Below are 44,205 nucleotides of genomic sequence, written 5' to 3' on the forward strand. Positions count from 1 at the left end.
CTCGCCCCGTTGCGTTTTATCTCGCGTGGGTGGTGCTGGGGGGTGTGTCGGGGGGCTGTGTTTTGCTGGCCTCCGCTCCCACCCACGCCAAGCCTCTGCTGTTTGCAAAGGCGCACTTTGCAAACAGCAGAGGCGGGCCCGGGCCACCACCTGCTCGGTCGCGGCGCCGGGCCCGCACGCCCGGAGATGTGCCCGGAGCCCTGCCCGGAGACGTGCCCGGAGACGTGCCCGGAGCCCTGCCCGGAGCCCTGCCCAGAGGCGTGCCCGGAGGCGTGTCCGGAGGCGTGCCGCCGGACCGGCGCGGGGGGGCTCAGGCGGGGAAAGCCGGGAGGGTGGGGAACGCGGGGGCCAGGACGTTGACCACGTCGCCGATGACGATCACGGCCGGCGGCTTGATCCGCTCCGCCTCGACGGTGGCCGCGACCGTGGCGAGCGTGGCGTCCACCCGGCGCTGGGCCGCCGTGGTGCCCTCCTGGACGACGGCCACCGGCGTGTCGGCCGGGCGGCCGCACTCGATCAGCTTGTCCGCGATGGCGCCGATCTTGTCGACAGCCATCAGCAGGACCAGGGTGCCGGTCATCCGCGCGACGGCCTCCCAGTTGGTCAGCGACCGTTCGTCGGCCGGACCGACGTGCCCCGAGATGACCGTGAACTCGTGCGTCATCCCGCGGTGGGTGACCGGTACGCCGACCGCCGCCGGGACGCTGATCGAGCTGGAGATCCCCGGGACCACGGTGACCGGCAGTCCGGCCTCCGCGCAGGCCAGCAGCTCCTCGCCACCGCGCCCGAACACGTACGGGTCGCCGCCCTTGAGCCGGACCACGAACTTGCCGGCCTTGGCGTGCTCGATGAGCGTCCGGTTGATCGCCTCCTGGGCCATGAACCGCCCGTACGGGATCTTGGACGCGTCGATCACCTCGACGTGCTCGGGCAGCTCGGCGAGCAGCTCGCGCGGGGCGAGCCGGTCGGCGACCACCACGTCGGCGTCGGCGAGCAGCCTGCGGCCGCGCACGGTGATCAGGTCGGGGTCCCCCGGACCGCCGCCGACCAGGGCCACGCTGCCCGCGCCCGACGGCCGGGAGGCGCCGCCGACCCCGTGCGCGCGGTACTGGCGGGCGGCCAGCGAGCCGTCCCGCAGACCGTCCACGATGGCGTCGCGCAGGCCGGCGGAGTGCCGCGGGTCGCCGGTGAGGACGGCGACCGTGGCGCCCGCGTCGCGGCCGCTGGCCGGGGTCCAGGCGGTGGCGGCGGCCGCGTCGTCGCTGCGGGCGCAGAACACCCGCTCGCGCTCCGCCTCGGCGCTGACCGCCCCGTTGACCGCCGGGTCGTCGGTGGCGACCAGCGCGTACCAGGTGTCGGCCAGGTCACCGTCCTGGTAGCGGCGCCGGTGCCAGGTGACCTCACCGGCGTCGGCCATCGCCTGGACGGCGGGGGTGGTGGTCGGCGATATCAGGTGCAGGTCCGCGCCGGTGGCGATCAGCGCGGGCAGCCGGCGCTGGGCGACATGGCCGCCGCCGACCACGACGACGCGGCGTCCGGCGAGCAGCAGGCCGACCGGGTACGGGGTCCGGCCCTCGGTGCCGGGGTGCGGGTTGGGCGCGGTCATCGGCGGAACTCCTGGATCAGGGTGAGGGTGCGGTGGGGGTACGGCGCGGCACCGCTCCGCGCGCCGGCGCGCCCTCGGGCCGGTACACGGAGCGGTGCGGGCGGATGTCAGGCCTTCTCGGTGACCCCGGCGGAGTCGAACGTGGCTACATCGTGCATCGCCCGGGCCGCACTCTGCACCAGCGGGAGGGCCAGCAGGGCGCCGGTCCCCTCGCCGAGCCGCAGGTCGAGGTCGATCAGCGGACGCAGGCCGAGCTTGGCCAGCGCGGCCTGGTGGCCGGGCTCGGCGGAGCGGTGGCCGGCGATGCAGGCGGCGAGCACCTCGGGAGCGATCGCCTTGGCGGCCAGCGCGGCCGAACCGGCGATGACACCGTCCAGGATCACCGGGGTGCGCAGCGACGCCGCGCCGAGCAGGAACCCGGCGATGGCCGCGTGCTCCAGGCCGCCGACGGCGGCGAGGACGCCGATAGGGTCGGCCGGGTCCGGCTGGTGCAGGGCGAGCGCGGCGCGGACGACCTCGACCTTGCGGGCGTGGGTCTCGTCGTTGATACCGGTGCCGCGACCGGTGACCTCGGCCGGGTCGAGCCCGGTGAAGACCGCGATCAGGGCGGCGGAGGCGGTGGTGTTGGCGATGCCCATGTCGCCGGTGACCAGGGCCTTGTTGCCGGCGGCCACCAGGTCGCGGGCGGTCTCGATGCCGATTTCGAGGGCCTTGAGGGCCTCCTCGCGGGTCATCGCCGGGCCCTGGGTCATGTCCCCGGTGCCGGGCCTGACCTTGCGCGGCAGCAGGCCGGTGGTCCGGCCCTGCTGGATGGCGTCGGGCAGTTCGGCGGCGACCCCGACGTCGACCACACAGACCTCGGTGCCGATCTGCTTGGCGAAGGCGTTGATCACCGCTCCGCCGGCCAGGAAGTTGCCGACCATCTGGGCGGTGACCTCCTGCGGCCAGGGGCTGACGCCCTGGGCGTGGACGCCGTGGTCGCCAGCGAAGATCGCCACGCAGGCGGGCTCCGGGATCGGCGGCGGGCACTTGCGGGAGAGCCCGGACAGCTGCGCGGAGATGATCTCCAGCATGCCCAGCGAGCCGGCCGGCTTGGTCATCCGCTTCTGACGGTCCCAGGCCTCGCCGAGCGCCTTGGCGTCGAGCGGGCGGATCCCGCGCAGGGTCTCGGACAGCAGGCTGTGCGGCTCCTCGCCGGGCAGCGCGCGGTTGCCGTACTGCTCCTCGTGGACGACCCAGGAGAGCGGCCGCTTCTTGGCCCAGCCCTGCTGCTGGAGCTCGGGCTCGTCCGGGAAGGCGTCGACGTAGCCGACGCAGAGGTAGGCGACGACCTCCAGGTGCTCGGGCAGGCCGAGCTCGCGGACCATCTCCTCCTCGTCGAAGAAGCTCACCCAGCCGACGCCGAGGCCTTCGGCGCGGGCGGCCAGCCAGAGGTTCTCGACGGCGAGGGCCGCCGAGTAGGGCGCCATCTGGGGCTGGGTGTGCCGGCCCAGGGTGTGCCGGCCGCCGCGGGTGCGGTCGGCGGTGACCACGATGTTGACGGGCGTCTCGAGGATGGCCTCGATCTTGATTTCCTTGAACTGCTTGGCGCGGCCCTTGGGGAGCGAGTCGGCGTAGGCCTCGCGCTGGCGCTCGGCCAGTTCGTGCATCTTGCGGCGGGTCTTGGCCGAGCGGATCACGACGAAGTCCCAGGGCTGGGAGTAGCCGACGCTGGGCGCGGTGTGGGCGGCCTCCAGGACGCGGATCAGCACCTCGTGCGGGATCGGGTCCGGGCGGAAGCCGTTGCGGACGTCGCGGCGCTCGCGGATGACCTGGTGGACGGCCTCGCGGCCGGCGTCGTCGTACCCGGGGGCGGCCGGGCCGCGCGGCTCGGCGGGCTCCTCCACCGGCTCCTCGGCGGGCTCCACGGCGGCGGGCTCCACGGCGGCGGGCTCGCCGGCCTCGACCGCCTCGGGCTCCGCCTCGGTGGCCTCGGGCTCGGCCGGGTCCGTGGATCCGGCGGTGTCCGTGGATCCGGCGGTCTCGGCCTCGGGGGCGACGGCCTCGGCGGTGTCGGGCCCGGCTTCGGACTCGGCGGCCGGCTGCTCCGCGGGCGCCTCGGGGGTCGCGGGTGCGTCGGGAACGGTGTCGGTCTCCACAGCGGCGGTGGTCGTGCCGGCGGCCTCGGCCGGGGCCTCCTGCGACGGCTCGGCCTCCGCGACCACGACGGCCTGGCCGGAGGGCATCTCACCGGTGCCGACGGCGGTCTCGGCGGACACCTCGACGACGGTCCCGGTGTGCCCCTCGGCCTCGGCGGGCGCCTGGGCGGGGGTCCGGGTCTCGGCAGGGGCCTGGGCCTGCTCGTCGGCGCCCGCGGCCTGGATGTCGGCGGCAGGGTCTTCCGAGGCCTGGACGTCGGCCTGGATGTCCGAGGCCTGGATGTCCGAGGCCTGGATGTCCGAGGCCGGGGCTTCCGGGACCGGGGCCTCCGGGGCCACCTCGACGACGGGCCGCTCCGGCGCGGTGTCCGGGACCGGCTCGACGGCGGGAGCCTCGGTCTGCTCGGCGGCCGCTATGGGGGCGGACTGCTGCTCCGCGCCCTCGGCGAAGGCCTGGACCGGCTCCGTCCCCTCGATCTGCGGAAGGCCGTGCGGGGTGGGAGCGGCGAGGAAGGCGGAGATCCGGCGCGGCTGACCCGCCTGGGCGGCCGACGGCTGCGGCGCGGGCTGGACGGCGGCCTCGCCGGCCTGCTCCTCGGTGCCGGCCTGCTCCTCGGTGCCGGCCTGGGGAGCGGTCTGCTCGACGGCGGGCAGGCCGGCCGTCGCGGGGTCGGCGGCGGGCGCGGCCTGGGTCTCGGCGGGCTGCTCCGGCTGCCCGGTGGCGGGCGCCTGGGCCTGACCCGGCACGGGCTGGGCCTGCCCGGTGGACTGACCGTTCTGGTCGGCGTTCGGCTCGACGACGGGCTCCGCACCGGTCTCGGGCGCCGGCCCGGCGACGAGCGCCTCGGCGGCCACCGTCGCGTCGACGGCCGGACCGGCCACCGCCACCGCGTCCACCAGCTGCGCGGCCGCCTCGGCGACGGGGGCCTCGGTCTGCTGCGGGGCCTGCGGCGCGTCCTGGACCGGCGGGACGCCCTGCACGTCCGACAGCGGCTGGGCCGCCGGGGCCACCGGCTGCTGAGCCACCGGCTGGGCCGGCGCCAGGGGCGGGGCCGGCACGGGCGCGGCGGCCTGCGGCTCCGGCTGTCCGACGACGACCGGGATGCCGTGGGCGGGGGTGCCGCCCTGCGACGGGCCGCGGTCGGCGAGCGAGCGCACCGGGACCTGGCCGGTCATCAGCGACGGGTCCGGGATCGGGGGGCCGGCGTGCAGCGGGCGGCGGGGCTGCTGAGCCGCCGTCAGCGACTCCTGTCCCTGCGGCTGGCCCTGCGGCGGGAGCGGGTTCTGCGGGGCCTGGCCCTGGAGCGGCGCCGACTGCGGGTGCCCCTGGAACTGCTGGACGGCCGGGTCGGCCGCGCCGAGCAGCGGCGGCTCCAGCGGCGGCCAGGAGGGCTCGACCGGGGTGCCGGGAACGCCGTGCTGGTCGCCGGGGCCGGCCACCGGCGGCTCGCCCCAGGAACCCTGCGGACCGGGCATCAGCAGCACGTCGTCCTCGTCGTCCAGGAGGTCCGGCTGGTCGGGCTGGTCAAGGAAGTGGAACGCGGGGCGCGGGGCGCCCGGGTCGGCTCCCCAGCCCTCGCCGGGAGCGCCCTGGACGCCGTAGCCGGTCGCGCCGAACGGCTGCGGCGGGCCGACGAGGCCCTGAGCGGGAACCGTGCCGATGCCCTGCGGCACCGCACCGGGCAGGCCGTTCCCCGGCGCCGCGGGGTTCGGGATCAGCGCGGGGTTCGGGATCGGGCCGCCGTCCAGCGCGACACCCTGCACGGGTGCGACGCCCTGCACGGGTGCGGCGGTCGCGACGCCCTCCGGGCCGCCGAGTGGGTCGGACCCGGCGAGCAGGTGCTCCGGCAGTCCCTCGTTCGGGACGTGGCCGCCATCGGTCATGTCAAAGCTCCTTCCAGGCCGCTGCCGCGCCCTTGGCGACGCGATCACCGACCGCAGCGCCCATCCGCACGGGCCAGGCCTTGCAACCGGCCCGCCCCTCAACCACACGCGGCCGCCGCGCCGAGGCGCTGCGGCCGAAGTCCTTCCGGCGCGCTGCGGCACCCCGGCCCGCGCACCACCCGGGTGGGGCGGCGCGCCATCTGAAACAACGACGAGGCGGGGCAACCGGCAACGACCGCACCGGACCCTACGGCATTCTCCAGGTCCGGCACGCGGCCCGTCGAATTGCCCACACTCCGAGCCGTTCCGGGTTGCACCGCGTCAAAAAGGCGACAAACCGACCGGATCGGGCGGGCCACCGGACGCCGCAGCCGTCCCGGACGCCACACTACCGGCCCGGCGCCACCACCTCTCGAATCGGTGTCCGGATGCGACCTGGATCACCGCCCGGGGCCCGGAATCACCACCGCGGCGACCGGTGGGCCGCACCTCGCCTTCACACGATCTGCTCACCCCAGAGCAGGAGCACACCGGGCTCCCCCGCCGCGAGCCCCAGGCCACCGTCGGGTCCGGCCGGTCGCAGCGGCGTGAACTGCAGCAACGCGCCGTCGGCCCGGTAGCCGGCCGCCACCACGGCGCGGCGGATCTCCTCCGCCTCGGCGAGGGTGCGGGTCACCGCCACGAACCGCTCGGGCCGACGGGCCAGGACGGCACGCACCACCGCGATGCCACCGGCCTCGACGACGGCCGCGTCGGGCTCCGGCAGTCCGCCGAGCACCTCCGGGCCGGAGCCGTGGACGGTCTCCACCTCGACGCCGAACCGCCGGGCGTTGACGGTCAGCCGGGCGCAGGCGGAGCGGTCGGCCTCGACCGCGACGACGGCCGCGCCGAACCGGGCGGCCTCGACGGCGAGCGCGCCGCTGCCCGCGCCGACCGACCAGACCAAGTCCCCCGGGCGGGCGCCGAGCCGGGCCAGCACGAGGGCGCGCGCGTGCGCGGGCAGCGCCTCCGGTGCGCCGGGCGCGTCTTCCGCGCGCCCGGCGCCCGTGTAGGCGTCGCCGGGGAGCGCCCAACCGCGGTCCGGGCCGGGGTAACCGACCGGGCGTCCGGCCAGCCAGCCGGCCGCCTCGCCCACCGCGCCCGCCTGCGGGCCGCCGCTGTTGCCGCCGATGACCAGCACCACGTTCGGATCGCGCCAGCCGTGGTCGGCGACCCGGTCGGAGGTGAGGACGGTGACGTCCTCCTCGGGGGTGCCGAGGGACTCGCAGACCACGAAGGTGCGGTGCACCCCGCGCAGCATCAGGGCGAGTTCGCCCGGCCCGGCGCCGGGCGCGGTGAGCACGGCCACCTTGGGGTGGGCCCGGCAGATGTTCGCGGCGCGGCGCAGCCGTCCCCCGTGGGCGCTGACCACCTGGGCGTCCTCCCAGGGCATGCCGGCGCGGGCGAAGGCGGTGGCGACGGTGGAGACGGCGGGCAGGACTTCGAGTTCGAGGCCGTACTCGGGGCGGCGCAGGGTGCGTACGACGCCGAAGAACCCGGGGTCGCCCTCGGCCACGACGACGGCGGCGCCGCGGTGTTCGGCGATCCGGCGGGCCGCGAGCCGGACGTTGCCGAGGACGAGCCGCTCGGCGGCGGGGGGCACCGGGAGGGCGTTGAGCTGGTAGGGGGCGCCGGCCACCAGGGTGGCGGCGGCGAGCGCCGCGCCGGCGGCCTCGGTCAGCGGGGTGCCGTCCCACCCGATGACCGTGATCCGGTCAGCCATCTGCGGCCGTTCTCCCTCGCCTCGGTGCGCCGACATGCCGCGCCCGCGTACGGCGCCGCTGGAGAGGCTACCGGGTGTGTTCCCCTCCGCGCCGACATCTCGTACACATGTCCGGCAGTCGTCGGCCGCCGCTCCCCCGCCGGCCACCCGGCGGCCCGCCGGGCCGGGTGCGGCCGGGTCAGTCGCGCAGGACGTAGCGCTGGTCGCCGCGCCAGGCGCCGGCCGGCTCGGCCGGGTCCTCCATGTCCTCGGGGAGCAGGCTCCACAGGATGAGGTCGCTGCGGCTCTCGGTGCCGCGCCGCGGGCCGGCCGGCGCTCCCGCCCCGCCCGAGTCGCCGGAGTCGCCGCGGACTATCCAGGCACTGCGCAGCACGCCCTCGCTGATCGCGCCGACCTTCTGGGCGACCTGCTGGGCGGCGGTGTTGCCGGCGGCGGTGCGCATCTCCAGGCGCAGGAAGCCGCGGTCCTCGAACAGCCACTGCGCGGTGCCGAGGACGGCCTCCGGCGCGTAGCCCTCGCCGCGGGCCCAGGGGGCGGTGACGTAGGCGATCTCGGTGGCGCGCAACCGCCAGTCGGTGTTGCGCAGTTCGACCAGGCCGACCAGGCGCTCGGTGAGGTGTTCGGTGACGGCGAAGACGATGCCCCGGCCGGCCAGCCGGTGGGCGGGGGCGAGGGTGCGGGCGAGTTCGGCGGCGTAGGCCTCGGTGAAGGGGTACGGGAGGTCGGTCCAGTCGAGGACGAGTTCGTCGGCCATCATCGCGACCAGGCCGGAGGCGTCGTGCTCCGCAAGGGGGCGCAGCAGCAGCCGTTCGGTGCTGATGGCGGTCTCGGGGAAGCTCGCTGCCATGCCGTCTCTCCTCGCCGGGTCGTGGACACACCGTACGCCTCGCCGGTACTCCCGGTGTCGCGCGGTGCGCGGACCGCACGACGGTACGTCAGAACACGGTCGGTCAGGGCACCACTGGTGCATACTGCCCGACCGGGCCCCCGCCGAGGTGCGGCGGGGGCCCGGTCGTGGTGGCGCGGGTCGGCGGTACCGGGTGGGGCGCCGGTCAGAACGCCGGGATGACGGAGCCCTTGAAGGTGTCGTCGATGTACTTCTTGACCTCGGCGGAGTGGAGCAGCTCGGCGAGCTTCTTGACCCGGGGGTCGTTCTCCTTGCCCTGCTTGACCGCGAGGATGTTGGCGTAGGGGTTGCCCTCGGCCTTCTCCAGCAGCAGCGAGTCACCGGCGGGCTTGAGGCCCGCGTCGAGGGCGTAGTTGCCGTTGATGACGGCGGCGTCGAGGTCGTCGATGGAGCGGGGCAGCTGGGCGGCCTCCAGCTCCTTCCACTTGAGGTTCTTCGGGTTGGCGGTGACGTCGGCGGGGGTAGCGGCGGTGCCGACGCCGGCCTTGAGGGTGATGAGGTTGTTGTCGGCGAGCAGCTTGAGCGCGCGCCCCTCGTTGGTGGCGTCGTTGGGGAGGCCGACGGTGGCGCCGTCCTTGAGGTCGCCGATGGTCTTGACCTTCTTCGAGTACACGCCCAGCGGCTCCAGGTGGACCGGCTCGACCGAGACGATCTGGGTGCCGTGCTTCTTGTTGAAGTCCTCCAGGTACGGCACGTGCTGGAAGTAGTTCGCGTCGGCCGAGCCGTCCTGCACCGCGGTGTTGGGGGTCACGTAGTCGGTGACCTCCTTGATGGTGAGCTTGAGGCCGGCCTTCTCCGCGAGGTTGTCCTTGACGTACTTGAGGATCTGGCCGTGCGGGGTGGGGCTGGCGACCACGGTCAGCGGGGCGTTCGGGTCGGAGGAGCCGGACGAGCCGGAGCTTCCGCAGGCCGCCAGCGAGAGGGCGATGCCGGCGGTGGCGATGACGCTGGTGAACTTCAGGGCGTTGCGCACGAAAAGTGCCTTTCTGCGTGATACGGGGAGCCGCGTCCGGAGGCGGACGTCGGGAGGTCTAGGAGGCGACGAGGTCCTCGTCGGGGGCGGCCGGGGCCTTGCCGCGCCGGCCGAGCAGGCGGGTCCGGCCGCCGCCGCGGCCGCGGTTGGCGAGGCGGCCCACGGCCCAGTCGCCGAGCAGCTGGACGACGGTGACGATGATCACCAGTTCCGCGACGATGATCCACATGAAGGCGGTCTCGAAGCGGAAGTAGCCGTAGTTGATGGCGAGGGTGCCGAGGCCCCCGCCGCCGACCACGCCGGCCATCGCGGAGTAGCTGATCAGCGTGATGACCGTGGTGGTGACCGAGGCGACCAGGCCGGGCAGCGACTCGGGGAGCAGCGCCTTGCGGACGATCGTCCAGGTGGAGGCGCCCATGGCCTGCAGGGCCTCGACCAGGCCGCGGTCCACCTCGCGGACGGAGGTCTCGACGAGCCGGGCGAAGAAGGGGATCGCGCCGATGGTGAGCGGCACGGTCGCGGCCTCCCAACCGATGGAGGTGCCGACCAGCCAGCGGGTGAAGGAGATCAGGGCGATCATCAGGATGATGAACGGCACCGAGCGGACGATGTTCACGACCGCGCCGAGCACCTTGTTGACCGGCCGGTTCTGCAGCAGCCCGCCCTTGTCGGTGAGCACCAGCAGCACGCCGAGCGGCAGGCCGACCAGGACGGTGCCGACGGTGGAGACGCCGACCATCTGGAGGGTCTCCCAGGTGGCGGGCCACATCAGTTCCTGCATCTGGTCCCAGGTCATGCCACCGCTCCGTTCGCCGCGTCGAGCACGTCCACCTGCAGGCCCTGCTCGCGCAGGAAGCCGATCGGCACCACGTTGTCCTGGTGGCCTCCGGGGAGCTGGACCCGCATCCGGCCGACCATCCGGCCGGCGATGGTCTCGACGGCGGCGCCGAGGATGTTGATGTCGATCTGGTAGGTGCGGGCGAGCTGGGAGACGAAGGGCTGGGCGGAGGTGTCGCCCTGGAAGGTGATCTCCAGCACGGTGCTGCCGGGCCGGCCGGTGCCGAACTCGCTGAGCGGGAAGAGTTCGCGGGCGAGTTCCGAGCCGGGCTTGGCCAGCAGGTCGGTGAGTTCGCCGGACTCGACCACGCGGCCGCCGCGCATCAGGGCGGCGGAGTCGCAGACGGACTTGATGACGTCCATCTCGTGGGTGATCAGCAGGACGGTGAGGCCGAGCTGCTGGTTGAGGTCGCGCAGCAGCTTGAGGATCGAGCGGGTGGTCTCGGGGTCGAGGGCCGAGGTGGCCTCGTCGGAGAGCAGCACCTTGGGGTCGCCGGCGAGGGCGCGGGCGATGCCGACGCGCTGCTTCTGGCCGCCGGAGAGCTGGCCGGGGTAGCTGCGGGCCTTGTCGCCGAGGCCGACCAGGTCGAGCAGTTCGGCGGCCTTGCGGCGGCGCTCGGTGCGGTCCAGGCCGATGATCTCCAGCGGGAGTTCGACGTTCTGCTGCACGGTGCGGGAGGCGAGCAGGTTGAAGTGCTGGAAGACCATGCCGATCCGGCGGCGGGCCTCGCGCAGCTCCTTGCCGGCCCGGTTCTCGCCGCCGGCGAGCGCGGTGAGCTCGACGCCGTCCACGGTGACGGTGCCGGAACTGGGGCGTTCGAGCATGTTGACGCAGCGGATGAGGGTGGACTTCCCGGCACCGCTGGTGCCGACGACTCCGTAGACCTCGCCGGGGCGCACGTGCAGGTCGACGCCGGCGAGGGCGGTCACCTCGCGGCCGCGGGCGCGGTAGACCTTCGTGAGGTCCGTGGTGGTGATCACAGCTGCTTCCGTGGGTCGGGGGTGGACGGCGTTGGGCCGCCGGACCGGGTCGCGGTCGGCGGGACGGACGGTGTCGCACCAGGGGGGATCCGGACCTGCCACCTCTTGATCGTCGCCGCTGGCCGGGCGGGCCGCGCGACGGCGTGGCCCTTACGAGTCATCAGGGAGCGCCACCGGCCCGTGGGTGGGCAGGCGGAGGCGGTGGGTGGTGCCGTGGCAGGTGGGGTCTGCTCGCACGGACGGGAGCAGACCGGGTCTCGCTTCGGGGCGCGAGGGGGAGGACCCCGGCCGGCGGCCGGGGAGGGGACGGTGGCCCTCAGCGGTGACACATTCGACGACACATGGCGCGCTCACCTGCCGGCAGGGTGCCGGTGGGGGTCCATTTCGTCGTCGCAGTCATGTGAGCCAGTAAATCAGATGGGTCGATTTCGTCCCAACTATTTGGATCCGCTGTCCGCAATGCGGACAACAACCGCCATGAGCTGCGGCGATGCGGCTCGGCGCCGCCTCCGGATGGTCCGGATGGCGGCGGCGCCGAGCACTGCGGGGGGCGGGGGGCTCAGGCGGTGGCGGCGAGCGGCGCGACCGCCGGCTTCTCCAGGTGGACCAGGCTCGGGCCGCCCTCGACGTGTTCGACGGCGGTCTGGCGGTACCCCTGGCGGGTGTAGAGGCGCAGGTTGCCCACGCTGCGGTGGCCGGTGAACAGGCGGTAGGCGGTCACCGGGCGGCCGTCCGCGACCAGGCGGCGCTCCAGGGCCTCCAGCAGACGGCCGCCGAGGCCGTGGCCCCGCATCCGGGGGTGGACGACCAGACGCCCTATCCGGCCGATGCCGTCGGGGTCGATCCGGCCGCGGACGGTGCCGACCACCTCGTCGCCCAGCCGGGCGACCAGGACGTACTGCTCGGTGAGTTCGTCCCGCAGACTCCCCAGGGTCTGCGTCAGCGGCTCCAGGTTCCAGTCGCCGTAGAGCGCGGCCTCGCTCTGGTAGCCGAGGTACTGCAGCTTGAGGATCTGCTCCGCGTCCTCGGCGTCCGCCACCGAGATGATCACGCTCATGCCCATGTGCTGGGGCCTCCCCATCGTCGTGCCCGGCGCGCGAACGTGAGGGTGTCGCACCGGATGCCCTGCCGGAGGTGTCCCGGCCGGGGATCGGTCCTGGCCGGGGTGGCGCGCGAACGCACCGGTCGCGCGGCCCGGTGGGGCCACGGCGAGCACGGCACGCTCACGCTCAGTATCCGAGTGATCGCGTCGCCGTCAAGGGCTGCGTTCGCCAGCGCTCTACCCGCGTGTCAGCTGCTCTCAACCTTCCGGCCGTGCGACGTGGCGAGGGTCACGTCGCACGACCGGGAAGGGGCGGCGGGTCGCCCGGGGGCCTAGGGGTAACGCTCGGCGTGCAGGGCCAGCCGCAGACAGGCGAGGCAGCGGGAGCGGGTGGGGCCGATCGAGCCGCGCGGCATGCCGAGCCGCGCGGAGAGTTCGCGGTAGCTCGGCGGCGGGTCCTCGGCGAGGGCGGCGACGAGCTGCGGGCAGCGGCCGGGCAGGGCGGCCACCGCCTCCCGGACGAGGCGGCGCCGCAGGTCGGCGAGAACCACGTCCTCGGCGGAGGGGACGACAGGAAGGTTGGTGCACATACCGTGCATGACCGGCTCCGGGCCGGACCGGTTACGGCCGGCCCGGCGTGTGCGCGCGAAGGGGGCGCGGCGGTCGACCCGCCACGCCCCCTCGCGAGGAGTACCGCCCGGCGTCCGGGGCGTACCGCCCGGACCCGGTGTCAGCCCTGGACCCAGTCCTCCTGGAGCGCCAGGTCGGCCTTCACCTCGGCGAGCTGGACGGCCACCGCCGAGGGGGCCGTGCCGCCGCGTCCGCTGCGCGAGGCGATCGCGCCGTGGACGTTGAGCACCGTGCGCACCTCGGGCGTCAGGTGCGCGGAGATCCGCGCGAACTGCTCGTCCGTCAGGTCGGACAGCTCGATGCCCTGCTGCTCGCAGACCTTGACGCAGGCACCGGCGACCTCGTGCGCGACCCGGAACGGCACACCCTGCTTGACCAGCCACTCGGCGATGTCGGTGGCGAGCGAGAAGCCGGCCGGGGCGAGCTCCTCCAGCCGCTCGCGGTGCACGGTGAGGGTGGCCATCATGCCGGTGAAGGCCGGCAGCAGCACCTCCAGCGTGTCGCAGGAGTCGAAGACCGGCTCCTTGTCCTCCTGGAGGTCCCGGTTGTAGGCGAGCGGCAGCGCCTTCAGCGTCGCCAGCAGGCCGGTCAGATTGCCGATCAGACGGCCGGACTTGCCGCGGGCCAGCTCGGCGATGTCCGGGTTCTTCTTCTGCGGCATGATCGAGGAACCGGTGGAGAAGGCGTCGTGCAGGGTGATGAAGCCGAACTCCTTGGTGTTCCAGATGATCACCTCCTCCGCGATCCGGGAGAGGTTGATCCCGATCATCGCGGTGACGAAGGCGAACTCGGCGACGAAGTCCCGCGAGGCCGTCCCGTCGATGGAGTTGCCGACCGAGCCCCGCTCGAAGCCGAGTTCGGCGGCGACCGCCTGCGGGTCCAGGCCGAGCGAGGAGCCGGCCAGCGCGCCCGAGCCGTACGGGGAGACGGCGGTGCGGACGTCCCACTGGCGCAGCCGCTCGGCGTCCCGGCCGAGGGCCTGCACGTGCGCGAGGACGTGGTGGGCGAAGAGGACGGGCTGCGCGTGCTGGAGGTGGGTGCGCCCCGGCATGGCGGTGTGCGGGTGTTCCTCGGCCAGGCCGACCAGGGCGTGCTGGAGGTCCAGGATCAGCCCGCCGATGATCCTGGCGTGGTCGCGCAGGTACATCCGGAACAGCGTGGCGATCTGGTCGTTGCGGGAGCGGCCGGCCCGCAGCTTGCCGCCCAGTTCGGCACCGAGCCGCTCCAGCAGGCCGCGCTCCAGCGCGGTGTGGACGTCCTCGTCGGCGACGGTGCCGGTGAACGTACCGGCCTCGACGTCGGCCAGCAGCCGGTCGAGCCCGGCGATCATGTCGTCGAGCTCGGCGGGGCTGAGCAGCCCGGCCTTGTGCAGGACCCGGGCGTGGGCCTTCGAGCCGGCGATGTCGTACGGCGCGAGGCGCCAGTCGAAGTGCACCGAGGCCGAGAGCCGGGCCAGCGCCTCGGACGGGCCGTCGGCGTCGCGCGCCCCCCCGTTGGGGAGGGCGGCCTTGGGGGGGGGGGGGGGGGGGGGGGGGGGGGTGGGGGGGGGGGGGGGGCGCCCCGGGCGGGGGGGGGGCGGGGCGGGGGCCCGGCGGGTGGTCGGACGACCGGGCGGAGCGGATCAGCCGAGGTCGCGGCGGGCGGCGATCTTCGAGGACAGCCCGAAGATCTCGATGAAGCCCTTGGACATCGACTGGTCGAAGGTGTCGCCGGTGTCGTAGGTGGCGAGGTTGAAGTCGTACAGCGACTGGTCGGACTTGCGGCCGTTGACCACGGCCCGGCCGCCGTGCAGCACCAACCGGATCTCGCCGGAGACGTGCTGGTTGGCCTCGTTGACGAAGCCGTCCAGGGCGCGCTTCAGCGGCGAGAACCAGAGGCCGTCGTAGACCAGCTCGGCCCAGCGCTGCTCCACCTGCCGCTTGTAGCGGGCGAGCTCACGCTCGACGGTGACATTCTCCAGGGCCTGGTGGGCGGTGATCAGGGCGATCGCGCCGGGGGCCTCGTAGATCTCCCGGGACTTGATGCCGACCAGCCGGTCCTCGACCATGTCGAGGCGGCCGACGCCCTGGGCCCCGGCCCGCTTGTTGAGCTCCTCGATGGCCTGCAGGACGGTCACCTTGCGGCCGTCGATGGCGACCGGGACGCCGGCGTCGAAGGTGATGACCACCTCGTCGGCCTCACGCGGGGTGGCCGGGTTCTGGGTGTACTCGTAGACGTCCTCGATCGGGGCGTTCCAGATGTCCTCCAGGAAGCCGGTCTCGACGGCACGACCGAAGACGTTCTGGTCGATCGAGTACGGGGACTTCTTGGTGGTGGCGATCGGCAGGCCCTTGGCGTCGGCGAAGGCGATCGCCTTGTCCCGGGTCATCGCGTAGTCGCGGACCGGGGCGATGCACTTCAGCTCCGGGGCCAGCGACTGGATGCCGACCTCGAAGCGGACCTGGTCGTTGCCCTTGCCGGTGCAGCCGTGGGCGACGGTGGTGGCGCCGTGCTTCCGCGCGGCGGCGACCAGGTGCTTGACGATGGTCGGCCGCGAGAGGGCCGACACCAGCGGGTACTGGCCCTGGTAGAGGGCGTTGGCCTTGATGGCCGGGAGGCAGTACTCGTCGGCGAACTCGTCGCGGGCGTCCGCGACCTCGGCCTCGACGGCACCGCAGTCCAGCGCACGCCGGCGGATGACCTCCAGGTCCTCGCCGCCCTGGCCGACGTCGACGGCGACGGCGATGACCTCGGCGCCCGTCTCCTCGGCGATCCAGCCGATGCAGACGGACGTGTCCAGACCGCCCGAGTAGGCGAGTACGACGCGCTCGGTCACGGCTTTCTCCTTCACAACTGTGCGAACAGGCTTACGGCGATAGGCATAAGTATGCACTACACCGTATGGATTTCAAAACCCCTGCCGAGAAGTCGGCGACCCCGCGGTGGGACCGGGGGCCGAAGGGGCGGCGAGCGAGTGGTGACGGGGGTGGCGGCGCGGCTGGTGACGGCGTTCCGAGCGGCCGCGCCGGGGCGCCGCGCGGCCGGACCCGGGGTGTCCGGGCACGGGGTGTCCGGGCCCGGCCGGTGGCTACTGGGCCTTGGCCTGGGCGAGTTGCATCAGGTGGTCGGCGAGGGCCTGGCCACCGGACGGGTCGCGGCTGATCAGCAGCACGGTGTCGTCGCCGGCGATGGTGCCGATGATCTCGAAGACCTCGGCCTGGTCGATCGCCGAGGCGAGGAACTGCGCGGCGCCCGGCGGGGTCCGCAGCACCACGAGGTTGCCGGAGGCGGTGGCGGAGACCATGAGCTCGCCGGCCAGCCGGGCCATCCGGCCCTCGCTGGCCGACTCCCCCATCGGCGCGCGCGGCGTACGGTCACCGCCCTCGGCCGGGACGGCGTAGATGAGCGCGCCGTCCCGGTTGCGGATCTTCACCGCTCCCAGCTCGTCCAGGTCCCGGGAGAGGGTGGCCTGGGTGACCACCAGTCCGTCGTCGGCGAGCAGCTTGGCGAGCTGGCTCTGCGAGCGCACGGGCTGGCGGGTGAGCAGGTCCACGATTCGCCGGTGGCGCGCGGTGCGGGTCTGCGGGACCTGCGGCGTCGGCCCGGCGGCGGGCTGGTCGGCGTGGGGAACGGTCATGTGATTATTCTCCCGGACTACGCTCGGCGCGCATCGGCCGGGGCGTTCTCCCGCACCGTCCGGAGGATCGCCGGCAGGGCGGCCAGGAAGGCGTCCGCGTCCTGCTCGGTGAGCACCAGCGGCGGCGCGAGCCGCACCGCGTCCGGGACGGCGGCGTTGACCAGGAAACCGGCCTCCTGGGCGGCGGCCTGGATCCGGCCGGACACCGGCTCGGTCAGCACGATGCCGAGCAGCAGACCGGCCCCGCGCACGTGCGCGACCAGCGGGTCGTCGATCGCCTCGATCCCGTGCCGCAGCCGTTCGCCGATCTTGCGGACGCGCTCCAGCAGGCCCTCGGACTCGATGGTGTCCAGCACCGCGAGAGCGGCGGCCGCGACCACCGGGTTGCCGCCGAACGTGGTGCCGTGCTGGCCCGGGGTGAGCAGGTCGGCGGCCTCCCCGAAGGCGAGCACGGCGCCGATCGGCAGCCCGCCGCCGAGCGCCTTGGCCAGGGTGACCACGTCCGGCTCGACGCCCTCGGCGGCCTGGTGGGCGAACCAGTACCCGGTGCGGCCGATGCCGGTCTGGATCTCGTCCAGGATCAGCAGGGTGCCGGTCGCGCGGGTGATCTCGCGGGCGGCCCGCAGATAGCCGTCGGGCAGCGGGATCGCGCCGTTCTCGCCCTGGATCGGCTCCAGGAAGACGGCGGCGGTCTCGGTGGTGACGGCCGCGCGCAGGGCCTCGACGTCACCGAAGGGGACGTGGGTGACCTCGCCGGGCAGCGGCAGGAACGGCTCCTGCTTGGCGGGCTGGCCGGTCAGCGCGAGGGCGCCCATCGTCCGGCCGTGGAAGGCGCCCTGGAGGGCGACGATCCCGGTCCGGCCGGTGCGCCGGCTGATCTTGAACGCGGCCTCGTTGGCCTCGGCGCCGGAGTTGCAGAAGAACACCCGGCCGTCCCGGCCGGAGAGCGCGAGCAGCCGCTCGGCCAGCGCGATCGTCGGCTCCGCCATGAAGAGGTTGGAGACGTGGCCGAGGGTGGAGATCTGCCGGGTGACGGCCTCGACGACCGCCGGGTGGGCGGTGCCGAGGGCGTTGACGGCGATGCCGCCGAGCAGGTCGGTGTACTCCTTGCCGTCGGCGTCCCACAGCTTGGCGCCCTCGCCGCGCACCAGCGGGATCCGGGGGGTGCCGTAGTTGTCGGTGAAGGCGTGCTGCCAGCGGTCGGTGAGCCCCGCGTTGTCGCTGCTCCGCTGTGCTTCGGTCGTCATGCCAGTCCCCCGGTCACGGTCGCTTCGTCGTCCGGCACGACCATCGTGCCGATGCCTTCGTCGGTGAAGATCTCCAGCAGCAGGCTGTGCTGCACCCGGCCGTCCAGGACGCGGGCGGTGCCCACGCCGGAACGCACGGCGCGCAGACAGCCCTCCATCTTGGGGAGCATGCCGCTGGCCAGGTCGGGCAGCAGCTCCTCCAGCTCGGTCGCGCTGAGCTGGCTGATCACGTCGTCGGAGTGCGGCCAGTCGGCGTACAGGCCCTCGACGTCGGTGAGGACGACGAGCATCTCGGCGCCGAGCGCCACCGCGAGGGCCGCGGCGGCGGTGTCGGCGTTGATGTTGTAGACGTGCCCGTCGGTGCCCCGGGCGATCGAGGAGATCACCGGGATCCGGCCGTCGGCGATGAGCGCCTTCACCGCGCCGGCCTCGATGTTGACGATGTCGCCGACCAGGCCGATGTCGACCTGCTCGCCGTCGACCACGGCGTACCGCTTGACGGCGGTCATGGTGTGGGCGTCCTCGCCGGTCATGCCGACCGCGAACGGGCCGTGGCCGTTGAGCAGCCCGACCAGTTCGCGCTGGACCTGGCCGGCCAGCACCATCCGGACCACGTCCATCGTCTCGGGGGTGGTGACCCGCAGGCCGTTGGTGAACGAGGACTCCAGGCCGAGCTTGTCCAGCTGGGCGCTGATCTGCGGGCCGCCGCCGTGGACCACGACGGGGTGCAGACCGGCGTACCGCAGGAAGACGACGTCCTGGGCGAACGCCGCCTTGAGGCTCTCGTCCACCATGGCGTTGCCGCCGAACTTGACGACGACGGTCTTGCCGTGGAAGCGCTCCAGCCAGGGCAGCGCCTCGATCAGCGTCATGGCCTTGGGCAACGCGGTGTTGTTGCGGGCCTGTTCGCCCTTGGGTGCGATCTGCACGTGTCTGGTCCCCGGCTCGGTGGGCAGGCTGTCAGGTGGAGTAGGCGCTGTTCTCGTGCACGTAGTCGGCGGTGAGGTCGTTGGTCCACACCGTCGCGGCGGCCTCGCCGGCGTTGAGGCGGGCGGTGATGACGATCTCCCGGCCGGTCATGTCGACGAGGTCGCGGTCCTCCCCGACGCTGCCGTCCCGGCAGACCCAGACGCCGTTGATGGCGACGTCGAGACGGTCCGGGTCGAAGGCGGCGGAGGTGGTGCCGATCGCGGCCAGCACCCGGCCCCAGTTCGGGTCCTCGCCGTGGAGGGCGCACTTCAGCAGGTTGTTGCGGCTGATCACGCGGGCGACGTCGACGGCCTCCGCCTCGGTGGCGGCGTCGGTGACGTCGATCCGGATGTCCTTGCTCGCGCCCTCTGCGTCACCGATGAGCTGCCGGGCGAGGTCCGCGCAGACGGTGCGGACGGCTTCCTCGAACCCGTCCCGGTCCGGGGTGACGCCGGAGGCGCCGGAGGCGAGCAGCAGCACGGTGTCGTTGGTCGACATGCAGCCGTCGGAGTCGATCCGGTCGAAGGTGGTGCGGGTGGCGGCGCGCAGCGAGGCGTCCAGGGCGGCGGCGTCGAGGTCGGCGTCGGTGGTCAGGACGACCAGCATGGTGGCGAGGCCGGGGGCGAGCATGCCGGCGCCCTTGGCCATCCCGCCGACGGTCCAGCCGTCCCGCGTCACCTGCGCGGTCTTGTGGACGGTGTCGGTGGTCTTGATGGCGATCGCGGCGGCCTCGCCGCCGGCGGCGTCGAGCTCCCGGGCGGCGAGGGCCACCCCGGGCAGCAGGATGTCCATCGGGAGGCGGACGCCGATCAGACCGGTGGAGGCGACGGCCACCTCGCCGGCGCTGAGCTTCAGCTCCTCGGCGACCTTCTCGGCGGTGGCGTGGGTGTCCTGGAACCCGAGCGGGCCGGTGCAGGCGTTGGCACCACCGGAGTTGAGGACGACGGCAGCGACCCGGCCGCCCTTGAGGACCTGCTCGGACCAGAGGACCGGCGCGGCCTTGACCCGGTTGCCGGTGAACACGCCGGCGGCGGCCGGCGACGGGCCGTCGTTGACGACGAGGGCGAGGTCGGGGGTGCCGGAGGCCTTGATCCCGGCGGTGACGCCGGCGGCACGGAAGCCCTTCGCGGCGGTCACGCCGACGTTCCGGCCGGTGCTCGCGGTGCTGTCGGTCACGGTGCGACTCCGTTCAGGGGAAGGCCCAGCTCCTCGGGCAGGCCGAGGGCGATGTTCATGCTCTGCACCGCGCCGCCGGCGGTGCCCTTGACCAGGTTGTCGATCGCGCTGATCGCGATGATCCGCCCGGCACTCTCGTCCAGGGCGACCTGGACCAGGGCGGCGTTGGAGCCGTAGACGCTGCTGGTCTGCGGCCACTGGCCCTCGGCCAGCAGGTGGACGAAGGGCTCGTCGGCGAACGCCTCGGCGTAGGCGGCGCGCAGGCTCGCGCCGGTCACCCCGGGCTTCGCCTTGGCGGAGCAGGTGGCGAGGATGCCGCGCGGCATCGGCACCAGGGTGGGGGTGAAGGAGACGGTGACCGGTTCGCCGGCGACCGGCGTGAGGTTCTGCGACATCTCCGGGGTGTGCCGGTGCAGGCCGCCCACGCCGTAGGGGCTGACGCTGCCCATCACCTCGCTGCCGAGCAGGTGCGTCTTGGCGGCCTTGCCGGCGCCCGAGGTGCCGGAGGCCGCGACGATCACGGCCTCGGGCTCGGCGAGCCCCGCCGCGTACGCCGGGAAGAGCGCCAGCGAGACGGCGGTCGGGTAGCAGCCGGGGACGGCGATGCGGTTGCTGCCCTTGAGCGCGGCGCGGTGGCCGGGAAGTTCGGGCAGGCCGTAGGGCCAGGTGCCGGCGTGCGCGGAGCCGTAGAACTGCTCCCAGTCGGCGGCGGCCCGGAGCCGGAAGTCGGCGCCGCAGTCGACGATCAGCACGTTCTGGCCGAGGGCCTCGGCGACCGCGGCGGACTGGCCGTGCGGCAGCGCCAGGAACACCACGTCGTGGTCGGCCAGCACCTCGGGGGTGGTGGGCTCCAGGATCCGCTCGGCGAGCGGGATCAGGTGCGGCTGCAACGCGCCGAGCCTGGTGCCCGCGTTCGAGCCGCCCGTCAGCGCCCCGATCTCCACCTCCGGGTGGCCGAGCAGCAGGCGCAGCACCTCACCGCCCGCGTATCCGCTCGCACCGGCGACGGCGACTCGCAATGCCATGGCAGTTTCCCTCCTTGGTCGTAGCATGAATATACGCATCACGGAACATTCATGCAAGGGAGTGCCGAACCGGCCGCCGCGCGACCACCCGCGCACCCGAATGCCGGAGCGCACCCTTTCGCCGCGAGCGGTTCCCCACCTGGCGGCGACACGAGCTTAGGCTACCCTTAGTTGATCACGACGCACCGGGCCGCCGACCACACCGGGCCGGCACCCGGGCGGTTCACCGGCGGACCGCCCGCAGCACCACGAACTTCGGGTTGCCGGCGACGAGTTCGCAGTTCCCGAAGAGGCGGCGGAGCTTGACGTGGTAGCCGAGGTGCCGGTTGCCGACCACCCACAACTCGCCGCCGGGGCGCAGGGCACGGCGGGCACCGGTGAACATCCGCCAGGCGGTGGCGTCCGTGGTGGCCTGGTGGGAGTGGAACGGCGGGTTGTTGAGCACCAGGTCGACCGAACCGGCCGGGACGGCGTCGGTGTCGAGGGCGTCGGCGGTGAGGAACGCGGCCGGCGCGGCCGGCCCGAGGTTCGCGCGGAAGGTCGCCTCGGCGGAGGCGACGGCCTGGTGGGACTCGTCGACGAAGACCAGCTCGGCGCCGGGGCTCGCCAGGGCCGCCGCCGTGCCGACCACGCCGTTGCCGCACCCGAGGTCGACGACGCGGGCGCCGGGCGCGGCCGTCGGCAGGTGGCCGAGGAGGAAACGGGTGCCGATGTCCAGCCGCTCGGCGCAGAAGGTACCGGCGTGGTTGACCACCGTGCGCCCGGACGCCGGGCCGATGTCACCGGGCAGCGCGTAGCTGTGCGGCCAGGGATTGGGGCCCGGGTCCAGCGCCGGGTCGGGGGTGCAGAAGATCAGCCGGGCCTTGCGGACCGCGAGCGAGGTGCGGGTCGGGCCGAGGATCCGCTCGAAGAGCTGGAGGGTGGAGGTGTGGATCTCGGTGACCATGCCGGTACCGATCACCACCGTGCCGGGGTGCACGGCCGGTGCCAGGCGGTGCAGTTGGTCCTCCAGCAGCGCGAGGCTCTTGGGGACGCGGACCAGCAGGACGTCCACGCGCTCGGGCGGGGCGTCGCGGGTGGTGAGCAGCCGGGCGGCCGTGCCGGGGGCGGCACCGGCCCGGGCGAGGTTGGCGAGGGTGGCCTGCCGGCCGAGGTGGGAGTCGCTGATCTGGACCGGCACCGGGGCCGGGGCGGCGGTCGGCCCGGTGGCCGACGAGGTCGTCGGCAGGGTGGCCGGCACGGTGGTCAGCGCGGTGGTCAGCGCGCCCCAGCGGTCGCCGAGGACGACGACGGTGCGGCCGGCGAGCCCGGTGGCCTCGCCCCGCGCGCTGTCGGCCTCGCCGGCGAGGTGGCGCAGCAGGTACTCGTCGGCGGCGTCCCAGGCGCGCAGCCGCTCGCGCGGGTCCGCCGGGAAACGGGTGAGGTCGAGGGTGCCCCACGGGGTGGTGAAGGGGGTCGCGGCGGTGGGCGTGCTGAGGCGGTTCATCGTGATCTCAGGCTAGCCGACCGCCGGGCGGCGGCCGTCCCGACGGCCGATACTGGAGGGGCCCGACCGGAAGGCCCTGACCGGAAGGGGGTTGGGCGATGGACTGGAAGCTCGAAGTGGTGGTGGTCCCGGTGACGGACGTGGGCCGGGCCAAGGTCTTCTACGAGGAACAGGTCGGTTTCACCGTCGACCACGACACCCGGATCCGTGACGGGGTCCGGGTGGTGCAGCTGACGCCGCCGGGCTCGCGCTGCTCGATCGTGCTCGGTACCGGGGTCACGGACGCGCCGCCGGGGTCGATGAAGGGCCTGCAGCTCGTGGTGCCGGACATCGCCAAGGCGCACGGCGAGCTGGTGGCGCGGGGCGTCCAGGTGAGCCCGGTCCAGCACTTCGAGGCCGGCGCCCGGGTGGACGGCCGCGGCGGGGCGTGGAACTCGTTCGTCTTCTTCAACGACCCGGACGGCAACGGCTGGGCGGTCCAGGAGTCGCCGGCCGGGTAGCGGTGGGCGCACCCGGCCCCCGGAGCCCGACCCGCGCCTCCTCGCCCGTCCCCCGGCACGACGGCGGCCCGGCCCTGGGTAGGCTCGGAGGATGGTCGAAGACGAGGGAAGCGTCCGGGTGGACAGCTGGATCTGGTCGGTGCGGCTCACCAAGACGCGGGCGCTGGCCGCGGCGGCGTGCCGGGCCGGGCACGTGCGGGTGAACGGGGAGCGGGTCAAGCCCGCGCAGGCGCTGAAGTCCGGGGACGAGGTGCGCGTGCGCCAGGACGGCTACGAGCGGGTCGTCACGGTGAAGCGGCTGGTCCGCAAGCGGGTCGGCGCGGGTGTCGCGGCCGAGTGCCTGGTGGACTCCAGCCCGCCGAGGCCGCCGCGTGAGCTGCTGGCGGCGGCCGGTGAGCGCGACCGGGGTGCCGGCCGGCCCACCAAGCGGGACCGGCGGGAGTTGGACCAGCTGCGCCACGGGTAGCGACGGGGCCGGTCCGGCGCCGAGGGGCCGGACGGTTCGGGGCCGGTGGCCAGGGAGCGTCCCCGGCGTTTCTCGGGGTCCGTCGGGCCGGACCGAGGCTGTCAGGCCGGGGCGTCGGTGAGGACCTTGGCCAGGAAGGCGTCCAGGTTCGCCACCGTGCGGGCGACCAGCTCGTCCTGGGACAGCGACTCCTCGGGCCGGCTGACCAGCGCGGACTTCTTGAGCCCGCGCAGATAGAGCGAGCAGGACAGGTCGGCGCAGATGTAGGTGCCGACGGTGTTGCCCTCACGGCCGGAGACCCCGGCCCGGCGGGCGGCCAGCAGCGCCACGCCCGAGCCCGCGTGGGCGGAGAGGCAGAGCGAGCACACATTGGTCTTGGTCAGGCTGCGGCGCACCGTCGGCACCCGGAGCGTGACGCCGACCAGCGCACCGCCGTGCTCGGCGACCAGATAGGCGCGGTCGGGGGCGCCCTGGTCCCGCCAGCCGAGGAAGTCGAGGTGCTCCCAAGGGAGTTCGGCCAGGCCCCGGGGCAGGTTGAGCCGACGGGCCTCGCCCTTGGAACAGTTGACGAAGGAGCCGCGGATCTCGGCCTCGCTCAGGGGGTTCATGATCCGAAAAGTAACACCGCGGGCGCCGGGACGTCGCGGCATTTTCCACCGAACGCTCCCCCGGTGCGGCCGATGTCGCCCCGGAACGGGGGCCGGGTCGGGGGCGGACGCGAGTCGGCCCCGGTACCCGGAGCGGGTACCGGGGCCGACGGGGCCGCACGGCGGTCCGGACGGACGCTTCGGGCGGTCGGTCCGGGCCTTGGGTCCGGACCGACGGTGCGAGGGCCGACGGTGCGAGGGCCGACGGTTCAGGACTTGAACGCGACACCCGCGTAGGCGGAGACGTCCTGCCAGCCCTCGGGCAGTTCACCGGTCGGGACGTGACCGGCCTCGGAACGCCAGAGCGGGAGCTGGACGAGGCCGGGCCCCGCGAACCCGAAGTCGCCGAAGAACGGTTCGACGGCGGCCCGCGGCCGCAGCACCAACGGCGCGCTCGCGCTCCGGTAGATCCGGGTGCCCTCCGCCGCGCTCTCCCGGGAGGCGAAGTCGGGGCTGCCGTGCGAGAGGATCAGGGCGCTGCCGGGAGCGAGCACGTCGCGCAGGGTGCGGACGATCTCCTGGGCGCCGTCCTCGTCCCGGATGAAGTGCAGGACCGCCACCAGCATCAGGGCCACCGGCCGGCCGAGGTCCACGGCGGCGCGCAGGCCGGGGTGGTCGAGGATGGTCGCCGGATCGCGGAGGTCGGCCTCGATGACGGAGGTGTGACCGGTCTTGTGGCTCGCCAGCAGGGCGCGGGCATGGGTGGCCACGATCGGGTCGTTGTCGACGTACACCACGCGCGCGTCCGGGGCGACCCGGCGGGCCACCTCGCTGGTGGAGCCGACGGCGGGGATGCCGGTGCCGATGTCGACGAACTGCCGGATGCCCCGGCCGGCCACGAACTCGACGGCGCGGCCGAGGAATTCGCGGTTGGTGCGGGCCAGCAGCGGCAGTGCCGGGTAGGCGGCGATGGCGGCCTCGGCGGCCTTGCGGTCGGCCTCGAAGTTGTCCTTGCCGCCCAGGTAGTAGTCGTACATCCGGGCGGTGTGCGGGATACCGGTGTCCAGATCGGTCGGCGGCTCCCAGTCCTCGGCCTTCACCCAGTCCCAGTCCGTACCGACGTCCGTCGTCGTGGTGTCCTCGTGCATGCTGCTTCCGCCCCCTCGAAACTCACTGCCGAACTGCCTGCCCGTCACGCCGCCGGAGCCCCTCGGCGGGGCACCGGTCGTGGGCGGACCGACCCGCCGGACCCCACCCACACGGTGCGCGGTGATCGTATCCGACGACACACCGTCAAAACAGCGGGAGTTCAGGATTCCGCGACCCTCCGGAGCCGGTCCGTGAACGGGGTGTTCCACTGGCGGCGCCGCCGCCCCGAATCGCCCAGCGGTTTCACCGTCTCTATGCTGGCTGCCGATGACTGCCGACCGGATGACCGCCGACCGCCGCACCGTCCTGCGCGCCACCGCCAGGCTGGCCGCGCTGACCGCCGTCGGCGGGCTGCTCGGAGCCTGTGCCGGGGCCGCCCCCCGCCGGGCCGACCCGGGGGCGCTCGCCGTGCACCCCGGCACCGTGGACCCGGGCGGTGGCGACCCGGCGGCGGTCGACCCCGCCTGGGCGCCCGGCGAGGGCCCCGCCTCCCCCGCCCCGGCCGGCCCGCAGACGGCCGCCTCGCCCGCCGCGGCCACCACCACCGCGCCCCCGGCCCCGCCCGTGCTCACCCCGCTGGCCCCGGGCACCCCGGTCGAGGTGGCGTACGGACCGCGTACCGGCAAGAACGTCGCCCTGACCTTCCACGGCAGCGGGGACCCGAAGCTGGCCACCGCCCTGCTGGAGATCGCCGAGCAGCGCGGCGCCAAGCTCACGGTGATGGCCGTCGGCAGCTGGCTGGACCAGCAGCCGCAGATGGCCCGCCGCATCCTGGACGGCGGCCACGAGCTGGGCAACCACACCCAGAACCACCAGAACATCTCCGCGATGAGCCCCGACCAGGCGCGCGCCGAGATCGCCCAGTGCGCGGAGCGGCTGCAACGGCTCACCGGTTCGATCGGCCGCTGGTTCCGGCCGTCCGCCGCCCAGTACGCCACGCCGATGGTGCGCGAGCAGGCCCGGGCGGTCGGCTACGAGCACGTGCTCTCCTTCGACGTGGACCCGCGCGACTACAGCGACCCGAGCGCGGCCGAACTCCAGCGCCGGGTGCTCGGCTCGGTCAAGGGCGGCTCGGTGGTCGCGCTGCACATGGGCCACCAGTGCACGGTGGACGCGCTGCCGGCCATCCTGGACGGACTCGCCAAGGCGGGGCTCACCCCGGTCACGGCCAGCCGGCTCTGCGCCTGAGACCCCTCGCCGCGGGCCCGCCCGCCCACCGCCCGCCACCGGTCCCGCCGGGGCGCCCGTGCCATGCTGTCGCGCATGCGCTACATCATCATCGGGGCGGGTGCGGTGGGCGGCACGATCGGTGCCCGGCTGCACGAGGGCGGTCACGACGTCCTGCTGGTCGCGCGGGGCGCGCATCTGACGGCCCTGCGGGAGCGGGGCCTGCGGTTCGGCACCCCCGAGGGCTCCCGGACCCTGCGGATCCCGGTCACGGACGGGCCCGAGGGCGTCGACCTGCGGCCGGACGACGTCCTGCTGCTCGCCGTCAAGACCCAGGACACCGCCGCCGCGCTGGCCGCCTGGGCTCCGCGCCCGGTGGCCGGCGGCGGCACGGCCGGTGAGCGGCTGCCGCTGGTCTGCGCGCAGAACGGGGTGGAGAACGAGCGCCTGGCGCTGCGGCTCTTCCGCGAGGTGCTGGCGATGTGCGTCTGGCTGCCGTCCGACCACCTGGAGCCGGGCCGGGTCACCGCCGGGGGAACGCCGGTCAGCGGCGTGCTGCGGCTGGGCGGCCTCCCCGCCGGTGACGGCGGCGAGCGGGCCGCGGCGGTCGCCGCCGACCTGGCCGGGTCCGCGTTCGAAGCGACCGTCGACGCCGACGTGATGCGCTGGAAGTACGCCAAGCTGCTCAGCAACCTCGGCAACGCGCTGGACGCGGTGGCCGGCCGGGTCGACCGCGACCCGCTCGCCGGGCTCCAGCGGCGGGTGACCGCGGAGGGCGAGGCGGTGCTGGCCGCCGCCGCCATCCCCCACCACGACCCGGGCGAGCTGGTCCGGCCGGCCGGGGAGGTGATGCGGCAGGCCCCGGTCGCGGGGGCGGAGCGCAGCGGGGGCTCGTCCTGGCAGAGCCTGGCCCGCGGCACCGGTTCGATCGAGACGGACCATCTGAACGGCGAGATCGTGCTGCTCGGCCGGCTGCACGGGGTGCCGACACCGCTCAACGAGGCCCTGCAGCGGCTCGCCGGCACCTTCGCCCGGACCGGGCGCCGCCCCGGGTCGCTCACCGCCGAGGAGCGGGCCGCGCTCGCGGCCCTGTGACGACGGCAGGAAACCGCCCGGGGCCGCCCGGCACCGCGAGCGGGGTCAGCCCAACGGGTCGTCGGGCCCGTACGGGCGCAGCCGAAGCGTGCGGGCGTCGGTGGCGCGGATCTCCTCGGCCCGCCGGACCAGCTCCTCCAGGTTGTCCCGGCCGGCGTGGATGAACCGGCCGTGCAGCGCGTCGAAGCGGCCCCGGGCGGCGTCCACCGTCACCGCGACCATGTACGGGATCGAGCCCCAGGTCTTCATGGACCGGAACATCGGCATACCGGCGGTCATGTCGGTGGCGACCGCGCCCGGGCTGATGTCGAGGATCACCACGCCGTGCTCGGCGAGCGGGTCGGCCAGGTTGTCGGAGAGCCGCAGCAGCGCGCTCTTGGAGGTGGCGTACGCGGTGTAGCGGCCGTCGGGGCGCAGGGCGAAGCCGGTGTTCAGGTTGACCACCCGGCCGGCCCGGCGCTCGACCATGCCCGGCAGGACGCAGCGCAGCAGGTTGTAGGGCCCGCGCAGGTTGGTCTCGATCACCTGCCACCAGTGGTTGGCGTCGGTCTCCCAGAGCGGGACCTCGGTGCGGTCTACCTGGCCGGCGTTGTTGACCAGCAGGTCGATCGGGCCGAGGTCGCGCTCGACGACGCGGACGGCCTCGCGGACCGAGCCGGGCCGGGTGACGTCGGCGGTGACGGCGACGCCGCGGGCGCCGTGACGGGCGCACTCCTTGAGGGCCTCGGTGAGCGTCTCGTGGGTGCGGCCGACCAGGCCGACGGCCATGCCCTCGGCGGCGAGGCCGACGGCGATCTCCCGGCCGATGCCCCGGCCGGCTCCGGTGACCAGGGCGACCTGTCCTGTGAGCGATCCCGTCGGCATCCCCTGCTCCCTTCGCGTGGCCCCCGACCGACCCGCATTCTGTCCGGCGGCGCGGGTGCGGGCGCCCGGGCGCACGGGCCCGCCGACCGGGGCTCACCTGTTCGGAGCAGCGGCCCGGCGGGCGGACTCAGCCGGGGAGGGGATGACCTACTGGCCAGTACGGAGTAGTAACGTCGTCGGGGCGGTGCACCGGTGCGCACATACCGGTGCACCCACCCGCTGAACAGCAGCTTCCTGGGACACCTGTCGCTGGGGGATCCCAGCACCACCGAAGGGCAACTGAGTGAGTGACATCGCGCGCGTCGGAGTGATCGGCTGCGGTCTGATGGGGTCGGGCATCGCGGAGGTGTTCGCCCGGGCGGGGCTGGACGTCCTGGTGTCGGAGGCCGGCGGAGAGGCGCTGGAGTTCGGCCGCACCCGGCTGACCAACTCCCTGGAGACGGCGGTCAAGCGGGGCAAGCTCAGCCCCGAGGACCGTGACGAGGCACTGGCCCGGCTGTCCTTCACCACCGACCTGGCCGACTTCGCCGACCGCGACCTGGTGGTCGAGGCGGTCGCCGAGCGTGAGGACATCAAGGTCCAGATCTTCCAGACGCTGGACCAGGTCGTCGAGCGCCGGGACGCGATCCTGGCCTCCAACACCTCGTCGATCCCGATCGTGAAGCTGGCCGCCGCCACCTCCCGCCCGGAGCAGGTCATCGGCCTGCACTTCTTCAACCCGGCACCGGTGCAGAAGCTGGTCGAGGTGATCCCGACGCTGACCACCTCGGCGGCCACCACCGAGCGGGTCGAGGCCTTCGCCTCCCAGGTGCTCGCCAAGGAGCCGATCCGCGCCCGTGACCGGGCCGGCTTCGTGGTGAACGCGCTGCTGGTGCCGTACCTGCTGTCGGCGGTGCGGATGTTCGAGTCGGGCGTGGCGACCGCCTCCGACATCGACAAGGGCATGGAGGCCGGCTGCGCCCACCCGATGGGCCCGCTGCGGCTGTGCGACCTGATCGGTCTGGACACCATCGTCTCGATCGCCGAGTCGATGTACGACGAGTACAAGGAGCCGCTGTTCGCCGCTCCCCCGCTGCTCTCCCGGATGGTCGACGCGGGTCTGCTGGGCCGCAAGTCCGGCCGCGGGTTCTACGACTACACCGCGAGCGCCTGAACCCGGCGGGGAACGGTGACGGGGCCCGGGAGCGGTATCCAGCTACCCGGGCCCCTGAGGTGCCACCCAATTGCTCGCGCCGGCACGTTTAAGGGTGTGGGTCATTCTCACAGCATCGCGCTTTGCCATTGAAGCTACCGCGCCACGAAAGAGGCGCAGACGGGAGTCGAACCCGCATCCGACGCTTACAGCACACACCCGGTCGATCCGGCGCTCGGCGGCGAATACTGAGCCTGGAGCGAGAGTCTGAGTCTTAAGGGGCGCCTCTGCCGTGTTGGGCCACCCCGGCCCGAAGTGCCGGGGGGAGGACTCGAACCTCCACGTTCTCCCCTGATGTCAGCTTCAACTTCAGTATCAGCTTGCGCTCTTCGCGCCACCCCCGCTCTCATACGGGGGCGATCAGGAGGCTACCCGAAGAGGTAGCCGAAAACCGCGTCGCCGACCCTGCGGTCGGTGACCTCGGAGCCGTTGGCCTCCTCGCGGGCGAACTGGACGGCCTGCTGGAGCTTCTCGACCCGCTCCACCAGCTCGTTCACCCGCCGGGCCGCGAGGGCCCCGGAGAACTTGACGGTCGTCCAGTAGCCGACGGCGATGTCCTCGTAGTACACCTCGACCTGCGCCGGGTGCTTCTCGGTCGCCTCGGCCTTGACGTGGTTGCGCGGTACCTTCTTGGTGCGGATGGTACGCACCGCCTCGGTCTTCCAGGAGTCCGTGGAGGCGTCGTGGTGCCAGGCCTCGGAGGCGTCCAGGACCGGCAGCTTGCGGACGAAGGTGCGCAGGTCGGTGAGCTGCTTCTCCAGGAAGAGCAGGTAGGTGACCGGTACGTCGGCGACGAGCGTCCGGCCGTCGACCACGACGTCGGCGCGGGCCTCGGTGTTCGCCCAGTCCTTGGTCGCGGTGACGTCGAAGAGCCGGGACAGCGTCGCGGCGGTGGTCCGCAGGACGTCCTCGGCCTTCACCTGGACGCGGGTGGACTCCGGGGGAAGCTGCTCCCCCTCCTCGTCCTTGGGCTGGTACGTCCGGGAGATGCCGGCCAGCAACGCGGGCTTCTGCACCTCCTGGTGGGACTGCGTCAGCTCCTGGAAGGACTTGGACTTGACGCCCTTTTCGACGGCGATGATCTGGTTCAGCTTTGCCACGTCGCCGAACGTATCAGCGGGCGCGGCCGGGTGTCACCCGATATTCGGGCGGCCGCAGAGGCCGGGCGAACGGCCTCCGCGACCGGTGCGGCTCAGCTGTTGATGGCGTAGCTGTCGCCGTAGACCTTCCACTTGAGCGGGGGGTTGAGGTCGAAGTTCTTGGCGTTGAGGAAGACCAGCTGCTCGGTGTCGACGCGGCTGGTGTCCGAGTGCGCCTCCTCCAGCTTCATGGCGGCCTTGCGGGCGTCCAGGAAGGCCTTCAGGTAGGTGGCCTCGTCGCCGCCCTGGGCGGGGGACTTGGCCTTCTTCAGGGCGTTCTTGCGGATGGTGCCGAAGCCCGCCGGGTCGAAGCCGCCGCCGTGCATCACGATGGCGTCGTAGTAGGCGAACTGGCCGAGCGCGCGCAGGCCGTCGGCCTTGGCCTGGCTGACGGCGGGGTTGAAGTAGACCCGGTCCCGCTCGTCGTTCTGCGCCTGCTGGAAGACGCCGTCCTTGGCGGCGGTGGCCCAGTCCTTCTCGAAGGCGCTGCCCAGGCCGGTGTGCGACTCGGTGCCGTTCACCTTGCGCAGCGCCGGCAGGTACTTGGCCAGCACGTTGCCGGGCTTGAGGTCGGTGTAGTGCTCGACCAGGTCGAGCATGTCGCCGGTGCCGGAGCAGAAGCCGATGATGCCGGCGGTGTAGCCGCGGCCGTCACCGATGTCCTCGATGTACTTGTACTGCGCCTTCCAGTCCAGCGAGGAGTTCTCGGCACTGGACACCAGCTGCATCGCGATGTCCTTCTTGTGCGGGTCGTCCAGGCCGACGGCCTTGAGCTGGACGACGGCGGCGGTCGGCGCCGCGTGGGCGGCCCCGGCGGCCGCGACCGTGGCGGGCGCGGCCACCAGCAGGGCGGCGAGGGCTATCCGGACGGTGCGGTGCTGAGGACGGTGCATCTGACGCTCCGTGTTCCGTGGGGGGTGGCGTGGGGTGCCATGGGCGGGGAGTTAGGAAACTTTCCTAACCAAGAAATAGCGCCCACCCGCCCGGGCCCGCAAGGGCTTTGACGGAAAGTCTTCAAAGACCCAGGTCAGCGGCCCGAGTCAGATGGCCTCCCCCGCCCCCGCCCCCGCCCCCGCCCCCGCCCCCGCCCCCGCACGACGAAGGGCCCCGCCGCCGGAGACCGGCGACGGGGCCCTTCGGGGGCGGGCGTCAGGCGCCGCGCAGCACCGCGCCGGTACGGGCGACGGCCTCGGCCACGGCCGCCTCACGGGCCGCGGTGGCCTCGTCGGCGGTCAGCGTGCGGTCGGCCGCACGGAAGCGCAGCGCGTAGGCCAGCGACTTCTTGCCCTCGCCGACCTGCTCGCCGGTGAAGACGTCGAACAGCCGGATGGCCTCCAGCAGTTCGCCGGCGCCGGCCCGCAGCGCGGCCTCCACCTCGGCGGCCGGGACGGCCCCGTCCACGATCAGCGCCACGTCCTGGGTCGCGACCGGGAACGCCGAGACGGCCGGGCCCTCGACCCGCACCGCACCGTCGGCGGTCAGCAGGTCGAGGTCGACCTCCATCGCGCCGGTGCGCTCGGGCAGGCCGAGCGCCTTGACGACCCGCGGGTGCAGCTCGCCGGCGTGACCGACCACCCGGTCGGTCCCGGCGACCACCAGCTCGGCGCAGCGGCCCGGGTGCCACGGGGCCAGCCGGCCCTGGCGGACGGCCAGGTCGACCCCGGCCGCGCCGGCCACCGCGCGGGCGGCCTCGATCGCGTCGGCCCAGGAGGCCGGCGCGCCCTTGCCCCACCAGCCGGACGGCAGCCGCTCGCCCGCGAGGGCGACGGCGACCCGGCGCGGCTGGTCCGGGAGGGCCGCGTCGAGCGCGGCCAGCTCCTGGTCGCTCGGACGGCGGTCGACGGCCGGGCGCGGCGCCACGGTCCGCTCGTCCTTGGGCAGGAAGACGGTACCCGTCTCGAAGACCGCCAGGTCGGTGTTGCCGCGGCCGATGTTGCGGCGCAGCGCCCCGAGCAGGCCCGGCAGCAGCGTGGTGCGCAGCGCCGGCTCCTCGTCGTTGAGCGGGTTGACCAGCTTCACCGTGCGGCGGCGCCGGTCGTCCTTCTCCAGGCCGAGCCCGTCGAAGGCGGCCTCGCCGACGAACGGGTAGTTGTTGACCTCGACGTAGCCGGCGGCGGCCAGCGCGACGCCGACCCGGCGGTGGGTGCGCTGGGCCTCGGTCAGGCCCTTGCCCGGCGGCACGGTGGGCATCCGGGCGGGCACGTTGTCGTACCCCTCCAGGCGGATGACCTCCTCCGCGAGGTCGTACGGGTCGGTGAGGTCGGGGCGCCAGGTCGGCGGGGTGACCTCCAGGACGTCGGCGCCCGCGACGGAGCAGCCGATCTCCTGCAGGCGCCGGGTGACGCTCTCGCGGCCGTAGACGGTGCCGGCAACGCGGTCGGGCAGGTCCGCGGCGATGGTGATGGTGCGCACCGGGTGCGGGGCCGCGATGTCGGTGACCCCGGCCTCGGCGGTCCCGCCGGCGATCAGGACCAGCAGGTCGACGGCGCGCTGCGCGGCGGCGCGGGCGGCCTCCGGGTCGACGCCGCGCTCGAAGCGCTTGGACGCCTCGGAGGGCAGCTTGTGCCGCTTGGCACCGCGCGCGATGACGACCGGGTCGAAGTGCGCAGCCTCGATGATCACCTCGGTGGTGCCTGGGCCCGCGGCCGGGTCGAGGATCTCGGTGGAGGCGCCGCCCATGACACCGGCCAGGCCGATCGGGCCGCTGTTGTCGCAGATCAGCAGGTCCTCGGCGGAGAGCTCGCGCTCGACGCCGTCGAGGGTGGTCAGGCGCTCTCCCGGCTCGGCCCGGCGGACCAGGATCGGCCCGTCCACGCGCTGCTTGTCGTAGGCGTGCAGCGGCTGGCCGACCTCCAGCATCACGTAGTTGGTGATGTCCACGGCCAGCGAGATCGGCCGGATGCCGGTCTTCTGCAGTCGGCGCTGGAGCCAGATCGGCGACTTGGCGGTCGGGTCGAGACCGATCACGGTGCGGGCGACGAAGCGGTCGCAGCCGGCCGGGTCGGCGACCTTCACCAGGTAGCCGTAGGAGTTGGCCGGCGGCACGTCGAGCAGCGCCGGGTCGGCCAGCGGCAGCCCGTACGCGGCGGCGGCCTCGCGGGCCACCCCGCGCATCGAGAGGCAGTAGCCGCGGTCCGGGGTGACGGCGATGTCCAGCACCTCGTCGACGAGCTGGAGCAGCTCGATCGCGTCGGTGCCGGGCTCGTACTCCGGCGGGAGGACGATGATGCCGTCGTGGTCGTCGCCCATGCCCAGCTCGCGGGCGGAGCAGATCATGCCGGCCGAGGTGTGGCCGTAGGTCTGGCGGGCCGCGATCGGGAACGGGCCGGGCAGCACGGCGCCCGGGAGGACGACGACGACCTTGTCGCCGACGGCGAAGTTGGTCGCGCCGCAGACGATCTCCTGCGGCGCGCCGGTGCCGTTGGCGTCGCCGACGTTGACGTAGCAGTGCCGGATCGGCTTCTTGAAGCCGGTGAGCTCCTCGATGGAGAGCACCTGGCCGACCACCAGCGGACCCTTGAGGTCGGCGCCGATCTGCTCGACCGTCTCGACCTCCAGGCCGGCCCGGACGAGTCGCTCCGCCACGTCACGGCCGGTCTCGCCGGCCGGCAGGTCGACGTACTCGCGCAGCCAGGAAAGCGGGACGCGCATCAGATCTCCATCCCGAACGGGAGGGTGAAACGCACGTCACCCTCGACCATGTCGCGCATGTCGGCGACGTTGTGACGGTTCATCAGGATTCGCTCCAGGCCCAGGCCGAAGGCGAACCCACTGTAGCGGCTCGGGTCGATGCCGCAGGCGACCAGCACCCGCGGGTTGACCACGCCGCAGCCGCCGAGCTCGATCCAGCCCTCGGAGGAGCAGGTGCGGCAGGGCTTGTCCGGGTTGCCGACGCTCTCGCCGCGGCAGACGAAGCACTGCAGGTCGATCTCGGCGCTCGGCTCGGTGAACGGGAAGTAGGAGGGCCGCCAGCGCAGCTCCAGCCCGTCCCCGATCAGCTTCGAGACCAGCAGCTCGATGGTGCCCTTGAGGTCGGCGAAGGTGATGCCCTCGTCCACGGCCAGACCCTCGACCTGGCGGAACACCGGGGTGTGGGTGGCGTCGAGCTCGTCCGTCCGGTAGACCCGGCCGGGGCAGACCACGTAGATGGGGGGCTCGCGGTCGAGCATGGTGCGGGCCTGGACCGGGGAGGTCTGGGTGCGCAGCACCACGCCGGAGTCGGCGGAGCCGTCCGGGGCCTGGACGAAGAAGGTGTCCTGCATCGACCGGGCCGGGTGGTCCGGGCCCAGGTTGAGGGCGTCGAAGTTCAGCCACTCGGCCTCGACCTCGGGGCCCTCGGCGACCTGGTAGCCCATCGCGACGAAGGTGTCCTCGATGCGCTCGGCCAGCGTGGTCAGCGGGTGGCGGGCGCCGCGCGGGGCCCGGTCGTAGGGCAGCGTGACGTCCACCGCCTCCTCGACCAGGACACGGGCGTCGCGCTCCGCCTCCAGCTCGGCCTGGCGCCGGGCGAGCGCCTGGTTGACGGCGCCGCGGGCCTGGCCGATCAGCTTGCCGGCGGCGGCCTTGGCGTGCGGGGGCAGAGCGCCGATCTCGCGGTTGGCGAGGGAGAGCGCGGAGCGGTCGCCGGTGTGGGCGACCTTGGCCTGCTTCAGCTCGTCGAGGGTGGTGGCGGCGGCGAAGGCCTGGACGGCCTCGTCCCGGGCCTGCTCCACCACCTCGGGCTTGAGGGCCTCGACCTCGACCGGGTCGTACGACTTGTTGGGTGCCGACATCTCTATCTTCCCGTGCTCCTGCTCGTCCGTGCTCAGGTAAGGGCTCGTGCCTTCGCGTGACGCCCGGCGTGGCCGGGGCACGGGCAGCCCCCGCCGCGGTACTCGGGAGGGGGTGTCCGCGGCACGGCCGCGCAGGGCGTCCCACAACGCCAAAGGTCGAGTGTAGTCGCAGCGCGTGGCGCGGCTGCCGTGAAGCCCGTCCGGCCTCCCGATCCGCACCGTGCTCCGGGGGTGGCGGGCCACCCGCGGGAGCCCGGCGGGTGTGTCGTCCGGGCTCGGTCAGAGCATGAAGTCGGGCACGCCGGCGGGCAGGATAAATCGGAACCGGGCGCCGCCGCCGGGCGCGCGGTCGACGCGGATCGAGCCGCCGTGGGCCTCCACGATGCCCTTGACGATGTAGAGGCCCAGGCCCGTGCCGCCGCGCTTGGAACCGCGCCAGAAGCGGGTGAAGACGCGCGGCATGGAATCCTCGGGGATGCCGGTGCCTTCATCGCTCACGGTGACCGCGGTGCCTTCCACTGTGCGGGGCGGGGTGCCGGAGCGCTCCCAGACGGGTGCCTCGACGACCTCCTTGGCCGGTGCCACCTCGATCGTGACAGTTCCCTCGCCGTGGCGCACCGCGTTTTCCAGCAGGTTGGCCAGCACCTGGTCGACCTTGTCCGGGTCGGCCCAGAGCACGGTGAGCGGCTCGCTGATCCGGATGTCGAAGCGGTCCTCGGGGATGCCGGTGGCGACCTTGCGGTCCACGTGCCGGCGCACGGCGGCCGCCAGGTCGACCACCTGCTTGCGCAGCTCCAGCCGGCCGGCGTCGATCCGGGAGATGTCCAGCAGCTCGGCGATCAGCCGGGTGACCCGGTCCGCGTCCGCGTCGACGGTCTCCAGCATCAGCCGCTTCTGCCCGTCGGTGAACCGCTCCCACTTGGCCAGCAGGGTCGCGGTGAAGCCCTTGACGCTGGTGAGCGGCGAGCGCAGCTCGTGCGCGACGGTGGCGATCAGCTCGGCGTGGCTGCGCTCGGTGCGACGCCGGGCCTCGGTGCCGCGCAGCGCGATCACCAGCCGCTCCAGCGGGGCCTGCGGGCGGGTCCGCACGTACCGGGCGGAGACCAGCACCTCGCGGCCGCCGGGCAGCAGCAGGTTGCGTTCGGGCTGGCTGGTCCGGATCGCCAGGCCGCCGTACGGGTCGGTCAGCTGCCACCAGCGGCGGCCGTCCAGGTCCTCCAGCGGGAGGGCGTGCTCCAGCGGGCTGCCGAGCGCGCGCTCCCGGCGGATGCCGGTCAGCCGGGCGGCGGCGCGGTTGAAGCAGACCACCCGGCCCAGGGCGTCGGCGACCACCAGGCCGTCCGGCAGGTCGTCCGGGTCGAGCTCTGGCCCGCTGCCGACCATGGGTGTCCTCCCCGATTACCCACCGTGTCTTTCCCCCCACCGAGGCAGACCCTAGCGTCTCGCGGCCCCCCGCAGTAGGGCCCACGACGTCGCGATGGCGACTTCCGGGAGCACCCGGGGCGGTCTACGCCTGCGCGCGGCAGCCGCCGGGCGAGCGCTGCGCCCGGGCGGAGGCGTAGAGGCAGACGGCGGCGGCGGTCGCGAGGTTGAGACTCTCGGCGTGTCCGTGGATCGGGACGCGCACCACCTCGTCGGTGAGTGCGCGGGTCTCCTCCGGGAGCCCCCAGGCCTCGTTGCCGAACACCCATGCGCCGGGCGCGCCCAGGGTGCCCTCGTCCAGCTCCTGGTCGAGGTCGCGCTCCCCCGCGCCGTCGGCGGCCAGCACCCGCACGCCGGCCTCGCGCAGCCGGCCGACCGCCTCCTCGACCGGTACCCCGACGGCGACCGGGAGGTGGAACAGGCTGCCGACGGAGGCGCGGACGGCCTTCGGGTTGTAGAGGTCCACCGAGGCGTCGGTGAGCACCACGGCGTCCGCTCCGGCCGCGTCCGCGGTCCGCAGCACGGTGCCCGCGTTGCCGGGGTCGCGCACATGGGCGAGGACCGCGACCAGCTTCGGGCGGGCCGCCAGCACCTCGGCGAACGGGGTGTCGATGAAGCGGCAGAGCGCCACGATGCCCTGCGGGGTCACGGTGTCGCAGATCTCGGCGACGACCTCGTCGGTGGCGGTGAGTACCGGCAGCCCCTCGGCGCGGGCGGCGGCGACGATCCCGGCGTGCCGCTCGGCGGCCTCCGGGGTGGTGTAGACCTCGACCACGGCGTGGTCGGCCGAGCCCGGCAGCTTCCCGAACGCGACCGCCTCACGGACGGCCTGCGGGCCCTCGACGAGGAAGCGGCGCTCCTTGGTGCGCTGGTTCCGCTTGGCGAGCCGGCGGGCGGCGACGACGCGGGGCGAGCGCAGGGAGGTGAGCAGGGGGGTGTCGGTGCTCGACATGGTCTCGTCTCTGAGTCGGGGCGCCGGTGGCGTGCAGGGACTGTGGCGGGGGGAACGCAAAACCGGACCCGCAGGAAGAGCCTGCGGGTCCGGTCAGTGCGACAAACCGATCCAGGAGGATCAGGCCGATCCGGAGGAGGATCAGGCGGCGTCGGCGGCGGCCTTCGGGGCGTTGACGTCGGCCGGCAGCGCCTTCTGCGCGACCTCGACGAGCGAGGCGAACGCGCCCGGGTCGTTGACGGCGAGGTCGGCCAGCATCTTGCGGTCGATCTCGACGCTGGCGGCCTTCAGGCCCTGCACGAAGCGGTTGTAGGTGATGCCGTTGGCACGGGCCGCAGCGTTGATGCGCTGGATCCACAGCTGACGGAAGTCGCCCTTGCGCTTCTTGCGGTCGTTGAAGTTGTAGACCAGCGAGTGGGTGACCTGCTCCTTGGCCTTGCGGTACAGGCGCGAGCGCTGGCCCCGGTAGCCGCTGGCGCGCTCCAGGATGACCCGGCGCTTCTTGTGGGCGTTGACTGCCCGCTTGACGCGTGCCACTTGATTACTCCTTGGGTTGGACCACGGACTACTTCACGCGGTCCGTCATTCGAATGGGTCGGGAAGGATCAGCTGCCCCGCCGGCGGCTCGCGCCGGGCGGGAGGGCGATCACTTGCCGAGAAGCTTCTTGATCTTCTTGGCGTCGGCGGGGGCCACCACGACGGTGCCGGCCAGCTTGCGGGTCAGCGTGGAGGGCTTGTGCTCCAGGTAGTGGCGGCGGCCGGCGCGCTCGCGCAGCACCTTGCCGGAGCCACTGATCTTGAAGCGCTTGCTGGCGCCACTGTGCGTCTTCTGCTTCGGCATTTCGCCGTATCTCCTCGTCGGTCCGTCCACGCCCGCGCGGTGTGCGCCGCGCGGGCGTGGGGGATGGATCTGCGATGACCGGGCGGACGCCCGGTCACCTTGGTGGCCGGTCTCCCGAACCGCCCTGGCCGGTGAAGGCTCAGGCGTCCTGGGAGGCCTCGGCCGGCTGCTCGACCTCGGCGGCGTCCTCGACGTCGGCCTCGTCGGCCTCCGCCTCGGCCGCGGCGTTCTCGGCCTCAAGCGCGGCGTCCTCGTCGATGTCGACGTCGGCGGCGTCGGAGCCGGGGGTCCGGCCCTGACGCTCGGCCTTGCGGGCGTCCGCCAGCGCGCGGGCCTCGGCCATCGCCTCGGTCTTCTTCTTGTGCGGGCCGAGAACCATGATCATGTTTCGGCCGTCCTGCTTGGCCGAGGACTCGACGAAGCCCAGGTCCTGGACGTCGTTGGCCAGCCGCTGCAGCAGTCGGAAGCCCAGCTCGGGGCGGGACTGCTCACGACCGCGGAACATGATCGTGATCTTGACCTTGTCGCCCTGCTTGAGGAACCGGACGACGTGACCCTTCTTGGTGTCATAGTCGTGCGGGTCGATCTTCGGCCGGAGCTTCATCTCCTTGATGACCGTGTGCGCCTGGTTCTTGCGCGCCTCACGGGCCTTCATGGCCGACTCGTACTTGAACTTGCCGTAGTCCATGAGCTTGCACACCGGCGGCCGGGCGGTCGCCGCGACCTCGACGAGGTCGAGGTCGTACTCCTGCGCGAGCTCCAGCGCCTTGGCAAGCGGCACGATGCCGACCTGCTCGCCGCTGGGACCGACGAGTCGCACCTCGGGGACGCGAATCCGGTCGTTGATGCGGGGCTCGGTGCTGATGGGGCCTCCTCGGTTGCACCTTCTGCGATGCGGCCGTCGGACGGCGGTCGCACGTAGTGGACTCGACCACTGGGCGGGGCTTCATTCGTGCTGCGCTGCCTACCTTGCTGGTTGGCACTGCATGCACCGCGACACGAAAAAAGCCCCGCTCGGTACAAGCGGGGCTCCACACAACCGGGGGCCGCACCCGGTGAGGGGTGCCGCGGGCGACTCGGCACCTGGGTGCCGGCCGCGGACCGGGACCCGTCGACCGCGAGGCCGATCGGGTGGGAGACTTTCGCGGTTGCCCTCTCGGGCCTCCTGGGTGGAGCCTCCACTTGCTGGCCGGGCGCCCCTCAGGGGCTCCTGGCCGGTCAGTCTCGAAGCATACAGCGTTTCGGCCTCGCTCGGTATTCCGCCCCTCGCCGACCGCGACCCGGCCCCCCGGCCGCCCCCTTGTACGCTCCTCGGGTACGGACACCGGCACGACGGAACGAGCCCCCCTTGAGCAGCGAGCCCACCCAGAACCCCGCCGCGGACGACGAGGCGATCGGTTTCGACGACCTCACCCGGGACATCGCCGAGGTCCCCGCCGTCGAGGTGATCACCACCGTCGCGGTGCACCTGATGAGCGCCGCCGCCGTCAAGTGCGGCCTGGCCGAGGGCGGCGAGGCCGACAAGGACCTCGACGAGGCACGCAAGCTGATCACCGCGCTGGCCGGGCTGGTCACCGCCGGCGCCCCCGAGATCAGCAACTTCCACGCCGCCCCGCTGCGGGACGGCCTGAAGTCGCTCCAGCTGGCCTTCCGCGAGGCGTCGATCGTCCCGGACGCGCCGGGCACCGGCCCGGGCGAGAAGTTCACCGGCCCGGTCTACGCCTGAGCACGGACCGAACCGGCGGTGCCCCCTCGCCCGGCGGGCGAAGGGGCACCGCCGGTTCCGGCCGAAGTGGCGGAGCGCTCCCCCGCCGCTAGCGGCGGTACAGGGGCTCGCCGGGCAGTTCGGCGCCGGCCGGCAGGACGGCCAGACCGAGCCCCCGGTCCAGCCGGACCCGCAGCACCGGGTCCGCCGCGACGGCCTGCCCGACCCGCTGCGCGGCCGCCTGCACGGCCTCCTGGTCCAGCGCCGGGTCCAGCACCACCGCGAGCAGCCCGTCACCCTCCTGGTAGGGCCCCAGCAGACCGCTCACCACCTGCGGATCGGCCGCCAGCAGTGCCCGGACGGCCTCGCGCACCTCGGGGTCGCGCACCGGCGGCAGGTACGGCCGGTTCTCCGCCAGCGCGCGCAGCCTCGCCCCGGAGAGCTGGTACGGCACCGGGCCGGCCGGGTCGATCAGCAGGGTGTCCGCCCGTTCGGAGTAGGCCACCATCGCCGCCTGGGGGGCGGCGACCGGCGCCGGGCGGGCATCGGCCCGCCAGCGGGTCAGCGATTCCATCGAGGTGAAGGCCGGCAGGGCGCGACGGCCGTCCGCGGCCTCGATCACCGGGACGGCCATGTCACTGGTCTTCTCGTGCTTGTGCCCGTGCTCGTCCAGTTCCACCTCGCCGAGGACGGCGACGATCGGGACCATCAGCCGGGTCGGCGTCAGCGCCGCGAGCACCTCCGGCTCGGCCGCGCGCTCCCGCGACCAGCGGGCGAGCGCCTCGGCGAGTACCGGGTCGGCGGTGCCGTCGTCGGCGGCGAATCCTGGGTTCGGGATGTTCTTGCGGTCCACCCGGCCGACCCTATGCCACCTCACACCCCCCGCCGGAGCCAGGCGGATCCGACGCCACGGGGGCGGATCACCCGTCCCGGGCCTACCCACCGGTAGTCCGGTGTGGCACTCTGCGCCCATGGCCACGCTCGAAGCTGCTGCCCGTACCGCCGTGTCCTCGCCGGCGGCCGACCGCGCCCGGTACGACCGGGCCACCGCCCATCTGGACGGCCCGGTGGCCGTCGTCGACCTGGCCGCCTTCGACGCCAACGCCGCCGACCTGGTCCGCCGGGCGGGCGGCAAGCCGATCCGGGTGGCCAGCAAGTCGGTGCGCTGCCGCGCGCTGCTGGAGCGGGCGCTGGCCACCGACGGCTTCGCCGGGGTGATGAGCTTCACCCTGGACGAGTCGCTCTGGCTCGCGCGCGCCGGCGTCCGCGACATCCTGCTCGCCTACCCCTCCGCCGACCGGGCCGGCTTCGCCGCGCTGACCGGCGATCCGGCGCTGGCCGCCGCCGTCACCGTGCTGGTGGACGACCCGGCCCAGCTGGACCTGATCGACGCGGCCCGGACCGGCCCCGCCGAGGTGCGGGTCTGCCTCGAACTGGACACCTCGCTGCACCTGCTCGGCGGGCGGGTGCGGGTCGGCGCCCGGCGCTCGCCGATGCGCACGCCCGAGGACCTCGGCTCCTTCGCCGAGCTGGTGCAGCGCCGCCGGGGGTTCACGGTGGTCGGCCTGATGGCCTACGAGGGGCACATCGCCGGGGTGGGCGACAGCCCGCCCGGGCGGCCGGTGCGCTCCCGGATGATCCGGCTGATGCAGGCGAAGGCGCGGGCCGAGCTGGCCGAGCGACGCGCGGCGACGGTCCGGCGGCTGCGCCGGGTGGCCGAGCTGGAGTTCGTCAACGGCGGCGGCACCGGCAGCGTCGAGTCGACCGCGGCGGAGCGGGCCGTCACCGAGGTGGCGGCGGGCTCGGGACTGTACGTACCGCGGCTGTTCGACCACTACCGCGCCTTCAGCGGCCGCCCGGCGGCGCTGTTCGGCCAGCCGGTGGTCCGCCGGCCCGGCCTCGGCGTGGTGACGGTGCTCGGCGGCGGCTACCCCGCCTCCGGCGCCGCCGGACCGGACCGCTCGCCGGTGCCCTACCTGCCGCCGGGGCTGCGCTACGACCCGATGGAGGGCGCCGGCGAGGTGCAGACCCCCCTGCTCGGCGCGGCCGCGGACGACCTGCTGATCGGCGACCGGGTCTGGTTCCGGCACGCCAAGGCGGGCGAGCTGTGCGAGCGGTTCGCCGAGCTGCACCTGATCGAGGGCGACACGGTGGTGCGCACCGTCCCGACCTACCGGGGCGAGCGGAAGACCTTCCTCTGACCTCGCCGAGTTCCCCGCCCCGGCGCTCCCCGTCCTCTACGGTGGTCCCGAGAGCACCGGACACGACCGCAGGGGGCGCCGTGGAGACCGAGATCGTGCAGGAGCTGGTGGCGTCGGGTGCCACCACGCTCGTCGGACTGATGGCCACCGAGGCCTGGACACAGGCCCGTTCGCGCTTCGCCGCGCTGTTCGGACGGGGGGAGACCGACGAGGCGGAGGCGGCGGCGCTGGAGCGCTCGCGGGCGGCCGTCACCCGTGCGCGGGAGGCCGGCGACACCGAGGCCGTCAACGACCTGACCGGCACCTGGCGCGGGCGGCTGCGCGAGGCGCTGCTGGAGAACCCCGAGGTGGCCCGCGAACTCCAGGCCGTCCTGGAGGAGTTCCGGCCGAAGCTGCCGGCGCCGGGAAGCGTGCACAACACGATCAGCGGCGGGACGGTGCACGGCATGGTGATCCAGGCCGGCACGGTGAACGGGGTCAGTTACCACCCGACGGCGGTGCCGCCGCCGAGTTGACCTTTCCCGGACCTTAAAGAGGCCCGAGGGGACGCCTAACATCCGCGTCCCCTCGGGCCTTTGTGCTGCGCGTACGACTACAGTCCGTCAAAAAGTACGCCAGAACGGGCTATTGCCAGTTGGTCTAGTCCAATCATACGCTCTGCCCGGGCCCCGCGCGCCGGGCCGGCGGGCCCCCGGGCAGACGTGCCCATCCCCCCCCACACTCTCGGTCCGGAACACGGTCAAGGAGTCCCCACCCCATGTCCATCAAGCGAAGTGCCCTGTCCCTCGGCGTCATAGGCGCCGCGGTCCTCGCGGTCTCGACCACCGCCGCCGGCACCGCCAGTGCCCACGGCGCCATGACCAACCCGGTCAGCAGGATCGCGGCCTGCTACGCCGAGGGCCCGGAGACCCCCAAGTCCCAGGTCTGCAAGGACCTCGTGGCGATGAGCGGCACCCAGCCGCTGTACGACTGGAACGAGGTCAACATCGCCAACGCGAACGGCAACCACCAGGCGCTGATCCCGGACGGCAAGCTCTGCTCGGCCAACCGCGACAAGTACAAGGCGCTGGACATGCCGCGCACCGACTGGCCGGCCACCCCGGTCAGCGCCGGCGCGTTCACCTTCAAGTTCCGCGTCACCGCCGCGCACGTCGGCACCCAGACCGTCTACATCACCAAGGCCGGCTACGACCCCACCAAGCCGCTGAAGTGGTCCGACCTGGAGTCGACCCCGGTCGCCCAGGTGCCGGTCACCCGCACCGCCACCGACGGCTACTACAACTACACCGGCACGCTGCCGCAGCGCACCGGCCGCCAGCTGCTCTACATGGTCTGGCAGCGCAGTGACAGCCCCGAGGCGTTCTACAGCTGCTCCGACGTCGACTTCGGCCAGCCCGCGGCCGCCGCTGGCCAGAGCGTCTCGGCGCTCTCCGCGCAGGCTCCGGTCGCGCCGAGCGAGCAGCAGATCACCGCGGGCCAGTCCAAGTCGACCGTCGCCCACCACGGGCACGGCGGCAACCCCGACGAGCCGGCGGGCGCGGTGGTGCCGACCGCCAGCGCCGCCGTCGGCGGCTCGGCCACCGGTCCGCTGCTGCTGGCCGGCGCCGCCGCGATCAGCGTCGGCTGGGCCGGCATGGTGCTCCGGCGTCGTCGCTTCGAGGCTGTTCGACGCGACTCCTGACCGCCGGAAGCCCGGGCCGGACCGCCCACCGACCCCCGTGCGGTCCGGCCCGGGCTACCCCCACCAGGGTGTGTGAACACGGCGGGGGGGGGCCCCCCCCCGGCGGGGGGTTGGGCGGGGTGTCGTGCGGCGCCTCCCAACCCACTCCACCCCAGAGCCCCTCAAGAAGCGCCAGATGGAGCCGTCGTGGCAC

Annotated in this window: 38 protein-coding genes and 1 pseudogene; 9 read left to right on the forward strand and 30 right to left on the reverse strand. The window is 73.7% G+C overall.

Annotation, left to right across the window (positions count from 1 at the left end):
- Nucleotides 1-310: 310 nt before the first annotated feature.
- The 17 genes and pseudogenes from cobA to ACFXHB_RS31345 all read right to left on the reverse strand — a co-directional run bounded on the left by cobA (nucleotide 311) and on the right by ACFXHB_RS31345 (nucleotide 22,279).
- Nucleotides 311-1,606: a uroporphyrinogen-III C-methyltransferase gene (gene cobA, locus ACFXHB_RS31265; RefSeq protein ID WP_380578047.1), complete on the reverse strand. Its 1,296-nt coding sequence runs from the start codon at nucleotides 1,604-1,606 to the stop codon at nucleotides 311-313.
- Between the two features lie 107 nt (nucleotides 1,607-1,713).
- Entirely contained in the window at nucleotides 1,714-5,628 is a 3,915-nt protein-coding gene (cobT, locus tag ACFXHB_RS31270; RefSeq protein WP_380578048.1) for a nicotinate-nucleotide--dimethylbenzimidazole phosphoribosyltransferase, read from the reverse strand.
- Between the two features lie 496 nt (nucleotides 5,629-6,124).
- Complete coding sequence (gene cbiE / locus ACFXHB_RS31275; protein ID WP_380578049.1) at nucleotides 6,125-7,390, reverse strand: precorrin-6y C5,15-methyltransferase (decarboxylating) subunit CbiE; 1,266 nt, start codon at nucleotides 7,388-7,390, stop codon at nucleotides 6,125-6,127.
- Nucleotides 7,391-7,568: 178 nt separating this feature from the next.
- Nucleotides 7,569-8,237 carry a GNAT family N-acetyltransferase gene (locus ACFXHB_RS31280; RefSeq protein WP_380578050.1) on the reverse strand — a complete coding sequence of 223 codons (669 nt, stop codon included), beginning with the start codon at nucleotides 8,235-8,237 and terminating at the stop codon, nucleotides 7,569-7,571.
- Between the two features lie 205 nt (nucleotides 8,238-8,442).
- Complete coding sequence (locus ACFXHB_RS31285; RefSeq protein WP_380578051.1) at nucleotides 8,443-9,270, reverse strand: MetQ/NlpA family ABC transporter substrate-binding protein; 828 nt, start codon at nucleotides 9,268-9,270, stop codon at nucleotides 8,443-8,445.
- A 58-nt stretch (nucleotides 9,271-9,328) separates the two neighbouring features.
- Nucleotides 9,329-10,066, reverse strand: coding sequence for a methionine ABC transporter permease (locus tag ACFXHB_RS31290; RefSeq protein WP_380578052.1), 738 nt, complete (start codon nucleotides 10,064-10,066; stop codon nucleotides 9,329-9,331).
- The gene (locus tag ACFXHB_RS31295) at nucleotides 10,063-11,088 is read right to left on the reverse strand and encodes a methionine ABC transporter ATP-binding protein (RefSeq protein ID WP_380578053.1); all 1,026 of its coding nucleotides are present in this window, start codon (nucleotides 11,086-11,088) and stop codon (nucleotides 10,063-10,065) included. The genes ACFXHB_RS31290 and ACFXHB_RS31295 overlap by 4 nt, the downstream gene beginning before the upstream one ends.
- A gap of 559 nt (nucleotides 11,089-11,647) precedes the next feature.
- Nucleotides 11,648-12,151, reverse strand: coding sequence for a GNAT family N-acetyltransferase (locus ACFXHB_RS31300; RefSeq protein WP_380578054.1), 504 nt, complete (start codon nucleotides 12,149-12,151; stop codon nucleotides 11,648-11,650).
- 311 nt (nucleotides 12,152-12,462) lie between these two features.
- Nucleotides 12,463-12,729: a hypothetical protein gene (locus tag ACFXHB_RS31305; protein ID WP_380578055.1), complete on the reverse strand. Its 267-nt coding sequence runs from the start codon at nucleotides 12,727-12,729 to the stop codon at nucleotides 12,463-12,465.
- Between the two features lie 131 nt (nucleotides 12,730-12,860).
- Nucleotides 12,861-14,249, reverse strand: a pseudogene (gene argH, locus ACFXHB_RS31310) (argininosuccinate lyase); the annotation flags it as partial.
- A gap of 132 nt (nucleotides 14,250-14,381) precedes the next feature.
- Entirely contained in the window at nucleotides 14,382-15,575 is a 1,194-nt protein-coding gene (locus ACFXHB_RS31315) for an argininosuccinate synthase (protein ID WP_380578056.1), read from the reverse strand.
- Between the two features lie 252 nt (nucleotides 15,576-15,827).
- Nucleotides 15,828-16,376: an arginine repressor gene (locus ACFXHB_RS31320; protein WP_380578057.1), complete on the reverse strand. Its 549-nt coding sequence runs from the start codon at nucleotides 16,374-16,376 to the stop codon at nucleotides 15,828-15,830.
- A 17-nt stretch (nucleotides 16,377-16,393) separates the two neighbouring features.
- Nucleotides 16,394-17,623, reverse strand: a complete 1,230-nt coding sequence (locus ACFXHB_RS31325) for an acetylornithine transaminase (protein WP_380578058.1) — start codon at nucleotides 17,621-17,623, stop codon at nucleotides 16,394-16,396.
- Entirely contained in the window at nucleotides 17,620-18,495 is an 876-nt protein-coding gene (gene argB, locus ACFXHB_RS31330) for an acetylglutamate kinase (RefSeq protein ID WP_380578080.1), read from the reverse strand. The genes ACFXHB_RS31325 and argB overlap by 4 nt, the downstream gene beginning before the upstream one ends.
- A gap of 88 nt (nucleotides 18,496-18,583) precedes the next feature.
- Nucleotides 18,584-19,768, reverse strand: coding sequence for a bifunctional glutamate N-acetyltransferase/amino-acid acetyltransferase ArgJ (gene argJ, locus ACFXHB_RS31335; RefSeq protein WP_380578059.1), 1,185 nt, complete (start codon nucleotides 19,766-19,768; stop codon nucleotides 18,584-18,586).
- Complete coding sequence (gene argC / locus ACFXHB_RS31340) at nucleotides 19,765-20,793, reverse strand: N-acetyl-gamma-glutamyl-phosphate reductase (protein ID WP_380578060.1); 1,029 nt, start codon at nucleotides 20,791-20,793, stop codon at nucleotides 19,765-19,767. Before argC ends, argJ begins: the two co-directional genes overlap by 4 nt.
- A gap of 223 nt (nucleotides 20,794-21,016) precedes the next feature.
- Entirely contained in the window at nucleotides 21,017-22,279 is a 1,263-nt protein-coding gene (locus ACFXHB_RS31345) for a methyltransferase (RefSeq protein ID WP_380578061.1), read from the reverse strand.
- Nucleotides 22,280-22,377: 98 nt separating this feature from the next.
- On the opposite strand from ACFXHB_RS31345, the gene ACFXHB_RS31350 reads away from it, so the two are divergent.
- Both ACFXHB_RS31350 and ACFXHB_RS31355 read left to right on the forward strand, forming a co-directional pair.
- Nucleotides 22,378-22,779 (forward strand): VOC family protein, encoded by a 402-nt coding sequence (locus ACFXHB_RS31350; protein ID WP_380578062.1) that lies wholly within the window; start codon nucleotides 22,378-22,380, stop codon nucleotides 22,777-22,779.
- A 91-nt stretch (nucleotides 22,780-22,870) separates the two neighbouring features.
- Nucleotides 22,871-23,245 carry an RNA-binding S4 domain-containing protein gene (locus tag ACFXHB_RS31355; RefSeq protein ID WP_380578063.1) on the forward strand — a complete coding sequence of 125 codons (375 nt, stop codon included), beginning with the start codon at nucleotides 22,871-22,873 and terminating at the stop codon, nucleotides 23,243-23,245.
- A 101-nt stretch (nucleotides 23,246-23,346) separates the two neighbouring features.
- On the opposite strand, the gene ACFXHB_RS31360 is transcribed toward ACFXHB_RS31355, so the two are convergent.
- Nucleotides 23,347-23,853 (reverse strand): FBP domain-containing protein, encoded by a 507-nt coding sequence (locus ACFXHB_RS31360; protein ID WP_380578064.1) that lies wholly within the window; start codon nucleotides 23,851-23,853, stop codon nucleotides 23,347-23,349.
- Nucleotides 23,854-24,101: 248 nt separating this feature from the next.
- Nucleotides 24,102-24,980, reverse strand: a complete 879-nt coding sequence (locus tag ACFXHB_RS31365) for an SAM-dependent methyltransferase (RefSeq protein ID WP_380578065.1) — start codon at nucleotides 24,978-24,980, stop codon at nucleotides 24,102-24,104.
- A 268-nt stretch (nucleotides 24,981-25,248) separates the two neighbouring features.
- On the opposite strand from ACFXHB_RS31365, the gene ACFXHB_RS31370 reads away from it, so the two are divergent.
- On the forward strand, nucleotides 25,249-26,169 hold the full coding sequence (locus ACFXHB_RS31370) for a polysaccharide deacetylase family protein (RefSeq protein WP_380578066.1): 921 nt from the start codon (nucleotides 25,249-25,251) through the stop codon (nucleotides 26,167-26,169).
- 75 nt (nucleotides 26,170-26,244) lie between these two features.
- Nucleotides 26,245-27,243 carry a ketopantoate reductase family protein gene (locus ACFXHB_RS31375; RefSeq protein WP_380578067.1) on the forward strand — a complete coding sequence of 333 codons (999 nt, stop codon included), beginning with the start codon at nucleotides 26,245-26,247 and terminating at the stop codon, nucleotides 27,241-27,243.
- Nucleotides 27,244-27,288: 45 nt separating this feature from the next.
- Here ACFXHB_RS31375 and ACFXHB_RS31380 read toward each other — a convergent pair whose 3' ends face one another.
- A complete protein-coding gene (locus tag ACFXHB_RS31380) occupies nucleotides 27,289-28,107 on the reverse strand; it encodes an SDR family NAD(P)-dependent oxidoreductase (RefSeq protein WP_380578068.1) in 819 nt (272 codons plus the stop codon).
- Nucleotides 28,108-28,390: 283 nt separating this feature from the next.
- Here ACFXHB_RS31380 and ACFXHB_RS31385 point away from each other — a divergent pair, with 283 nt between their 5' ends.
- Nucleotides 28,391-29,260, forward strand: coding sequence for a 3-hydroxybutyryl-CoA dehydrogenase (locus ACFXHB_RS31385; RefSeq protein WP_380578069.1), 870 nt, complete (start codon nucleotides 28,391-28,393; stop codon nucleotides 29,258-29,260).
- A 407-nt stretch (nucleotides 29,261-29,667) separates the two neighbouring features.
- Here ACFXHB_RS31385 and ACFXHB_RS31390 read toward each other — a convergent pair whose 3' ends face one another.
- The 9 genes from ACFXHB_RS31390 to infC all read right to left on the reverse strand — a co-directional run bounded on the left by ACFXHB_RS31390 (nucleotide 29,668) and on the right by infC (nucleotide 39,290).
- Nucleotides 29,668-30,399, reverse strand: a complete 732-nt coding sequence (locus ACFXHB_RS31390; protein ID WP_380578070.1) for a hypothetical protein — start codon at nucleotides 30,397-30,399, stop codon at nucleotides 29,668-29,670.
- A 92-nt stretch (nucleotides 30,400-30,491) separates the two neighbouring features.
- Nucleotides 30,492-31,331, reverse strand: a complete 840-nt coding sequence (locus ACFXHB_RS31395) for a chitosanase (RefSeq protein ID WP_380578071.1) — start codon at nucleotides 31,329-31,331, stop codon at nucleotides 30,492-30,494.
- A gap of 256 nt (nucleotides 31,332-31,587) precedes the next feature.
- The gene (gene pheT / locus ACFXHB_RS31400) at nucleotides 31,588-34,089 is read right to left on the reverse strand and encodes a phenylalanine--tRNA ligase subunit beta (RefSeq protein WP_380578072.1); all 2,502 of its coding nucleotides are present in this window, start codon (nucleotides 34,087-34,089) and stop codon (nucleotides 31,588-31,590) included.
- A complete protein-coding gene (gene pheS, locus ACFXHB_RS31405; protein WP_380578073.1) occupies nucleotides 34,089-35,210 on the reverse strand; it encodes a phenylalanine--tRNA ligase subunit alpha in 1,122 nt (373 codons plus the stop codon). Before pheS ends, pheT begins: the two co-directional genes overlap by 1 nt.
- Before the next feature lie 279 nt (nucleotides 35,211-35,489).
- Nucleotides 35,490-36,593: an ATP-binding protein gene (locus ACFXHB_RS31410; protein ID WP_380578074.1), complete on the reverse strand. Its 1,104-nt coding sequence runs from the start codon at nucleotides 36,591-36,593 to the stop codon at nucleotides 35,490-35,492.
- A gap of 124 nt (nucleotides 36,594-36,717) precedes the next feature.
- On the reverse strand, nucleotides 36,718-37,584 hold the full coding sequence (locus ACFXHB_RS31415) for a TrmH family RNA methyltransferase (RefSeq protein WP_380578075.1): 867 nt from the start codon (nucleotides 37,582-37,584) through the stop codon (nucleotides 36,718-36,720).
- A 141-nt stretch (nucleotides 37,585-37,725) separates the two neighbouring features.
- Nucleotides 37,726-38,121, reverse strand: coding sequence for a 50S ribosomal protein L20 (rplT, locus tag ACFXHB_RS31420; RefSeq protein WP_030055649.1), 396 nt, complete (start codon nucleotides 38,119-38,121; stop codon nucleotides 37,726-37,728).
- A gap of 109 nt (nucleotides 38,122-38,230) precedes the next feature.
- Nucleotides 38,231-38,425: a 50S ribosomal protein L35 gene (gene rpmI, locus ACFXHB_RS31425; RefSeq protein WP_380578076.1), complete on the reverse strand. Its 195-nt coding sequence runs from the start codon at nucleotides 38,423-38,425 to the stop codon at nucleotides 38,231-38,233.
- 139 nt (nucleotides 38,426-38,564) lie between these two features.
- Nucleotides 38,565-39,290, reverse strand: coding sequence for a translation initiation factor IF-3 (infC, locus tag ACFXHB_RS31430; protein WP_380578081.1), 726 nt, complete (start codon nucleotides 39,288-39,290; stop codon nucleotides 38,565-38,567).
- A gap of 483 nt (nucleotides 39,291-39,773) precedes the next feature.
- Here infC and ACFXHB_RS31435 point away from each other — a divergent pair, with 483 nt between their 5' ends.
- Nucleotides 39,774-40,151, forward strand: a complete 378-nt coding sequence (locus tag ACFXHB_RS31435) for a DUF1844 domain-containing protein (RefSeq protein WP_329486878.1) — start codon at nucleotides 39,774-39,776, stop codon at nucleotides 40,149-40,151.
- Nucleotides 40,152-40,239: 88 nt separating this feature from the next.
- Here ACFXHB_RS31435 and ACFXHB_RS31440 read toward each other — a convergent pair whose 3' ends face one another.
- Nucleotides 40,240-40,983 (reverse strand): SseB family protein, encoded by a 744-nt coding sequence (locus tag ACFXHB_RS31440; RefSeq protein ID WP_380578077.1) that lies wholly within the window; start codon nucleotides 40,981-40,983, stop codon nucleotides 40,240-40,242.
- A 151-nt stretch (nucleotides 40,984-41,134) separates the two neighbouring features.
- Here ACFXHB_RS31440 and ACFXHB_RS31445 point away from each other — a divergent pair, with 151 nt between their 5' ends.
- The 3 genes from ACFXHB_RS31445 to ACFXHB_RS31455 all read left to right on the forward strand — a co-directional run bounded on the left by ACFXHB_RS31445 (nucleotide 41,135) and on the right by ACFXHB_RS31455 (nucleotide 44,012).
- Nucleotides 41,135-42,331, forward strand: coding sequence for an amino acid deaminase/aldolase (locus ACFXHB_RS31445; protein WP_380578082.1), 1,197 nt, complete (start codon nucleotides 41,135-41,137; stop codon nucleotides 42,329-42,331).
- A gap of 80 nt (nucleotides 42,332-42,411) precedes the next feature.
- On the forward strand, nucleotides 42,412-42,846 hold the full coding sequence (locus tag ACFXHB_RS31450) for a hypothetical protein (protein WP_380578078.1): 435 nt from the start codon (nucleotides 42,412-42,414) through the stop codon (nucleotides 42,844-42,846).
- Nucleotides 42,847-43,088: 242 nt separating this feature from the next.
- Nucleotides 43,089-44,012, forward strand: a complete 924-nt coding sequence (locus tag ACFXHB_RS31455) for a lytic polysaccharide monooxygenase (RefSeq protein ID WP_380578079.1) — start codon at nucleotides 43,089-43,091, stop codon at nucleotides 44,010-44,012.
- Nucleotides 44,013-44,205: the final 193 nt, after the last annotated feature.

Source organism: Kitasatospora sp. NPDC059327 (genome assembly GCF_042752535.1).
Lineage (GTDB): Bacteria > Actinomycetota > Actinomycetes > Streptomycetales > Streptomycetaceae > Kitasatospora.

Coding starts and splice junctions, on each gene's coding strand:
- ACFXHB_RS31365 (WP_380578065.1), bottom strand. CDS start 24,980: ATGCACGAGGACACCACGACGACGGACGTCGGTACGGACTGGGACTGG.
- ACFXHB_RS31320 (WP_380578057.1), bottom strand. CDS start 16,376: ATGACCGTTCCCCACGCCGACCAGCCCGCCGCCGGGCCGACGCCGCAG.
- ACFXHB_RS31415 (WP_380578075.1), bottom strand. CDS start 37,584: ATGTCGAGCACCGACACCCCCCTGCTCACCTCCCTGCGCTCGCCCCGC.
- ACFXHB_RS31410 (WP_380578074.1), bottom strand. CDS start 36,593: ATGGTCGGCAGCGGGCCAGAGCTCGACCCGGACGACCTGCCGGACGGC.
- pheS (WP_380578073.1), bottom strand. CDS start 35,210: ATGTCGGCACCCAACAAGTCGTACGACCCGGTCGAGGTCGAGGCCCTC.
- rpmI (WP_380578076.1), bottom strand. CDS start 38,425: ATGCCGAAGCAGAAGACGCACAGTGGCGCCAGCAAGCGCTTCAAGATC.
- cbiE (WP_380578049.1), bottom strand. CDS start 7,390: ATGGCTGACCGGATCACGGTCATCGGGTGGGACGGCACCCCGCTGACC.
- pheT (WP_380578072.1), bottom strand. CDS start 34,089: ATGCGCGTCCCGCTTTCCTGGCTGCGCGAGTACGTCGACCTGCCGGCC.
- ACFXHB_RS31325 (WP_380578058.1), bottom strand. CDS start 17,623: ATGACGACCGAAGCACAGCGGAGCAGCGACAACGCGGGGCTCACCGAC.
- ACFXHB_RS31360 (WP_380578064.1), bottom strand. CDS start 23,853: ATGAACCCCCTGAGCGAGGCCGAGATCCGCGGCTCCTTCGTCAACTGT.
- ACFXHB_RS31375 (WP_380578067.1), top strand. CDS start 26,245: ATGCGCTACATCATCATCGGGGCGGGTGCGGTGGGCGGCACGATCGGT.
- ACFXHB_RS31455 (WP_380578079.1), top strand. CDS start 43,089: ATGTCCATCAAGCGAAGTGCCCTGTCCCTCGGCGTCATAGGCGCCGCG.
- cobT (WP_380578048.1), bottom strand. CDS start 5,628: ATGACCGATGGCGGCCACGTCCCGAACGAGGGACTGCCGGAGCACCTG.
- ACFXHB_RS31300 (WP_380578054.1), bottom strand. CDS start 12,151: ATGGGCATGAGCGTGATCATCTCGGTGGCGGACGCCGAGGACGCGGAG.
- ACFXHB_RS31380 (WP_380578068.1), bottom strand. CDS start 28,107: ATGCCGACGGGATCGCTCACAGGACAGGTCGCCCTGGTCACCGGAGCC.
- argB (WP_380578080.1), bottom strand. CDS start 18,495: ATGACGCTGATCGAGGCGCTGCCCTGGCTGGAGCGCTTCCACGGCAAG.
- ACFXHB_RS31345 (WP_380578061.1), bottom strand. CDS start 22,279: ATGAACCGCCTCAGCACGCCCACCGCCGCGACCCCCTTCACCACCCCG.
- ACFXHB_RS31370 (WP_380578066.1), top strand. CDS start 25,249: ATGACTGCCGACCGGATGACCGCCGACCGCCGCACCGTCCTGCGCGCC.
- ACFXHB_RS31350 (WP_380578062.1), top strand. CDS start 22,378: ATGGACTGGAAGCTCGAAGTGGTGGTGGTCCCGGTGACGGACGTGGGC.
- argC (WP_380578060.1), bottom strand. CDS start 20,793: ATGGCATTGCGAGTCGCCGTCGCCGGTGCGAGCGGATACGCGGGCGGT.
- ACFXHB_RS31280 (WP_380578050.1), bottom strand. CDS start 8,237: ATGGCAGCGAGCTTCCCCGAGACCGCCATCAGCACCGAACGGCTGCTG.
- ACFXHB_RS31355 (WP_380578063.1), top strand. CDS start 22,871: ATGGTCGAAGACGAGGGAAGCGTCCGGGTGGACAGCTGGATCTGGTCG.
- cobA (WP_380578047.1), bottom strand. CDS start 1,606: ATGACCGCGCCCAACCCGCACCCCGGCACCGAGGGCCGGACCCCGTAC.
- ACFXHB_RS31305 (WP_380578055.1), bottom strand. CDS start 12,729: ATGCACGGTATGTGCACCAACCTTCCTGTCGTCCCCTCCGCCGAGGAC.
- ACFXHB_RS31395 (WP_380578071.1), bottom strand. CDS start 31,331: ATGCACCGTCCTCAGCACCGCACCGTCCGGATAGCCCTCGCCGCCCTG.
- ACFXHB_RS31290 (WP_380578052.1), bottom strand. CDS start 10,066: ATGACCTGGGACCAGATGCAGGAACTGATGTGGCCCGCCACCTGGGAG.